The following is a 55,485-nucleotide window of genomic DNA, read 5'->3' as shown; positions in this document are numbered from 1 at the left end:
AAACGGTTGCGGTAAAAGCACGCTCATCAAGATCATCTCCGGCGCGCAGCCCCCCGACGAAGGCGAGCTCGTAATCGAAGGCGTGCGGCATGCGCGGCTCTCCGCGCTCGAATCGCTCGCCGCCGGCATCGAAACTGTTTACCAGGACCTCTCCCTGCTGCCCAACATGAACGTGGCCGAAAACGTCGCGCTCACGTCCGAGCTGGCCACGCACGCGGGGAAGCTGGCCCGCACCTTCGACCGGCGCGAGCTGGCGCGCACCGCGGCGCGCGCGCTCGAAGCGGTCGGCTTGCCCGGCAACGCGGAGTTTCAGGCGACGTTGATCGAGCAATTGCCGCTCGCCACGCGTCAGCTGGTGGCGATTGCCCGCGCGATCGCCAGCGAGGCGAAGTTCGTCATCATGGACGAGCCCACCACGTCGCTCACGCAGAAGGAAGTCGACAATCTGATTGCCGTGCTCGCCAATCTGCGCTCGCAGGGCGTCACCGTGCTGTTCGTGAGCCACAAGCTCGACGAGTGTTATGCGATCGGCGGCGAAGTGATCGTGCTGCGCGATGGTCAGAAAATGGCGCAAGGGCCGATCGCGCAATTCACCAAGGCGCAGATCAGCGAGCTGATGACGGGACGCCATCTGTCGAACGAACGCTATCGTGAAGGCGCATGCGAGCCCAACGTCGTGCTCGACGTGCGAGGTTATACGCGCACCGGCCAGTTCAGCGATGTGTCGTTCGCGCTGCACGGCGGCGAGATTCTCGGCATTACCGGGCTGCTCGATTCGGGCCGCAACGAACTCGCACGCGCGCTCGCGGGCGTCGCGCCGGCGCAATCCGGGCAGGTGACGCTTGACGGCAAGGCCGTTTCGTTGCGCACGCCCTCGGACGCGAAGGACCATCGCATCGGCTATGTGCCGGAGGACCGCCTGAACGAAGGGCTTTTTCTCGACAAGCCGATCCGCGACAACGTGATCACCGCGATGATCTCCAGCCTGCGCGACCGCTTCGGCCAGATCGACCGCACCCGCGCGCAGGCGCTCGCGGAACAGACAGTAAAGGATCTGCAGATCGCCACGCCGGGCGTCGACAAGCCCGTGCAATCGCTGTCGGGCGGCAACCAGCAGCGCGTGCTGATCGGCCGCTGGCTCGCCATCGACCCGCGTGTGCTGATCCTGCATGGACCAACGGTCGGCGTCGACGTCGGCTCGAAGGACATCATTTACCGCATCATGCAGCGCCTGTCGCAACGCGGCATCGGCATCATTCTGATCAGCGACGATTTGCCAGAACTGCTGCAGAACTGCGACCGCATCCTGATGATGAAGAAAGGGCGTGTGGCCAGCGAATACCGGGCCGACACGTTGAGCGAAGCCGATCTGTATCACGCGCTGCTTTCGGAAGCCGCATAAAGGACGTTCCTACTCATGAACTCGCGCATCGATTCGCGCCTGAACCAGACCATGACCACCCCGACCGTCGTCGAAGTCGCCCCCGAGGTCAAGCCGCCGAGCTTGCGGGCCAAGCTCGCACGTAATCCCGAATGGTTCACCGTCGCGTTGATCGCGGTGACGTGCCTGATTGTCGGCGCGATCAATCCGCGCTTCTTCCAGGTCGCGACGCTGTTCGACCTGCTGCATTCGGCGACCACGATGTCGCTTTTCGCGCTGGGCACGCTGGTGGTGCTGGCCTCCGGTGGGATCGACGTGTCGTTCACCGCGATTGCCGCGCTGACGATGTACGGCATCACCAAGGCGGTGTTCGCGTGGTGGCCGGACGCGCCGTTCGCGCTGATCCTGATCACGGGCGCGCTCGGCGGGATCGTGCTCGGTATGATCAATGGATTGCTGGTGCATCGGCTGAAAGCGCCTTCGCTGATCGTCACGATCGGCACGCAGTATCTGTATCGCGGGCTGTTGCTGACGTTCATCGGCACGACGTTCTTCATGAACATTCCGCACAGCATGGATCGCTTCGGCCGCATTCCGCTGTTTTTCTATCACACGGCTGATGGCTTGCGCGCGGTGTTGCCGGTGTCGGTGATTGCGCTGGTGGCGGCCGCGATAGTGACGTGGTGGCTCCTGAATCGCACGATGATGGGACGCGGCGTCTATGCGATGGGCGGCAGCCTCGCGATTGCCGAGCGGCTCGGCTACAACCTGCGCGCGATCCATCTGTTCGTGTTCGGCTATACCGGCATGCTCGCCGGCATCGCGGGCATTCTGCACGTATCGAACAACCGGCTTGCGAATCCTTTCGATCTGGTGGGCACGGAACTCGATGTGATCGCTGCTGTGATTCTGGGCGGCGCGCGCATTACGGGCGGCACGGGGACGGTGGCCGGCACGTTGCTCGGCGTGGTGCTGGTCACGCTGATCAATAGCGTGCTGATTCTGGTGGGCGTGCCGAGCACCTGGCAGAAGGTGATTATCGGCGCGTTCATTCTGATCGCCGGGACGCTATTCGCCTTGCAGCGGAAGAACTGATTGATTGAACGCGCGGCCTCTGCGTTGCGGGCGCCGCAATGCAGAGGCGGCTAGCGCGCTTATCGGCGCTTGCGGTGTTCCTGGCCTTTCTCGGTGATGATGGAGTCGAAGTCGTCGACTTGCGAAAAACGCACCGCTTTGACAACGCCGAACTTGCTCTGGTCCACCACCAGATGCCGCTCGACCGCGCTGGCCATGGCCGCCTGTTTGAGCGCGACCTCATGAAAATTCCAGCACGTCACGCCGCGCGCCGCGTCCACGCCGCCCGCGGAAATGAACGCCTTGTTGATGCCCATGCGGCGCAGCATCTCCAGACTTTCTTCGCCTGCGAACGAATCTGAAGAAGGCACATAGACGCCGCCCAGCAGAATCATCCGCACATTGGGTTTGCGCCGCAAAATCTCCGCGACGTTCAACGAATAGCACACCACCGTGACATGCCGTTCGACCGGAATCAGCCGGGCCAGCGTGGTGAGCGTCGTGCCGCAGTCGATGAACAGCGTTTCGTTATTGCCGATGAGTCCCGCCGCGATCGCCGACGCTTCGGCTTTGGCTTGCGCGAAGTGGTCTTTTTCTTCTTCGAGCGAATAGCCGGCGTTATTGGGTACGTCGGTCGCGCTGACGATATAGCCGCCGAGATACGTGAATCGCTCGGGACTTCCGGCGATGTCGCGCCGGACAGTCATTTCCGAAACGCCCAGCAGGCCGGCGGCGTCGCGCAGGCGCATCACGTTTTGCCTGGCCAGCGCATCGGCAAGGGCGCGGAGGCGGTCGGGTTTCAGCATGGAACTCCTGTCGCGCAGTGTGTGGAGGGGCGTTATGTTTTGTTCGATTTGGTGAAAGAATTATAACAAGAGGCGGTGCGCACGGCGAGCGAGATATCGGTCGCCGGGTAGAACAGTCGGTGTGACCGGGCGCGATGTTGTCCGATGTTGTCCATATCCGCGCCGATGCCGTGGCACGCAGGCGCTGATTTTCTTTGCGTCGATTTGTTGAATGTTGCGAGGCTTTTATTGGCGGTCAGCCGGTGGCGCGGAATGCGTTCTCATTCGGATTGGATACATCATTCTTTAAATCGAAACAGCGCTACGCCATTCATTCATTTACATTTGTGTAAGCCTCGTTATAATCCGAACGCTTACGTCGCGGCTTTTTTGCGGCCGGAGAAAAACTGACAACATCACATGCGAAACGGATAGCGATAATGGCTGGCGGACAAAATATCAAAACCCTATGCGAGAACCACTGGACGCAATGGAAAGCCGATTGCAGCGGCTTCCTGAAGGCAGTCGCCGCGGACCTCGATATTACGTTGACGGGTGATGCGAACAGCATTATCGACACCATTGGCCGCGCACCGTGGACTCAACTCGGTTCGGATGCCGATAAGGCCGTCGCGTATGCCGGACTCGGCTATCTGGTGGTTGCCGGATTGAAAGCGACGCATCACGGCCATGTCGTGATTATCATGCCGGGCCAATCGAAACCTTATCCGCTTGCGTATTGGGGCCGATATGGCGGCGTCGGACGGAAAAACACCGCCATTAACTTTTCCTGGACGCATGCGGATCTCGCGAACGTCCAGTATTACGCCATCAAACCATGAAGCAGAGTCTTATCACGCGCGCGGTCGTGACCGTTGCCGGTGTGTTAATCGCGGGTCCAGTTGCTTTGGCGCAATCGTGTCACTACAGCGAAGTGAATCCCGGCACAGGCAAGGTCAGCGTCGGCGACCTGTCGATCGATCTGGGTCAGAGCGACGGCACGGATAGTCCGACAGCCTGGCTCGGTCCGGTCACGTTGAGCCGTGCGGGCGGCGCATCGTGCTCCGTGGATCCGAACGTCAGCATCGTCGAGCGGCCGCTTTATACGAACGGCAAGCAGCTTCTCGTCTCCACGTATTCCGGCAGCGAGCAGGTGGTCTATGCGATCGATGCGTCGACCTGCAAGATCCAGTGGAAGAGCGATTCGTTTTCCGGCAAGGTCAAACTGAGCGGCAACCGTCTGCAACTGGACAAGCGCAAGGTGAAGTTGGGGGCGAACTGCACGCCGTGAGAGGGCTAGCAAGCGTGCGCAGCGCGCGATCAACCCGAGCGAGTTGACCGAGCACGGGGATGCGTTCAATCACGTCGCTCAACTCGCATTCCTTTCGCGCGGCTACTCGACACGATGAACGCGGTATTCAACGTAGCCGTACCCGCCAGATTGCAGGTCGCAACCCAGGCCATCCCGCTCGCGGAGTTGAGCTCGCATTGGAAGAACGTGAGCAGCGCGACGCGCACCGTGTTCATCCCCACACCATAATATCGATGCTAACGCACCCAGATTCACACGCGTTTCTGTCATTCAGTTGACTTAAGTGCAGCTTACATTCACGGCTCAAACTTAATCCCAAAGAGGACACAATCCGTGAACCACTCCTACCGCATCGCGGCGGTCGGCTGCTGCATGGCCGTCTCTGCCTGTCTGCCGAACACCAGTTTCGCTGCTTCAGACGCAAGCTCTTCCTCATCTGTCACGCTCTACGGCATCATCGACACGGGCGTCGAATTCCTGACCAGTGCTTCATCCACCAAAGGCCAGACGCACGACGTCACGCGCCTGACCTCCGGCAACATGTCCGGCTCGCGTTGGGGCATCACCGGCACGGAAGATATCGGCGGTGGGACCAAGACGTTTTTCCGGCTGGAAAGCGGCTTTAACGTCGATAGCGGCGCCTTGCTGCAAGGCGGCCGGGAGTTCGGCCGGCTCGCGTATGTGGGCCTCTCGGACAAGACGCTCGGCGCGGTTTCGCTGGGACGTCAAGGCGGTTTGTTCCTCGACTGGCTGAGCACCTACAACCCGCTCGGCAACGCGGTGTACGCCATCAAGATGCAGGACCCGGCGTTCTCCGACCGGCTCGACAACACGGTCCGTTATGAAAACCGCTTCGGTCCAGTCACGGCCCTGGTGCAGTACAGCCTCGGCTACGACAACGTCACGTACGGCGCGCAACCGGCGGGCGACACGCGCAATGCACGCGTGATCGAAGCCGGCTTGCGATACAGGAGCGGCCCGCTCAGCGCCGCGCTCGTGTACGACCAGAAGAACGGCGGCAGCACCAGCCCGAGCGCCGCGCACACCACCAAGGCCGGCGGTTACGAAGGCGATATCGACCGGCGTATCGGCGTCGGCGTGAGCTACGCTCTGGCGCCTGTCGATCTGTTCGGCGGCTATCGCTACATGAATGCGAAAGCGATCCACCTGAGCGCGTTGTCGAGCGGTCCTGTCGAAGCGTCCGGTCTTTACTGGCTCGGCGCGACGTATCACGTGAGCCCCGCGCTGAACCTGTCGAGCACGGCGATGTACCAGAACTTCTACGGTACGTCGCGCGATCCGTGGTCGTTTCAGGTGGACGCGGATTACTTCCTCTCCAAGCGCACGGACCTGTATCTGAACCTCGCGTACGCACTGAACCGCAACGGCTCGAATCTGGGGCTGAACGGTTTCGGCACTGACGTGGTGGCGGGCAAGAATCAGTTCGGCCTGATGGCCGGCATTCGCCACACGTTCTGAGGCACGCCCATGGATAGCGCGAGCGTATCGATCCGGGTGCGCGGACTTCGCCAGACTTTCGGCGCGCACGCCGTGCTCGACGGCATCGATCTCGACGTGCCGGCCGGCACGACGCTCGCGCTGCTCGGGCCGTCAGGCTGCGGCAAGAGCACGCTGCTCAAGCTGCTGGCAGGGTTGCTCAAGCCCGACGCGGGGCAGGTGATGTTCGGCCGCGAAACGGTGGCCGACGCGGCGATCTGCGTGCCGCCCGAGTCGCGCGGCCTCGGCATGGTGTTTCAGGACTACGCGCTGTGGCCGCATATGACGGTGGCCGGCAACGTGTCGTTTCCGCTGGAAATGCGCGGTGTCGGCCGGCGCGAGCGTGGTGAGCGGGTGAACGCGGCGCTCGCGCGCGTCGGTCTCGAAGGCATGGGCGCGCGGCGGCCGTCGGCACTCTCGGGCGGCCAGCAGCAGCGCATTGCGCTGGCCCGCGCGATCGTCGCGGAGCCGCGCGTTCTGCTATTCGACGAGCCGCTGTCGAATCTCGACAGCCAGCTGCGTTCGAGCCTGTGCGACGAGATTGGCAGCCTGCTCGCGCAGCTCGGCACGACCGCCGTCTACGTGACACACGAGCGCAAGGAAGCCGAGGCGCTGGCCCATACGATCGTCACGCTCGCGCATGGGCGCGTGGAAAGCATCCTTCACCGGTAAAGGAATCGCTACAATGTTCAAGTCAATTCTCTTCGTTATTCTCACCATGTCGTTGACCTTCGGGTTCGGTACCCCATCTGCAGAAGCCGCCAACACCATCACGGTCTACACGGCCGGCCCGGGCAATCTCAGCAAGAAACTGGCGCTCGGTTTCGAGCGCAAAACCGGCGTCAAGGTCGATCTGTTTCAGGCCACTACCGGCAAGGTCATGGCGCGGCTCGAAGCCGAAGCGAGCAATCCGCATGCGGACGTGTTGATTTCCGCGTCGTGGGACACCGCGCAGGATCTGGAAAAGCGCGGCTGGCTGCTCGACTATCAGAGCCCGAATGCGGCGCACGTGTCGCCGATGTTCAAAGGTCCTTCGTATGTCGCGCAGGGCATTTCCGCGCTCGGCATCGTGTGGAATACGCGGGCCGGCAAACCCGAACCGCACGACTGGCGCGATCTTGCGGGCCCCGCGTATCGCAATCAGGTAACGACGCCGAATCCGGCCTTGTCGGGCGCGTCGCTCGATCTGTTGCTCGGCTTGCAGGATCGTCTCGGCGAAGCCGCATGGTCGCTGTTCGACAGCCTGCATAAAAACGGCATGGTCGTGCTTGGGCCGAATGCGCAGGCGATCAACCCCGTGTTGCAGGGCGCGAAGTCGGCGGTGTTCGGCGCGGTCGATTACGTCGCGTATGGCGCGGCCGCGAACGGCGAATCGGTCAAGGTCATTTTCCCGAGCAGCGGCACCGTGATCGCGCCGCGTCCGATGATGATCCTCAAGACTTCGCATAGGCAGCCTGAAGCGCGCGCGTTTATCGACTACGTGTTGTCCGACGAAGGGCAGAAACTGGTCGCCGACGCATGGCTGATTCCGGCGCGCGACGACATCGCCGGCACGCGTCCGCCGCTGAAGGATCTGAAACTGCTGCCGCAGGACGACGGCTCGAACACCAAGTCGCGGGCCGAAGTACTCGCGCGTTTCAATGCCTTATTCGGCGATCATTGATGGCGCGCGTGATGATGCGCCCGGCGCCGGCTGTCATGCCGGCGCGCGGCGGCGCGCACTGGTGGCTGGTGCCGCTGCTCGCGGCGCTGATCGTGCTGATCGCTTTGCCGATCGGTTTCGTGGTCCTGCAGGCGATTTTTCCGTCGCTCAATCGCGGCTCGTTCGCGCATCCGTTTAGCGCTTTTGGCGCGGCGCTGGTGCGTCCCGATACGTTGCCGTTGCTCGGCAATACGCTGCGCTTCGGTGTGAGTGTCGCGTTGACCAGCGTCGCGCTCGGTTTGCCACTCGGCGTCGTGCGGGGATTGTTCCGGTTGCCTGGCGCGCGCTTGTGGGATCTGCTGTTTCTCGCGCCTTTTCTGATTCCGCCGTACCTTGCGGCGTTCGGCTGGATTCTGCTGTTGCAGCCGAACGGTTATCTCGAACAGTTGTGCGGCGTGAACCTCGGCCGCTTTCTGTTTTCGTTCAACGGCGTCGTCGCGGCCATGACGCTCGGCGTGTTTCCGGTCGTCTATTTTTCGGTGTCGCGCACGCTGGCCGCATTGGGCGCCCGACTAGCCGATGTCGCGCGCGTGTTCGGCGCGGGCCCGTGGCGCAGTTTCATCCGCATCACACTGCCGCTGATTTTGCCCGCGATCGCGGCGAGCGCGCTGTTGACCTTCACGATGGCGATCGAAGAGTTTGGTGTGCCATCCGCGCTGGGTTCGCGGGCGGGTTTCAGTTTGCTGGTGACGTCCATCGAGGAGCGTTTCTCCGATTGGCCGATCGATCTCCCCGGCGCATCCGTGCTTGCACTGCTACTGGCATTGCTCGCGCTGGCCGCTTTCGTGTTGCAGCGGCGCGTGCTGTCCGGCCGCGATTTCGAAACACAGACCGGCAAACCGGCGGCCACGTTGCGACGCGAACTGGGCCGCTGGCGCTGGCCGGTGCTGCTCGCGTTCGGCATCGTCGCGATGTGCGCAGCGATTGCACCGCTGTTCGCGATCGTCACGACAGCGTTTTCGCGGACCTTGTCGGGCGGCTTCGCAGCCGGCAATTTCACGTTGATGCATTTTAGAGCGCTCTCCGCCGGCAGCGATGGAGCGAGTGCGCTCGGCACGAGTCTCGCGCTCGCCGCCGCGACCGCGCTGCTGACCGGCGGGCTGGGTTTCGTGAGCGCCTGGGTGGTCGTCAAGACGCGGCTGCGTGGACGCGCCGCGCTCGATGCATTGACGCTGCTGCCGCATGCGCTGCCGGGCATTGTCGTGGGTGTCGGGTTGATTCTCGCGTGGAATCTGCCGATCTGGCCTGTCACGCCGTACAACACCTGGGGCATTCTGTTGCTGTCCTACAGTTGTTTGTTGCTGCCGTATCCGATCCGTTATACGAGCGCGGCTCTGCGCCAGCTCGGCTCAGGACTCGAGGCCGCGGCGCGCGTGCATGGCGCGACGAGCGCTCGCGTGCTGCTGCGTATCGTGATGCCGCTGGTCGCGCCGGCGCTCGTCTCCTCGGTGATGATCGTGTTCGCGGTGGCTTCGCGTGAACTCGTCACGTCGTTGCTGCTTGCGCCGAGCGGCGTGCAGACCGCATCGATCTTTATCTGGCAGCAGTTCGAGCAAGGCTCGATCGGCGACGGCATGGCGATGGGCACGGTGACGCTGCTGATCAGCGGCGCATTGCTCGGATGCGGCGCGCGTTGGGCAAAGCGGTTTGACGACGCGCTTTGAACCTTGCCGGCGGCGAGTGCAGTGAAGTGTTGCTTCTCGCTGCACTCGCCGGATTGTGCGCTACTGTGGCGGCGTGTTGTTACTGGCTACAGAACGTCGGCTGATACTTGTAGACCCATGCTGTTTTCGTCGAACTCGGTGACTGCACCCAGTTCGTCATGCCCTGAATCACGCTGAAAATCAATTGCGAGCGCGACGTCACCTTGTCGGTGAAGTCGCCGTCGCTGTTCACGTCGACTTCAAACGAAATCTCCGCCAACGCCGGCGTGGTCGAGCCGTTTGCGTACCAGACCGTCATCGTGAAGTCGGCGTTTTCCTGACCGAGATCGCTGCTCGGGCCGTCGTAAGTCACTTCGTGAATCGACAATCCGCTCACCGGCACCAGCGCCTGACTGCTGATGCTGTCGAACACGTGCGTGGTCGGAAACAGGTCGTTGATGTCGCTCAGATGATTGATATTCTTCGAGTCCGACAGCGGCTCGTTCGTGGAGTGCGAGAAGGTTTCGTTCGACGGCGGTGTGATGTCGTCTTCGAGTTTGCTTTTGGCCTTCGATGAGCTGCCGCTGACATCCGTCTTCGCCGACGTGGTTTCGTTAGCCGAACCAAACTTGAGTTCGATGTTACGGCCGCTACCGTCGTCGCGTTCGCGCATCGAATAGCCGGTCTGTTTCACGGCGCAGGTGCCCGGCGAGTCGTAGTAGAGCACGGTGCGATCGTTGTCCGTGGCGAAGCTGCCCGTCACCGTGCGATCGAAGCCGTTGGCTGCGAGGCTCGCTTGCAGGTCGGTGAGAAAGCGGTTGGCCGCGGCGGCCGGCTGGCTCGCGAAATCGGCGGGATTCAGCAGTATCTTGTATTCGCGGCTGCCGACGGACGGCGTGCCCGCGTGCGAGACGCTGCTGGCGAACAGCAATGCAACGGTTCCTGCATGATGCCATCTGATCTTTGTCATTTCGGTTCTCATGGATTGAAAGGGTACAGCGCCTTCAATTTATGGGTTGCGAGTGACAGAGGAGTGAAGTCGATAACATTGGGCACTTCATGTAGCGACCTCAGGGAATTACCTGAGACGCGAAAGCAATGGATTTCGTCTACCTTTTCAGATACCGCATTGGTTTGCCGTGAATGCCGGGTGCTCAAGGAGCTTCCATGACTGCTCTGGACCAGATCGACACCATCGTGATCGTCATGATGGAAAACCGTTCCTTCGATCACGCACTCGGATATCTGAGCCTGAACGGCAGCCAGGTCAACGGCCTTTCCGCGGATCCGGCGTGGCAGGCGAACTTCATCAACGTATACAACGGCAAGCCATATCCCATTCATGCGTTGAGTCCGAATGGACCTGCCATATCGGACCCGCCTCACGACCGCGCCCCGATCGCCACGCAGATCAACACAGCGTGTGTGCCCGGAGGTTGCCCGGAACTCGGCGGATTCGTGCAGAGCTATGCAACCCGCAAACCCGCACCGTCGAATCTGGCCGACGTGATGGGTTATTACGACGCTCGCACTGTACCCACGTTCGACTTTCTCGCAAAACACTTCACCGTGTGCGACAACTGGTTTGCTCCGTTGCCGTCAGGAACTCAGGCAAATCGCCTGATGGCGATGGCGGGGACGAGCCTTATCAGCGACAACGTGCAAGGGCTGAGCTTTCTGCCCGATCAGCCCCTTGCCTATGATTGGCTCCGCCAGCGCGGCATACCGTGGTGTGTCTATCAATCGGGGAGCTTCTTTCCGTTCTTCAGCCTGATGAAGGAATGGCTTCCGGAAATCGTGCTGTCCTTGACCCTGCCGCTCAACGGCACAGGCGGAAACTTCCTGCGGTATTCCAGGTTTGCCCGTGACTGGCAGGGCAACAGCATTCTGCCGAAGGTGATTTTCATCGAGCCGGAATACACAGACGGCCCTCACAACACCGCTAACGATGATCACTGTCCAACGGGGATGGCTGGTGGGCAAGCGTTCATCGCTGATATTTACCGGACCTTGATTTCGAATCCGGCCAGGTGGAAAGAGACGCTGCTGATCGTGACGTATGACGAGCACGGCGGGTTCTTCGATCATGTAGCGCCGTTGGACATTGCGGTCGATATAGCAGGGTATTCATTCAAGACTAGTGGGCTGCGCGTGCCGGCTTTTCTGATATCGCCGTATGTCACTCCGGGGAGTGTCTTCTCGGGGCGACTCGACCACACTGCAGTGCTTCAGATGCTCGCGGAGAAGTTCGACTCGCAGAAAGAGTATTCCGATGCGGTCACCACTCGCAACGCGCAACTTGACCGTTTGGCAAGTGCTCTTAATGACCAGCCTGTCGCTCAACCTGCGCCTGCGTTAAGTGGTGCGCCGATACAAGCCCCCGCGGCTGCATTCAATGGCGGCGTGCAAGCGGGGGTGTCCGATACGGTGCAGGGTTTTCACAATGTCGCGCTGCAGGTGGCAAGGGATCATCCGCAATTGCTGACCTCGCCACAGTGGACTGGGCTGACGGAGTATCTGTCGACGTACGGGAAGCATTGAGGAATGGGGATATTCCCGTTGTGCCATTGTTCTTCTTCCGCGCACAACATAGCCATGCGCAAATCATCAGACAAAAACCGCACGCTGACATCAGAAGCAAACGTAAGCAGCTTCATCTTCGATAGAAAAATTCAATTGCAGGCCAACGTTTGCGCGCACCTTCCCAGGTTGGATCCGCATTCAGCCGGGCCGCTTTCTGTCCGTAGAACCGGAGGATGGACAGCGCATAACCGTGCGGGCAATCGACGCGAGCGCGGACCGGCCTTTGTCGGTCGACGATCGCGCAACAGCCAATCGCAAGCGGCCGGATTTACAGTCCCTTTAATGGAGTCGAAACATGAACCTGAATCAACTGTCAGTGAAGGCCAAGCTTACGGGGGCGTTCGGAGTACTTGCTGCATTGGTTCTGCTGGTCTCAGGGCTATCGTTGAAGGCATTGAGCGATTCAAATGAGCGGTTCTCAAGTTACATTTCGGGCATCAACACCCGCGCCGACATGGCTGCGGGCGTTCGGACTGCGGTTGATCGGCGCGCCATAGCCGCTCGCAATCTGGTGCTGGTGACGAGGCCTGCGGATCTTGAGATAGAAAAAACTGCGGTGACGCAGGCACACGAAGACGTCAAGACCCGCCTTCGCAAGCTAAACGACATAATTACCGACGCCAGCGCGAGCCCAAAGGAACGCGAGTTCGTGGACGAGATCAACCGTGTCGAATCGCTTTATGGACCGGTTGCACTGGCTATCGTCGATCTTGCGCTGAACAGCAAGCATGACGCGGCGATCACGAAGATGAATGACGAATGCCGACCGCTGCTCGCCGCATTAGTCAAAGCGACAAAGGCTTATGCGGACTATACAAATGATCGCGAGTCGCAACTGGTGCAGCAGTCTGCTGAGCACTATGCCGGTCAACGGAACGTGCTGATCACGATTTGCCTGGCAGCGGTCCTGGTCGCGGCTCTGGCCGGTCTGCTGATCACCCGCAATTTGTTGCGCGCCCTCGGAGCCGAGCCGGCCGCATTGGGTGACGTGACACAGCGTGTGGCCGGTGGGGATTTGAGCCCGGTGCCGGGTGCGCAGAATGCTCCGGCCGGGAGCGTGCTCGCGTCGATGGGGGAGATGCAGGCAAGCCTTGTCCGTCTGATCGGCCAGGTTCGCACCGCCGCGGACAGCATTGCGACCGGCTCCAGCCAGATCGCTTCGGGTAACGTCGATCTGTCCTCGCGTACCGAACAGCAGGCAGCGTCACTGCAGGAAACCGCCGCGAGCATGGAAGAGCTGACTTCGACGGTGAAGCAGAATGCCGAGAGCGCGCAGCAGGCGAGCTCGCTCTCCGCAAATGCGTCCGAAGTGGCGGGGCGGGGCAATCAGGTCGTGAGTCAGGTGGTCGATACGATGGGCGAGATCAGCACGAGTTCCACCAAGATCGCGGACATCACGGGGATCATCGAAGGGATTGCCTTCCAGACCAACATCCTCGCGCTCAATGCGGCCGTCGAGGCTGCCCGTGCGGGCGAGCAAGGCCGCGGGTTCGCGGTGGTGGCGAGTGAAGTGCGCAGTCTGGCCCAGCGGTCGTCCAGTGCAGCGAAGGAAATCAAGGATCTGATCAACGCGTCCGTGCAGAAGATTCAGGACGGTTCGTCGCTCGCGAATGAGGCTGGAAAGACCATGTCGGAAGTCACGCATGCCGTGGCGCGCGTCACGGACATCATGGGGGAAATCGCCGCGGCGTCCACCGAGCAGAGTCGGGGGATCGAGCAGGTCAATCAGGCGATCACGCAGATGGACGAAGTCACGCAGCAGAATTCCGCACTGGTAGAGGAAGCGGCGGCCGCATCGAAATCACTCGAGGACCAGGGGCGGCAACTGAATCAGGCGATTTCGTTTTTCCGTCTGGATGCCGGTGCCATCACGCCGGCAACGGGCGGATCTGCCTCACCGGCGAACCGCCCGGTAGCCCGCGCTGCGCGCCCGGCGACCGGGCAACCTGCCGCGCCTACCCGGCCGGTTGCCGTGCCGGTTTTCATGGCGCCTGCCGCGGCCACGGCGGGCAAGGGCCAAGGATGGGACGCGTTCTGAGTTTGCCTGACCGGCATGATTGAGGGAGCCCGCCACACATCGGGAAGCCATCGCCGCGATGCGCCGTTCGGCAGCCGGTAACACAGCGAATGCGATTGAGGTGACGACGCCCTCGGCGGCATCGCACGCTAAAATAAAACATAGAGCCGGTCTTGCGTGGAACCGATTGTCCGATCCCAATCTATCAACGGCAGGCAACCATGAACGCTCACTATGTGTGTTTCGTTCGCCCGGCAGTGGCTGCAATTTGCGTGGCTTCGCTTGCAACGCTCGTCGCATGCGGCGGAAATGCCTGCTTTGGCCTCAACGGCTGTGGTGGCGGGAATAGGGTGCCAGACGTCACCCTGTCCGGCACGGCCGCTACCGGCAATGCGCTCGCCAGCGCGACGGTCAGCGTCAGTTGTGCGCAGGGTTCGGGCTCCACCCTGTCGGACGGCGGTGGGCACTACACCATCACGTTCAACGCCACGCTTCCCTGCATCCTTACCGTGACATCTGGCGGCACGAGCCTGCATTCGCTTGCATTTGCCGGCGGCACCTTCAATACGACGCCAGAGACCGAACTGATGCTGGTCTATCTCGCTTCGCAACTTGGCACCACCGAGACCAGTCTGATTGCGGGCTTCCCGAGTAACGTAAAGTTCCAACAAGTGCTGGCGAGCGAGGCCGATGTGCTTGCTGCGCAGTCAGCAGTCGTCACCACTCTGCAGCAGCGCTACGCTGTCACGCTGACGGCGCCGGCGTTTCTGACGACGCCGTTTATGGTTGGGCAAGCCGGCGTCGACAGCGATCTCGACGCCCTGGCGGCGGCGGGCGCTATCGGCACCAATGGCATGCCCGATCCGTCCGCCGTCTCGCTCCTGTCAGCGGCGGGTCTTGCCCATCCGCTCACAGCGACGTCCACACCTTCGTCCGGCGCCGGCAGCACAAGTAGCACCGCCGGCGGCATGATGTAACGTTTGGCGAGCAGCAGGTCGGCAATAGGCGACATTCGTGCAGTTGCAAGTTTGGGCTCCGCGAAAGGCCGCTATCCGGAAAGTCGAATGCTCACGATGCACGAGCGACCTTCTCCGTAATGCAGTGGCGAATTGGCGGGCCACTTTCGAGTGTGTGTTCAGGCGTCGGGAATTGGAACCCGGGACGAAAACTTCACCTCGCGTAGCGCAAGGCTGGATTGTATCGACGCGATACCTGGCTGCCGTCGTAGCACCCGCTCGACAAATTCACCGTATGCGTCCAGATCGGCGGCGACCACCTGCAGGATGTAGTCCGCATCGCCTGTGATCTTGTGGCACGAGAGGACCTCCGGTCGACTGCGGATGACGGCTTCGAAGTTGTCTGCGGTTTTGTCCGAGTGCACGTTAAACCGGAGATGCACGAACGCAAGGAGATTCAGGCCGACCGCGCGCCGGTCAATGTTCGCCTGGTAACCGGTGATTACACCTTCGTCTTCCAGGTGCTTGCGCCGCCTCCAGCATGGCGTCACGCTCAGCGAGAGTTTCTCCCCAAGTGCCGCATTTGATACGGCACCATCGTCCTGGAGCAGGCGCAACATTGAGCGGTCGACCGCGTCCATTTCGATTTTTGGGCGATTTATGCTCATATTTCATTTCCGTTAGACAAATTAACCAAAATTTTAGACTTTTCCGCATCCGAAAGCAAAATCAATGCGCCGGTCGCTCAATAAACTGTTGGCTATCTTCAACGCGGTAGTCAACCATGCTTACCATCTACAGTAGCGATCATCGCTTGCACCATGGCGTCGAACTCAAGGACGGCGCAATCTCCGATTCCTTCGAGAAGCCCCTCCGAGCCGAGACGGTGCTTGCGCAAGTCAGGGCAACAGGACTCGGCGATGTCATCAGCCCGAAGGCCTACAAACGCGCGGACTATGTAGGCGCGCACAGCCAGCGGTACATCGACTTTCTGGCAGGAGCGTGGCACGAGTGGCTTGCGACGGGCAGAACCTGTCAGGCTCTGCCACTCGTTTGGCCCGTGAAGGGATTGCCCAGTAACGCGTTGCCTGAATTCATCGATGGCAAGCTTGGCTTCTTTTCGATGGACGCAGGTTCCCCCATCAACGCTGGTACGTGGAGCGCGATCAGCTCCAGTGCCAACTCAGCGTTGACTGGCATGGATGCGCTGTCGAGTGGCGCGCGCGCCGCATTCGCGCTTTGCCGCCCGCCCGGCCATCACGCCGGACGTGAATACATGGGCGGTTATTGTTATCTGAACAACGCGGCGATTGCGACCCAGCATTGCATCGACGGCGGCGCAAAGCGCGTAGCCATTCTCGACATCGACTTCCATCACGGGAACGGCACGCAGGACATCTTCTACGATCGACCTGATGTTCTGTTCATATCGATTCACGGTGATCCAACGGTTTCCTACCCATATTTCTCGGGGCATGCCGACGAACGTGGCGTCGGCGCCGGAGAGGGATTCAATCTGAACATCCCCCTTCCGAGAGGAACAGTCTGGGAGGGCTTCGACCACGCGTTGCGCCACGCTGGCACGGCGATCGGGCGGCACGCACCCGACGCTCTTGTCATTTCTCTCGGGGTCGACACCTTCGAAGACGACCCTATCAGTCACTTTCGTCTGCGCACGCCAGACTATCTGCGCGTCGGCGAGGCAATCGCAAAGTTCAACGTCCCCACGCTTTTCGTGATGGAGGGCGGATACATGGTCGACGAGATTGGAATCAACGCAGTCAACGTTCTGCTGGGCTTTGAAGGCAGAGCCTGATGTTGTTTCACCGATTCGTTGCTGCGCGATCTGACCGTCACCCGCATACAAGGAGCCAAAAGCATGACGCGATACATAGATGTGAAAGACGTTTCAAGGCTGGTCGCCGAGGTCGGCATTACGCAAGTTCTGACGACAATGGCGTCTTACATCGAACAGGACTATCGCCGTTGGGATACGTTCGAAAAGACTGCCCGGTTGGCAAGCCACTCGACCGATGGCGTGATTGAACTGATGCCGACGTCGGATAACCGGCTGTACTCATTCAAGTACGTCAATGGGCATCCGAAGAATACACAGTCGGACCTGCTCACCGTAATGGCGTTCGGCGTGCTCGCGGATGTGGACACGGGCTATCCGTTACTCCTTAGTGAGATGACGTTGACGACGGCGATTCGGACGGCCGCGACATCGGCGCTATTTGCACGCTTCCTTGCACGACCGGACTCGCGCTCGATGGCCATGATCGGCAATGGTGCCCAAAGCGAATTTCAGGCAATTGCGTTTCACGAGATGTTGGGCATCGACCAGATCAGAGTCTTCGACGTCGACGAGGCAGCGACGGAAAAGCTCGTGCGCAACCTCGCGCCATTCAAGACGCTTCGAGTGATTCGGAGCAGCTCCGCGGCGGACGCGGTCCGCGGCGCGGACATCGTGACCACGGTCACCGCGGACAAGACAAACGCGACGATTCTGACGCCAGAGATGATCGAAGATGGCATGCATATCAACGCCGTCGGGGGCGACTGTCCAGGCAAGACGGAATTGCATGCAGATGTTCTTCGGCGCTCACGTGTCGTCGTCGAATACGAGCCGCAGACGCGCATCGAAGGCGATATTCAGCAGCTCACGCCGGATTTTCCTGTCGTCGCGTTCCACCGAATCGTGTCCGGTGCGCAAGAAGGTCGCGAATCCGCCTCGCAGGTAACCGTGTTCGACTCGGTCGGCTTTGCGCTGGAAGACTTTTCCGCGCTGCGCTACCTCAATGCGGCGTCACGCGAACGGAACATCGGCGTCGAACTCGATCTTATTCCCACGCCACCTGACCCGAAGAATCTCTATGGCGTGGCGATCGGCAGCGCCCGGTCTGAACCGCTGAAGCGCGTCGATACCGCGCTGGCTGACACGATTCGTCATTGATTTGAACAGGCGCCCCAGCGCCTCACGAAGAGGAAAGGACATGACTCGGCATCACAAGGAAATCGCGGTCGCGGTTGCCGCAATCGCTTGCTCATTCGCTGTCCACGCTGAGGAGGTCGTGCGAATCGGTCACGTCGCGCCTCTCACGGGCGCCATCGCGCACCTGGGCAAGGACAGCGAAAACGGCGCGCGGCTCGCGGTCGAAGAAATCAACGCAAAGGGCCTGGTGATTGGAGGAAGGCGAATCACATTGCAGCTCGATGCACAAGACGATGCGGGCGATCCGCGTACTGCCACACAGGTTGCGCAGAAACTCGTCGACGATAAGGTGGCCGGCGTCGTCGGTCACCTGAATTCCGGCACGTCGATTCCAGCGTCGCGGATTTACAAGGATGGCGGCATCGTCGAGATCTCGCAGGCAGCGACGAATCCCACCTATACGCAGCAGGGCTTCAACACGACGTACCGGGTTGTCGCCACCGACGCGCAGCAAGGGCCCGCGCTGGCCATCTACGCGGCCAAAAGCCTCGGTGTGAGGACAGTCGCGATCGTGGACGATTCAACAGCCTACGGACAAGGTCTTGCCAATGAGTTCGATAAAGCGGCCAAGGCCGCCAACTTGAAGGTCGTGTCACGCGACGCCACGAACGACAAGGCCATCGATTTTCGCGCCATCGTCACGAAGATCAAGGGCGAGAACCCGGACGCGATCCTGTACGGCGGAATGGACGCAACTGGCGGGCCGTTCGCGAAGCAGGCGCGGCAGTTGGGTGTGAGGGCAAAGATTCTGGGCGGGGATGGCGTTTGTTCGGCGGACCTCCCCAAGCTGGCGGGCGCCGCAGCGGATAACGTGGTTTGCTCGGAGGCCGGCATGGCTTTGGAAAAGATGCCTGGCGGTGGGGCGTTTGCGCGGAAGTACGAGGCGCGTTTCCATCAGCCATTACAGGTTTATGCGCCCTTTGCTTACGACGCGGTGTACATCATCGTTGACGCGATGCAGGGGGCAAACTCGATCGACCCGGCAAAGGTATTGGCCGCCATGCCGTCCGCCGACTACATGGGCGTGATCGGCGAGACAAGCTTCACGGCACAGGGTGATCTCAGGCACGGTGCGATCTCGGTGTTCTCGTACAAGGACGGGAGGAAAATCCTGCTCGATGTCGTTCGGATGTGAAGCGATTAGTAACACCAGAAAGGTATCCAGCGTTGAACGGCACACGCCGTTTTACCTAACTGTAAGCTGGGTGGATACAGACAGTCTGTGCGAGGGTTGGCGCATGCAGCGGACTGCATGCGCCGTCTTTCTTGTCGAACCGGTGCCAATTCCGTCAACGTTGTTGACAATCGGTTTTAGAAGCAGTGGCCGCCATTCCGCGCGCCATTTCCGGCACGTTCTCAAGATCTGTTTGCACGATTGGGCTTGCCCGGCGTCCGTGTAAATGCTCCGTCACCTGCGGCGTCAGCGCTCCGGTATTTAACGTGCTCGATGAACGCGCGCAATTTGGGCAAAACCTGGCGTCTGCCTGAGTGGTATAGGAAAACCCCGGGCGTTGTGACGGCGAAGGGCGTCAGCAGCGCTTGCAATCGGCCGTCGGCAATTGGCGCCGCGGCAAGCGGTCCGGGCACCTGTGCAAGTCCCACACCTTGAATCGCCGCGCCGAGGAGTGTGGGATAGTCGTGGGCGATGAGCGGCCCGGAGACGATTGCCTCAACGGCCTTGTTGGCGTCGACAAAGGGCCAAGGCGCGATCGACCCGTTCGAGCGGCGCATGCGCAGGCAAATGTGGTCACGCAGATCGTCGATGCGCTCCGGCCGATTTCGCCGACGCAGATAATCGGGGCTGCCAACGACCTCGAACGGGAACGGCGGCGTCAGTCGCACCGCGACCATGTCGGCCTCGATGAACTGGCCCATCCGGACGCCGGCGTCAAATCCTTCGGCCGCGAGGTCGACCGACTCCGCGCTTGCGACGATCTCAACCTCGACCTCAGGATAGGCCTGGCAGAAGGATGCAATCAGCGGCTCCAACACGATCGGCACTACCGCGCTCGGCACCGAAAGGCGCAACAGGCCGGCCGGTTTCTGTCCGAGTTCACGCGCCACCTCGCTTGCACCGACAAGTTCTTCGAAGGCGGGCTTCGCCCGCGAAAGGAATCGTTCACCGGCTTCGGTCAGGCCGACGCTCCGCGTTGTGCGTACGAATAGCGCGGCGCCGACGCGCGCCTCGAGTAGACGTACCGTTTGGCTGATCGCCGAAGGCGTCACCCCGAGCTCCGCGGCCGCTCTACGAAAGCTGCGGTGCTGGGCGACGCTCAGGAACGCCTCGACACCGTCGAGTGCGCGTTGCCGGACTGTGAAGTTTTGCTTCATGACCCGTCAATATTATCGTGGATAGTCGCTCGCCGGAAGCGGCCCTAGAATCTGCTTGCGGATCAGGGAAGGCCGGCTCCGCATCCTGTCCGCGGTGTTCGACGCCGCTTGGAGCAACCCCTGCCAGGAGTTCTGCAATGTCCCCCGAAACCCTGTTCCAGACACAACTCGTTCTAGGCTATGTCGCGTGGCTGCCTTGCGTCATCGTGTACGTCCTGCCCAAGCTTAAGTCGATGGACCGCGCAGGCGCGCAACGCGCCATCGCCACGCTGCACAGCTTCCGCTTCTTCGGGCTTGTCTTCATCCTTCCAGGCGTCGTCGGTCCAGGTCTGCCGGCCGGCTTCGCCCAGTTCGCCGCCTATGCTGACTTCGCAACCGGAGTGCTGGCCATCCTGGCAGTGCTCACGTTCAAGGCACGTCGGCTTTTCTGGTTGTTTGTGTTCGCCTTCAATCTCGTGGGGGCGGCCGACATCATCGTCGACTATTACCACGCGACTCGGATCGGCCTTCCTGCCGTGGCGGGGCAGCTCGGCGCCACATACGCGATCCCAATCATCTACGTGCCGCTGCTGATGATCACGCATTTCGTCGCATTCTATTTGCTCATGCGTCCGCTGCCCAAGGCGGCTTGGGCTCTCGCCGGTGAAGCGGCCTCCTAGACCAGATCAGACCCGCGAGATGGCGCACATGTGAACGGCCATTATCGGGAAGCCAAACATGGGCTCCGCGGGCAGTTGATCAGCGCAGTGGATTCGGCTTTGTGCAGAGCATCCCGAGGTTTGCTATCGTCAAATAGAGTTATGAACAAACAATACCCATCCACCTCGAAGGCGGCCAAATGATCGACCATGTCTACATCTCCGTCACTAACATCGACAAGTCACTGGCCTTCTACTCTGAAACCTTGAAGCCACTCGGCTGGAGCGTATTCGGCAACTACGACTCCGCTTCGGGCCCCGATGGTGTCCCTGATCTTTACGGCATCGGTGACGATGTGTACGGCAGGGGAAAGGCGGTTGGATCAAGCATCTGGCTACGTCAACGCAAGCCCGGCGAGACCGGGCTGTACCTCGGGATCGTCTGCGACACCAATGAACTGGTCGACGCCGCCTACGCAGCTGCAATCAAAGCCGGTGGCACCGACGAGGGGAAACCAGCAGATCGCACCTACTTCGCCCCCGGCTACTACGCAGCCAACGTCGCCGACTTCGACGGCAACCGTCTTGAGTTCGTACACAAAGCGTGGAACCCCAAGCGGCACTAATAGCAATCCTCTTGATGCAACGACTTCGTTGCCATTCGTACAAGCTCTGGACAAACGCATCGTACGACCAATGCCAGGATTTAGGAGCTTTCGTTGCGCCCGCATCATTTTAGGCGGTGTCGAACTCACGCACATGATAGCGAAAGGGCAGATGAAGAGTGATGGTGGTCGGCATAGTTTAGTCGCCTAGCAGTTCTACGATCTTGCGAAGTAAGCATGCCTATTCGTGCCGTCTGGACTTTTCCTGATTTCCGTCATCGTGACAGATCCGATCATGGATGGCCTGGCAGGACTCTGGCCTTATTTCGGGCAGTTGGTGGCGATGCAGGTGCGCGCGTGGCTGGTTGCGCGGCCACCGGCGCGTTTCCTGTTGATGCAATTGGGGCTGGCGCTGGCGGCAGTGCTGCTCATCGGTGTCTCGTAACACAGCTTGCCAGCGCGGCGCCCGGCACCGCTACGTTTTTCAGTGGCGATCAACGTCGATCTTTTTGACCATTGATCTGCGCGGCGCAATCAGGCGCTAACCGCTAGAATTGCGGCTTTAGCCCGGAATAGGCCAATGTCTTTTGCCTCGCTTGGCCTGATCGATCCCTTGCTGCGTAATGTGCAGGACCTCAATTACCAGACACCTACGCCGGTGCAGGCCAAGGCGATTCCTGCTGTGCTCAGTGGCAAGGACGTCATGGCTGCGGCACAGACCGGCACTGGCAAAACGGCAGGTTTTGCGCTGCCGCTGTTGCAACGGCTAGTGCAACACGGCCCGGCGGTGTCCAGCAACCGCGCGCGTGTTCTGGTGCTGGTGCCCACGCGTGAACTGGCCGAACAAGTGCTGCAAAGCTTTATCGATTACGGCAAAGGCCTCGACTTACGTTTTCTGGCCGCCTACGGTGGTGTGAGTATCAACCCCCAGATGATGAAGTTGCGCAAAGGCGTGGATGTGCTCGTTGCCACGCCGGGCCGTTTGCTAGATCTCAATCGCCAGAACGCAGTGCAGTTTGATCAAGTACAAACGCTGGTGCTGGATGAAGCCGACCGCATGCTGGATCTGGGTTTTGCGCGAGAACTCAACGCCGTCTTTGCTGCCTTGCCCGCTCAGCGCCAGACCCTGCTGTTCTCTGCCACGTTTACCGACGATATTCGCGCCATGGCGGCGGGCATTCTGCGCGGCCCGGTCAATATCAGCGTCAGCCCGCCCAATGCCACGGCCAGCAAGATCAAGCAGTGGGTGGTGCCGGTGGATAAAAAGAACAAGCCTGATCTCTTCATGCACCTTGTTGCTGAGAACAACTGGGAGCACGCGCTGGTGTTCGTCAAAACCCGCAATGGTGTGGATTACCTGGCGGCCGTGCTGGATGAAGCGGGCTATGCGGTCGACACCATCCACGGCGACAAACCGCAACCCGCGCGCCTGCGTGCGCTGGAGCGCTTCAAGACGGGCGAAGTACATATGCTGGTAGCCACCGATGTGGCTGCGCGCGGGCTGGATATCGACGACCTGCCGCTGGTGATCAACGTTGATCTGCCGATCGTGGCGCAAGACTATGTGCACCGTATTGGCCGTACCGGCCGCGCGGGCGCCAGCGGCGTGGCGGTGTCCCTTGTGTGTGCCGATGAAGCGCCGCAACTGGCCGCGATTGAAGCGCTGATCCGGCAAACGCTGCCCCGTGAAGAAGAGCCTGGTTTTGAAGCCGAACACCGCGTGCCGCAAACTAGCGCCACGGGCCAGATCATCAAGAAACCCAAAAAGCCTAAGAAGCCCAAAGTGCCGCAAGCTGCGCCGGGCGCCATGCAGGTGCTCAGCAAAAAACCGCGCCCGCAAAGTGGCGAAAACAAACGCAAGCCTGCGGCGCAGCGGGCTGTGGCCGCGGGCAAAGGTACAAGCTTGTCCAACGGTAATCCATTCAGCGCGCGAAAGCCACGCAGCAAACCCGCCAGCAAGCCAGCTGCGGGTTCACGTAAACCGGCTGGCAAACCCGCTGGTGGCCGCGGCAAACGCCAACCCTGATCCGTGGGGATGAGTAACGCCAGCCCTGGAACAGGCTGGCGGTTTGCTGCCCACTGGCAGGCAGCGGCGCGGCTTCGGCGTGCATGAGGTCGGCGAGTAACGGCGCACTGAATCCAGGATCGATAACAACTTCGGGGCAGAACGGACGTTGAAATCGTGCGTAGCGAGCGTCCGATCGAGGTCGTCTCTGGCGGATGTATCCGCTTCTCACACGAAAGCCTTCGTTTGAACAGCTGATCGCGAACTACCGCGTTGGGTCAATTCGGTGCGTTTGCCGTCGGCCCGGGTTCGGCCATCTACGGCCATTCGCCCGCACTTTCACACGGACATTCGAACGTCGGCTCCACTACCAGACACCGGACGTTCGTGCGCGGATCATATCGGTCGCGTCGTGGCGCTGACGGGCATCGCGGGTCGCATGCTCGCACAGGCAATGGCGGGCGAGGCCGCCCTTCGAGCTGTTCGCGAAGCCAAGGCATGCGCGCTTTCCTGGCGGCCCGTCATTTCGCGTCCCGGCGCTCGATCTCGGCATGCTGGATCAGCAGATTCGCGAACTGTTCTGAAACGAAGCGCGACGACCAGCACGTTTCCCTTTGCACCAGAAGCGACAACAGACCTCGCTTCCTGACCGTCCGGACCGGCCATTGAGTCCGCCCGGGCGGGTGATGCGTCACGCCACTGTCATCGTCTGCGATCCCTGCTTTTCCTAAGTATGCCTGGCGACTGGATATGAGTATTCCCGCACGGAGTTTCCCCTTTCGAGCGAACACCATGTGGTTTCTGGCGTGGTTCCGGGCGGGTGCGCCGCTGGACGCCTGCCCCCCGCACGATTGTTTCAGAAAGGAAGCAGCTGCAAATGAGAAATCGATAGCCGTGTTGCGATTGGCGAAATGTGAAAGTTAGCGCCGCGGCCCTGTTAAGCGCCATTTACGGACGGCTTGCGACCGCTAATCCATTAGTTAGCCAGACTGCGCTGTTCTGAAAGAGGCCGGGAAATGCTCAAAAGTCAGGACTACCAGCCAGCGCTGTGCAGGCACGAGGAAGTCGCCTTCTGGTGCGCCGCACGACGTTGCGTATCGGCACGAGGCCCACCGGGAGGTGGCTGGAGCGCTTCCATTTCTCTCTAGCTGCGAGGTGAAACCATGAAAATTAAATCGTTGTTAGGCATTGCAGTTGCTTCGGTGGCTTTTGCGCCATCGCTGCAATCCATTCCAGCATGGGCCGATGGTCCGAAGTCCGCTTATGACAACGGCGGGACGGATGCATCGCTCGACCCCGGTGACGAACGTATGACCGCCGATGAGGAAAACCAGGCACGTCAGAAAGACCTGAGCAATGCCTACCATAGTGGATACGTTGCTCGGGCGAAGGAGGACGCCGAGACGTACGCTTCTTTGCGGGATCAGTTGAAGAGTCCGGCTAAGCAGGTCCAGTCGCACGATGTGCCGCCGCTCCCGCCCGCCATGCCAGACGACGAGGCCTTGCAGGCGCCCGTCCCCGTCCCCCAACCGCACGTCGCCCAGCGCGCATTGCCGGCCCAGCCCGGGTATCAGATGGTTGCGCAGCAGCCGCAGTACGCGCCACCGTCGACGCGTTACCAGCAGGCGCCCGTCTATGCGCAAGCGCCGGTTTTTGAAAGCGGTCCGTCGAACTATCCGCAGCCGGTGTACGTGCAACAGGCCTATGCAGCGCCCCCTCCACCGGCTGTCCAGTACGTTCCGGTCTATCCCCAGGAGGAGGTGCAGGAATACCCGGTTCAGGCCGTGGTGCAGCCGGTCGTCGCCGTTGCCAGTCCCATTGCCTATCCGGTCTACCGGGCGGGATACTGGGCCGGGTCATTTCCCCGTCCGTACCGCCAAGGGCCCATGATCTACCAGGTCTCGCAATAGCGGAGGGCGCGGGCCAGGGTCGGTTCCAGGCCCGCGCCCGCGAGGCAGAGGATCTTCGGGTCGACCCGTAAACCCTGACTACTGCACGAGCCGGGCTCGCAGGCGCGAATATTCCGCTTCCGAAATGGCCCCTGCCGATTTCAGACGGCCAAGCTTTTCGATCTCGTCGGTTACGCCGAAACCAGCGGCTTGGTGCAGATCATCGCGAGTCTGCTTCTCCCGCTCCTGATTGCGCTCGGCTATGCCACGGCCCTGCGTAGGTTTATGCCGAACACATAAAAGACAGGAGTCGGCCGATGCTGTTGAAAAAGTCGCTGACCGTCTCTCTCACAAGGTTTTTAGGGGTCTTCCTACCCTTAACCTGCGTTCGCCAGCGGTTTGTAGGCCGATCTAAGAGGTCGTTTTTCTCACCGGCGATTTGAGAAAGCAGAGCAGCGACTTTTTCAACAGCATCGCCCAGATAGCTGACGGTCACGCACCGACCGAGGGCGCTTCATCATCGGCCAATAAGGATGGTCGCCCGCTGCATGCAAGGATATGGATCGCAACGGTGAGAGGCCATCCGTGCCGGTAAGGGCGGTAACGATTGCGGCCGACAAAGAAGGGCAGATCCAGGTCGCCGTCAGTGTTGCTCGCCGGCGGCGCCCTGCGTGCAACCAACACGATTGGACGTTTGCATCATCGCAGCACTATTGGCATGTCACACTCACATTGGAGATGTCGCCATCCGGCACAGTGCCGGTGCCATTCGTCACTACGCAGGTCCGCGTTGGTGGGATCGGCTGCGCCGAGACCGTAACCGAATAAACATCACCGTATCGCACCTTCGTGGGAAAGTTGAAACTGCCGTTAGCTGCGAGAGCGAGGGAATTCGTGTCGTTGTTTTGCAGCGTGATGGTCGTACCCGGTGCGAGGCCATTCAGTGTGCCACCCAACGTATGACTGTTTGGGGTACAGACGACATTAACATTTGCGTCGGCCGGGCCGTAGCCGCTGCCATCCTGGTGGTGGATGGTGCATGACTGCCCGACTGGCTGGGTTAGAACCGTGACACTAAAGTTGCGAGAACTGTCCACCGTATTGTTAAACGAAAATCCTCCGTTGTTGCTCAGCGTCAGATTGTCGGTGCCGTTATCTTGAAGGGTAACCGAACTGTTGGCGAGAAGCCCGGAAAGGCTGCCACCGACCGTATAGCAAGTGCCCTCGTCCAGACAGTCGGAACCACCCCCGCACGAAGACAATGTCAGTGCTATCGCAGCAGCCGCCAGATACGGGCGACGATGAAACAGCTGATGCGCGCTTTCGGCTGAGGAGTATGCGGAGTTCATCTAGATCAACCTTAGGTCTGCATCAAAAGGGCTACTTTGCGTCGTCGCGGACAGCGTGTGTCGGCGCTCGACGATCAAAATAAGGTCGTTCGGGGAACCGACCGTCGCACTGGAATCATCACGACCTATGCTCACACCGGGCAGGACCACTGTCGGCGGCCATGTCGGCTGTGTCAAACCGCACGCTTCAATCGAGGCTTGTCGAAGCTGTGCTGGCGAGAACAGCGCACAACACTTCAGTCGTCATTCAAGCATCGTTTGACACGCCAGCGTGACCCATATGACGGCGGGCAAGCATCCCAGCACCGAACTGTGGAGCGCAGTCGTGATAACTGTGCGTGTTGCGCAGATCGCGAGAGCGGTTGGCTTACCCGACAACCTGCGAATAAATTCTTACCAAATCATTACGAAGGCTATGCTTCGCATCCGTCCGCGACAACCGGGCAAACCCGAGCGTGCACTGCAGCAAACCGTTTTGTAACAAAAGCTGTCGCTGTGCTGGCGCCGGGTTTGATCCGAGGTAATTTTGCAAACCTGCGCATGCGCGATTCAGTACGCCACATGAACGGTCCGGGCCTGAAAGGCGGCTTCCGAAGTGCAATGAGTCGCCATCCGGGGCCACAACTGACCCGACACCACGAACCGCGAGTGAATGACCGCTGCACCCTAGAATCGGACGGCTAAGTCGGGCTTGGTCCGACGTGCGTAGTGGGTCGACATGAGCCAAAACGCATCGGGCAGCATGCGGCCGATGCTGTTGAAAAAGTCGCTGCTCTGCTTTCTCAAATCGCCGGTGAGAAAAACGACCTCTTAGATCGGCCTACAAACCGCTGGCGAACGCAGGTTAAGGGTAGGAAGACCCCTAAAAACCTTGTGAGAGAGACGGTCAGCGACTTTTTCAACAGCATCGGCCATCTACGGCCATTGGCTCACGCTGTCACACGGACATTCGAACGGCGGCTCCGCCCAGACAACGGACCGTCGTGTGCGGATCATGCCTGTCGCGTCGTCGGTCTTTACTGACGGTCGCGGTTCGCGGGCAAAGGCAAACCAGCACCGCGACGTGGATGCATCCGGAAGGGCGAAGGGATCACCGTAACTCTTACCGGCCTTTCGCTGGAAAGAGATCAGGCGTTCGTCAGTATCGGTTAGGCAGACGTATCGCCGCATATGTCGGCAAGCAGTTCTACTGTGCTGCGGAAGCGAGCGTGGTGTGGACGCTGCTGGTCGCACCTGGTGTCGTGTGCGGCAGCGCGCTGCCGGGTGACGGCCACTCATCCACATCTGCCAGCAGCCGGACGGCAAGTGACAAAAGGCCATGCAGCCGCCCAAATCAAAAAGCCACGGGCCTCGCCCCGTGGCAATTCACCAGCGGAGAAACCAGGCCCGCCAGGATGATCTTCCAGCTATTCGACGCTCCAGTAGAACGCCGCCTGCGTGCTGCCTTTGCTGGCAATGCTGACGGTCTTCGTCTGATCGCGGTCCTTGTGGGTCGCGTGCACCGTATAGCGGCCGGGACGCAGCTTGACCAGCATGAACGGGCCGAGCGAATCGGCTTGCAGCACCTCGTTGTTATGTGCGTCGACGATCCGGACGTGGACATCAGCGAGAAAGTCCGATCCCGGTCCGATAAACTGCATCGACAGCGGCCAGTGGGTTCGCGCGCGCTCCAGCGCCGTCGATTCGTCCTGGCCGACGCCGCCCGACACGTAGGACACGTCGCCCTGTTGCTGGATCCGCGGCAAGCCTGCGACGTTTGCGTTACCGGCGCGGCTGGTGTCAGTGACAGTGCCGCCGACCGCTTCCGTGGCCTGCGCCGCAACCGGGCTGCCCGCAAGGCCGAACGCTAACGCCGCCACGAGGGCCGCAGCGAGAACCATACGCTTGTTGGTTGGTGCTTTCATAGCATCCTCCTTTCATCTGAACATCTGGATTGCGCTGAAAATTGCTGGTACGCCCCAGTCCGCGTTGATAGACGGGACGGCGCCTTCCTCTTGCAAATCTGTTGTTTACCTCTGAGCCGCCACACCGATGCCGTGTACCCCACGATCAACTCTCCGGAGGCGGCGGCGAACCCGGCGGCGGCGGTGGTGGAGGCACATTACGGCCAGCGGCCGGCGCGGTCATCAGGCGGCCGGAGAGCGGAACGCGATCGCCGGCCGTGTACATGCATTGCACGTATGCGGAGTCGTAGCGGCGCTGCACCTCATCCGCGGAAGTCTGCGCAGCGCCAGCGCCTAGCCCGCTACCCGCCAGCAAGCCGGCACCCGCGCCCACGGCGGCGCCACGGCCGCCATTGAACGCCGCGCCTGCAGCGGCACCGAGTGCCGTACCTAGCGCGGCGCTGCCCACCCCGCTGGCGGTTGCTGCCTGGTTTGCCGAGACGCCGCCCACCTGTCCGGATGCAAATTGCCTGCACGAGCCGTCGTCGATGCGGAACTGGTCGAAGGTCTTGCCGGTGCCCGGCAGTGCCATTACGCTGGGAGCCGTCGGCGCGATCGTGCAGGCGCTCACGCAGGTCAGCGAGGCGAGTAGGACGAACGCAGAGCGTTTCATTTCATATTCCCCCGGGTCGTCAATTGGCTGATGCCGGCTGGGCCGGCACTTCACGCCACCCACCAGGGCATTCCTTCGCATACGGGTAGTAAGCTTTCGACGCGTCGCAGTAGTACCAGGACCCGTCCGGTTGCGCCTGTCCGGCTGACGCCTGCCCTTGTTCGACGTAGTTGTCCGGGACGGCGGGCACGGCGACGACAGGCGGGTAGTAATACGGAACCGGGGCCACCGGATAGTAGTACGGGTATGCCGGCCCGACCAGGACACGGACGCGAGCGGCATGCGCTGCGCCGCTCGCACAACCAGCGGCAACAGCTAACAGCATGATGAGAGTTTTTAGCCGTTTCATAATGTTCTCCTAAGCAAATAGATAGAACACACATAAATCGCGAACCGCACTGAATTGCGATCACCAAAAGCAGTATTGAACGACAAGCCATTTCCGTCAGAAATAGAATTGCCGCGGTATCGCTGGATTTTTCCGGCTATTACACGGCAGGCTTCAGCACAATTCCGGAGTGCGCTCGCCGCTGACCGTCAGAAAAGCCCTGTCGCCCGGGACGTCGAGTCTTGGCCGGATTGATCCACGGAGCGAAGGCGACGATCTTGATCGACTCGCCGGGTGCCGATGTTGACCTGCAAAAGAGACCCGATGTGGCCGGACCGATTGCTGGACGGGAAGCCCCGAACAAGCTCGTGGTCTGCGATTGCAGCCGGTCGAACTCGTCGAAGAGGTCGCTCCCGAAGTAGAGGTCACTCATGGTCGTATCCTCCTTCAAGACGCTGAAAAGAGGCGAACGGGCGTACGCGCTCCAGTCCGCCTGCCAGGCCTCGGGCAAACAAATCGAAACACGCAGCGCGCTAACGCGACTGCCTGAGCGAAACCCAGAATAGGAACGCCTCCGCGAAATTTCAAGGGGGTGCGCCGGATGGTCGCAGGAGCGCGAAGACCGTCGGGACGCCGCGAGTTTCGCTCACTGAATCGGCGGCACCGAGCCGAGTTTTTGTGCGAGCAGGCGTTCATAGACGCCAAAATTCAGCTCGACCTCGGCCTGCGCAACCGTGTTCACCATCAGCGTCAGCTGCTCGGGCAGCAAGCCGAGCACGGTAGCCAGCGCCACCTCTAACTGTGCGGCGCAAAGGCGGTCTTCCGCCACGGTGGTGCCGACGACGACGTCATACGCGTTGTCCTGATCCCGAAACACGACTTCCACGAGCCGCGCACGCGCGCTCATGTTGTTTTCAATCGCGAGACGCGCCACGTCGGCGACCGTGCGCAACGTCTCTGTCGGAAAACCTCTTGTCGAGCGAAGCCTCACCCTGTGTTTGCCCAGCGTCAGCCATTCCACGTCGAAATCCATACTCGTCTCCTTATGAAAAAACGCAATGCGTGCCGAGAATAAGGGCAGCAAAGCGGATTTCAAGGCCCGCGCGACGTCACCCTTCGGCCATCCAACGCACCCCTTGAAATTTCGCGCGGGCGTTCCTATTCTGGGTTCCGTTCAGGCAGTCGCGTTATCGCGCTGCGTGTTTCGATTTGTTTGCCCGAGGCATGGCAGGCGAACTGGAGCGCGTACGCCCGTTCGCCTTCCTTTCATGTTTGAAAAGGAGGATACGACCATGAGTGATCTCTACTTCGGGAGCGACCTCTTCAGCGAATTCAACCGCTTGCAGCGGCAGATCGATGAACTCTTCGGAGGCTCCCCATCAAGCATCCGCTCCATCAGACGCGGTGCTTTCCCGCAAGTTAACCTCGGCGTCACCGACGACACCATCGAGATCGTCGCATTCGCGCCAGGCATGAAGCCGGACAAACTCGATGTTTCGATCGACAAGGGCCTGGTGACGATCAGCGGCGAGCGCAAGTCAGCAACGCCCGACGGCGACAGCGACCGGAAGGTCTACGCCGGGGAGCGCTTCGCCGGCACCTTCAGGCGGGTCATCGAACTCCCGCAGAACGCTAACCCTGACAAGGTGCAGGCGCGTTATGTGGACGGCTGTCTGTGTGTGACGGTGAGCAAGCACGAGTCGTCGAAGCCCCGGTCGATTACGGTCCAATGATTTGAGGAGAGAGCCATGAGCGATACCACTCAAGTTATCGAACGCGAACAGCCAACCAGCGTGACGCCGAGCACGCAGGCGAAGTCCGCGGAACGCAGGGCAACCATCGTGCCGGCCGTCGATGTTTTCGAGGACCAAACGGGCATCACGGTTATGGCCGATCTGCCCGGCGTTTCGAAGGACCGGCTCGATGTAAAGGTGCAGGACGGCAACCTCGTGATCGAGGCCGAGGCCCGCGTGCCGACACCCGACGGCTTGCGGCTGCGGCATGCCGAAATGCCTGCGCCCAGCTACTTCCGGGCCTTCACGCTGAGTCCGGACTTCGACACGGCAAAGATCGAGGCGAACCTGCAGGACGGCGTGCTGACACTGCGCATTCCGCGCAGCGAAAATGCGCGGCCGCGACGCATCGAGGTCAAGGTCGGGTAACCCCGAGCACACCATTACGACAATGAGGAAACCAGGTGGCGCCCCACGGAGCGCCACCACTGCACTTCTGGGAGTTTGCAATGGAAAGCGTCACACAGGAGTCCTGGAAAGGGCATCAAATCAACATCCGTACTGTGCCGGTTCGACACATTCAGACGCCGGTATCCGCCCCTGACGGCTATGTGGCGATCGTGCAGATCTGCATGAACGGCGACGTGCTGGCGGACTGGCACCTGCCGCGTCACGGCGAACGGTGGCACAGTCAGCGGGAAGCTGAACGCGAAGCCATGCAATACGCCGTTCAACTGATCAATCGCGGTGTGTTGGGTGAACCGGTGCAAGCGTTGGGTTTGGCCGCGTAGCAGGTTGGAGCGATGTCGGATCTTTCCACGCGCACTTCACGCAAATCATCATGCAATTTGTAGGAGGTTGAAATGAACACTGACCTGAGTATATGGAACCCGTTCAAATTCCTGCGCAAAACGCAAACTGAAAAAGCCGGTGAGCAAACTTCGTCCATTGCACCGACGTCGAAGCACTGGCTGGCCGAGTGGCCCGATGTGTCCCGGCTCTTCTCATCGGACCCGTGGCGGGTGATGGGCGAGTTGCTGCACGATCCGTTCGCAGGCGTCAGTGGTCTTGACCGATGGTTCGGCGACTTCAGTTCGTCGCGGTTCCAGCCACGCGTCGATGTCGTCGACGACGGCGACGCGCTGCGCATCGCCGCTGAGCTGCCGGGCATGGAGCGCGAAGATTTGCAGACGTCCATCGAAGACGGCGTCCTCGTTCTGCGTGGCGAGAAGAAGCAGGACACGCGGAGCGAGGAAAACGGCTGCTACCGGCTGGAACGGTCGTACGGCGCATTCACTCGCATGATCCCGCTGCCCGATGGGGTCGACGTCGACAAGGTGGATGCAAAGTTTGACAAAGGCGTCCTGACGCTTCGTTTGCCAAAAACGGCTTCCGCCGGCTCCGCAGTCAGGAAGATCGAGATCAAATGAGTTCTTCGGCGCGTAGGGTCGAACGGTAGCGTGCCCGGGCGGCGTGGCATTTATTCGCCACGCGCCCGGCGGCACTGCGGGACCGACGCCGCTAACGGTGCGCATACGACACGCTCAAAAGAGGTTCGCAAACACGCTCCAACGAGCAAGGGAACCTTGACCCACACAGGTATAGCTGGAAACAACCCACCTACGACAGCAACCATGAACAACCTGGAAGCTCACCATGAATGAGAACAGGAATGTGGCCAGCAGAGTGATGAACGCACTGCGGTTGGAGCCGTGCGTCCTTGGCTTTTACGAGCGCTTCGAACAGGTAGTCGCGCATATCCTGAGCGGCGTCATTTCCGTAATCATCGCCATATCACTGTGGCAACTCATCCGCGCGGTAGTCGTATTGCTCGTGTGGGAAGCGCTGAACCCGCTGGATCATGCTGTGTTCCAGACGGTCTTCGGCATGATCATGACGTTGTTGATCGCGATGGAATTCAAGCACTCCATCATCCGCGTGATGCTTCGACGCGACCATATCGTGCAGGTGAAAACGGTCGTGCTGATTGCTTTGCTCGCGATCGCGCGCAAATTCATCATTCTTGATCCGAACACCGATCCGTACCGAATTGGCGCGCTGGCCGCCGCACTCCTTGCACTGGGCGGGGTCTATTGGCTCATGCGTCAGCGCGATGATCGGGTGGAAGCGGAAAGCTCCCCGGAATGACATTGATCGCCGCCGCTCTCGCGGCGGAGGCGCCGGCCACGCGCGATCGCAAAGGGTGAGCAGAGCCCCGTCACCTTCGCGCGCGCCTCATCCTTATTCAAGAGCAGTTCGAGCCGACCGCGATCCGTGCCCGTCCGGAAAGGCCGTGAACGTTTCGGCGTCCGCGGGCTCACGGATGACAGTTGAACCCGTGACCGGCCATCCGATTGTCAAAGACGAACGCTCCTTCATCGGCCTTTCCGGACGGTCACGGATCGCGTGAAAAGGTCGATCAGCACCGCGCGGGTGTCCGCTTTCGGAAGGGCGGCGGGATCACTCCCAACCTGGAGCGACCTGTAGCTCACCGAAACGCGATCGGCTCGAACTGCTCTTGAATAAGGATGAGGTCCGGCTTCGTCGATGTGGCGCCTCGCACAACGAGCCATTCTGCGATGGTTCGCTCAAGAAGGCCGGGTTTATGAGCATCTACCACGAAGTCGAAGGCGTCCGCTACATCAACTACTGACCATCCCTAACCCTCTTCGGGTTGCGTCGTCACTCTGGTGGCGTGTTGCACTCTCAGTCATAGCTGACGCCCGATCACAAGTCGCGGCACATCAAATCGTTACACACCGCGCGCAGGTGACTTCCACATCTGCGCGACGGATTCCTTGCTCGTCTTGTCTGATACGGTTTTTCTGCGTAAATCTGAGTCTGTTTTTTTGTGCTCTCAACGTTCAAACTGATACCTGCGTAAGCGCGTGATACGCGGTGAAGCCGTATAGATGCCTGCTTGCAGAGACGAACTGCGGGCCGATGTGTTACAAGCCGCCATAGTCACGCGCAGGAGGATAGGCGGCGCCGAACGCACTTAATTTTACGCGTTTGGCGGCCGGCGCCTGAATCGCAGAGCACTGCATCCGCTAACGTCGTGAAGCGACTTGGTTGCTCCCCCTCGGAACTTCCGGTTAGTGACTCTCAACCCCGGAAGCTTTTGGCGCCGTCTAAGCGGCGCCTTTTTTTTGTGCGTGGTGTCCATCCGGACGCTAGGGCTCAATCTGATTCGCCGGATATAAGAGTGCAAAACGTCACAGTTGTTCGAGAGCATGAAGAGAAGATGTCTCGCATACAGGCAGTGCTGAACGGCGATGAGCCTTCAATCGTTTACCAGCCGATCTACTCGATCGCCCCTCGTCGGATGATAGGCCTTGAGTGCCTATCACGGTTCTCGGCCACGCCGACTCGTGCGCCAAGCCAGTGGTTTGCCGATGCCGTCGACGTTGGCATGGTTGTCCCACTGGAGCTCAAGGTAATTCGCAAGGCACTTGCGGAGATGCCGGCCGGTCGGGAATTCTATCTGGCGGTCAATTCGTCCCCGGAAACCATCTTGAGTGGCGAACTTGAGGCTGTGTTTGCTGATATGGAGAGCGATCGTATTGTCGTGGAAATCACGGAATCTGCCTGCGTCCCCGACTACGACAAACTGATCCGGGCGCTCGAACCGCTGCGAAGCCGTTCAGTCCGCATTGCTGTGGATGATGTGGGTGCGGGCTTCGCCAATATGCGGCACATCATCAATCTCCATCCTGAGTTTATCAAGCTCGATTCGAGCTTGATTCGAGGCATCGATACCGATGCCAGAAGACGCGCACTTGTGGCGGCGATGGTCTCGTTTGCTACGGAGACTGGCAGCCAGATCGTCGCCGAGGGGGTCGAGACGGCCAAAGAATTGGACGTGTTGAAGTCGCTCGGTGTCACAAGTGCGCAAGGATACTTTCTTGCTCGGCCAGTGCGCCTCGCCATCGCAACCCGACTGCTCTGAAGTTCGCAGTGGGGAACGGCGTGCCATTCGCACGCAGCGTGCGAGACACCACACAAAGCCACGCGCATCGCACGGATATAAGGAAAGAATGTTTGCAGTAAGCCAGCAGCGTAACGGCGTGAGACTCGTCGATAAATCATCTTTTCGCATAACTAAATCACTGTTTGTTATGCTTTTTCTCCTCGCGGCATTGGAACCTCCCGCGCACGCGAGCACGAGCAGGGATAGTGCAATCGGTGACGTGGGGCACCGCATCGCTGCGTTTGCGCAAGGATTGTCGGAGATGATTGCTCCGACTCACACTGCGGGTCTGCAATTCGGCACCGTCTGCACGCTTCCCGTCATGCCGCCCGCGCCTGCAGCGTTGGCGGGTCCAGTCGCCGGCCCGATAGGGCAGGTGGACGCTCGCCAACTGCATTGCATTTCAATGCTCGCCCCGTCGGAGATTGGCGTCGGGGCGTTTGTCAGCGCGTCCGACACGAATGTCATTCCTGACGCATCCGTAGCAGTGAGCCCTCTTATCGTCGCTCAGACCAGCGTGCCGTTTAGCATGGACACGTCGGCACGGGAGCCGGTTTCTGCGGCTGTTATGGATGCTGCCCCCCCGCCCGAAAAGTTGCCGACGATGGCCGAGTGCGGAGAGGATCGCGCGTGCGTTGAGCAAGCGGCGCCTGTGTCACACGAAGAAATTTTGCAAGCTGAACCGTCGTCGCAAACGTCCAGTTCTCCTTCTGTCGATCCTCTGGCCGTGCTCTTCGGCGCCCAAGTGTTGATCGCACTGGGGCTTCTTGGTCTTTTGGCCCTTGGATGTTGGACGCTCTATAGGCGGCAGTTTACGCCGCAAGCAAGGCTCGTTCGCGCGGCAAAAAAGGGATTGAGACGTGGGGAATTTTGCCTGGAGTATCAGCCGGTGATCAGTCTTCGCCGGGGCAAATGCGTCGGCATCGAAGCAGTGCTTCGTTGGGGTAACCTTGAATTTGGTTTGCTCGGGCCAGCGCACTACATGAACCATCTCGAACGCAGCAAAGTGACCGGTCCTCTGACTCGATTCATGCTTGCCACCGCAGCCAGCGAGATCGCAACGCTCAACGCTGCGAAATCGTTGTATATCGCGGTGAAGGTCTCAGCCGCTCACATGGCTGCCGACAACTTTGTGTCAGAAGTTCGGGATTCGGCCAAGGGGCTATTGCCCCGCCTGGTTCTGGAAGTGACGGAGAGCGATTGTGCGGACGTCACATCACGGGTGCTGGAATCGCTGGAAGCATTGAGGAAAGACGGGGTTCGATTCGCGCTCGCGGGTGCCGGTTTGGATCCGGTCAACTTCCGCTTGCTCAGGACGTTCGATTTCGAGCTAATCAAGATGGACAGGGAGGTGCTCGCTCTTGACAGCGACGAGCGGGTGTCACGCCTCGCGGCGATGTCAGATGTCGCTCACAGCGTAGGCGCTATGGTCGTAGCCGACGGAGTCGAAAACGCCGCTCACCACCAGGCGCTCAGCACGTCGCGAACCGATCTTGGCCAAGGTTTTTTCTACAGTCGATCGCTGACCATTGGTCGCCTCGAAGCATTCCTTGAGAGCGGTGGACCGTCACGTCTTGCCGGGAGAATTCACAGGAAGCGAGACAGCGAACGGGGCGGCTCACTGCGTCCGCGCTCGCTAACCAAGACTTCGAATTCACAAGGTCGCGGGTCTAACCTGACCTAGACGACCGTAGAAGTCTGTCGGCAAACACTGTTAGCCATTCGATAAGTAGGCGTCGATCAGCACCTGATAACCGACCTACGATGGTCAAGATGGCCTTCGCTTGGTCATCTTCCCTGTCGGAGGTTTCTGTCACCAATTGGTCCAGTTTGCACTCGTAGATATCCGCCAACTCCGCCAAACGAACTACCGTTGGAATAGCAACGCCTCTCTCCATCCGAGAGATAGCTTCTTGCCCGATGCCGAGTCTTTCCGCGACCTGCTCTTGAGTGAGATTCGCCATCGTGCGGCGGTAGGCAATAGCTCTCCCTACAACTCGTGCCAGTGGCATTCGGTCATTCTTGTTCACTTTACCTCCGGTCAATACACTACCTAAATAGTGGCAATACAACCTATTGACATGAAGGGCTTAATAGGGTGTTATACACCCTATTAGGTGGCATATAGAAGCGAACGATCGCGCGTAAACGTCACCCGGCAAGAGCTATCAGGGCGGGTATGTCTCGACCAAAGGGCTTGCGTCCGAAGCGAATCGCCGAAAGACAGCGGCTGACGCACAGCCTTGAGACCCGAACTTCATCGACTGCGCGCTCGCCCTGATCGATAGACGCTGGCAAAAGGGAGGCAGTCATACGACCGCAAGGTCATGACAGTGAATATATTATGCGTTACAAGAAGTTGGCGACGGAAATCGCAGGGCTTATTAAGCGCGGCGATCTCGCCCCAGGTATGCGTCTCCCGTCTGTGCGGCAGGCGACCAAGTCATATGGTGTAAGCCCGGCAACCGTCGCGCACGCATATCAATCGTTGGAATCTCAGGGGCTGATTGAGACGCGCCCACGTGCAGGGCATTTCGTATCACTGCAAGCGGGGCAGACATCGCTTGGATCGTCGTTCGTGAGACCGACCCAGGTTTCCCTTAAGCCTGAGACAGACGATCTCCTATTTCACGTGCTCAGTTCGTCCAACGCACCCGGTATCGTGCCGCTTGGCGCCGCGTTTCCGAGTCCGGCGATGTTCCCACTGAATCCGCTAGATTGCTCACTCGCGTCAGTTGCGCGGACGATGGGCGCGGGGGCAACGGGCATGGAACTGTCTCCAGGTAACGAAGGTTTGCGCCGTCAGATTGCCCGTCGCTACATGGCTGCGGGGATGGCGGTGCCGATCGATGAAGTTGTCGTGACGGCCGGAGCATTGGAAGCGCTAACGCTTTGTTTGCAGACGGTAACCCGCCCCGGCGATGTCGTCGCAATCCGGACGCCAGCGTTCTACGGCGCGCTTCAGGCACTCGACAGGCTGCGACTGAAGGCCGTTGAGATACCTATGCATCCGAGTAACGGTCTCGACATTTCAGTGCTTGCCGATGCACTTAAACGGCATCCAATCCGCGCGTGCTGGTTCATGACGTCTTTTCAGAACCCCACCGGCGTCACGATGCCCGACGCGACGAAGGAAGCGTTGGTTACGCTGCTGGCCGCTCATGAGGTGCCGCTGATCGAGGATGACGTATACGCTGAACTGTATTTCGGGGCGTCGCCTGTGCGTCCGGCTAAGGCATTTGATCGGAAGGGACTGGTGCTCCATTGCGGCTCCTTCTCAAAGAGCCTCGCACCCGGCTACCGCGTGGGCTGGGTCGCGGCGGGACGCTTCACGCAGCAGGTCGCACGGGCGAAGTGGATGACCAACATATCCACGTCCATGCCTGCACAATTAGCGATCGCCGATTATCTCCAGACTCGCAGCTATGATCGCCATCTGCGCCGATTCCGGCAAAACCTTGCTGCCCAACAAGAGAACATGCTGGAGACCATTGAGAAATCCTTTCCGCCTGGAACGCGGGTTGCGCGCCCGAAGGGAGGGTATTTTCTCTGGCTGGAGTTGCCGGTGCAGGTCGATTCGGTGCGCCTGTTTGAGCTGTCGCTTAAGCAGGGCATCAGCATTGCACCGGGCCCGATCTTTTCGGGGAGTCGCGGGTTTCGGAATTGCATCCGCTTGAACTACGGACACCCTTGGACGGACGAGACCGCGCGAAGCTTAGAGACAGTCGGGACGCTGGCGCGTTCGTTATAGGTGATTCTTTTGACCACGTTTGCTCGACGTGTCGACGGCGGTGATATGCGAGTCAGCGCGCTCTCCGACTTCTGCCGAGACTGTCAGTCATCGATGACTGACGATCACACAACGCAGCACTTCAACTCGGCACACACCACGCGCGCCGACACTCATGCATGACTGCACGCCAGGTTCGCGTGTATCGGCTCGGATTACCTGGACATGGTTTTGCAACTCAAGTCGCCTTGCGATTGACATAAGTCGGATGGGTTTCGAGGGGCCGACAGGGCGGCACTATGCCCAACTGTTCGAGACACCAATAGCGATTGTAACGATCCTTGAATCCGGTCACAGTCCCGCGGATCGTCTCAGGGTTCTTTCGCGAATCAGACGCGTCGAACAGGCGCTGGAAATGCGACCGTCAGTTGATATGCGAGAATCGGACGATCGACGAGCATGAGGGCGAATGTCGCTCCAGGGTCGACCTGGGCCGCACGCCGGCGACCTCCGGCGCATCGCTTATCGATTGAGCATCGGACCGGGCTCGGCCGACTGCTGCCCGATGCAAATCCATCAGCGTCGACCAACGCCGCGTGTTCCTGTCGGACCGGGTTCGGCCACGAGCCGAGTCTGACCGGCAACATCCGCTTGCTCTTTAGCAGTCGTACGACGATCATAAACACGATCACCGCAACCAAGCGGCTTCTTCGGAATGCATGATGATTAGCACACGTTTCACGGAGCGCTTTGGCATCAAGCATCCAATTGTTTGTGCGCCAATGGCGTTCGTCACTGGCGGGGTGCTCGTGGCTGCGGTGTGTCGCGCCGGCGGACTGGGGATCGTTGGCGGAGGTTATGCAGGGACGCTGGGTGGGGAACCTGATTTAGAAACTGAACTTTCTCGAGTGAATGCTGGCAAATTCGGCGTTGGATTTATCACCTGGGCTCTGGCGCGCGCGCCGGAGATGCTGACGAAAGCGCTGCAACACTCGCCGTCCTGCGTGTTCCTTTCATTTGGCGACCCTCGTCCGTTCGCAGCAGAAATCCGCGACTCGGGCGCCGCGCTCATCTGCCAGGTGCAGTTCCTGTCGCAGATCGACGTAGCACTGGAAGCTGGCGCCGCAGCGATCGTAGTACAGGGCACCGAGGCAGGGGGGCACGGAGGAAACCGTTCAACGTTTCCGTTTGTGCCGGAAGCTGCCGACTACTTGAAGATACACTCGCCTGGAACTTTGCTGGTTGCCGCCGGAGGCATAGCGGACGGGAGAGGATTGGCAGCGGCCCTGATGCTTGGTGCAGACGCGGTGGTAGTGGGAACGCGTCTGTGGGCATCGGCCGAAGCGCTCACCCCAAAGGCGCACACTGACAAGGCCATCGATGTGACCGGCGATTCAACCATTCGGACGAACGTGCTCGATGCGCTGCGAGGGTTTCCATGGCCGAATGAATACTCACTTCGCTTCCTCAAGAACAAGCTGGCCGACGAATGGGTTGACCGGGAAGCCGAGGCATTCCGCGTCTTTGGTACGCTGTCTGAGAAATACGCCGAGGCACGCGCGCAGAACGACCTGGATACGGTTGCAGTCGTCTGCGGAGAGGCTGTGGGTCTGTTAAAAGACCGCCCGAGTGCTGAATCAATCGTGCAATCGATGGTGGCACAGGCAGCGGATCTCCTCCGTAACGGCAGCAAGCTCGAGTTCACCTCGCCGTCGTAATAGTGGGCGAGCTGACCTGCCACCGGACTGACCGGCGGTCCCGATTATCGATGCTTTGAGCAAGCACTTTCCGACGCCGGAAAGCGGCCAGTCGTGACGGTCCGCAGAGGGTCGCCCTATGCCTTTGCGTGAATCGCCCAGCCGATAGGGTCGCCGCGCTCGGTTATAAGACTCGATGCGGCCATCTACGGCCGTTCGAATCGTTGCCGTCGATGACTCAAGACGGGGCGAATGCGGCCATTGCCGTTCACGAACGGCCTCCGTCAACACGATCAAGCAGCGATAGCCGCTCAGACAGCTCAAATAAACTTATGCATTTCGAGCCTTCGTACCGGGTTCATTCTTGTTACCGCGTCTTAATCGCGGCTCTTCCGATTGTCGATGCGTTAGCATCACCCAAAGCGGATCGTCGTACCGGATCGCGCGGCGTCGCGAACTGCCAGTGTGACTTCGAGGGTCCTGGTCGCGTCGAATGCATCGGTCAGAGGTTGCTCTTCTCGCCGAATCACTGCGCCGAAGTGACGCATTTGCTCGATGTACGGATTGGCCGCGTCGAAGCGCACTTCTTCGTCCTGCAGCGGCTGCAACCAGCCGCGCTCGCCCGGATAACGCCACATCCGCAACGTCGGCAAGGCGATAGACGCCTCTGTTCCGCACAAAAAATGACTCTCGACTGGAGTCTTCGGAAAGGCCGGATTCTCACCCGACGACAAATCCCAGCTCCACGGCGCAGCAGCGCTGTCTGACAGGGTAATCGTCGCGATTGCTCCGCTCTTGAAACACAGCAGCGTGGCCGCCGTGTCCTCGACTTCGAATCCGCGAATCGCATTCGACGTAACAGCCTGCAGGCTTTCGATCTCGCCGCACACGAAGCGCAACAGGTCGATCTCGTGAATCAGGTTGATGAGGACTGGTCCCGCGGCAGGCGTGCGGCGCCACGCTTCGTTGAAGTAGGCGTCGTGTTTGAGGAACGTCGCTAGCACCGATGCAGAGACGAGCCGCCCGAGTTGCCCTCCCTGAACCAAAGCCCGCGCCGTGCGGATGATCGGATTGTGCCGCCGGTGATGGCCGACGAGCAGAGGAACTTCGGCGTCGGCTGCCGCGCGCCCGAGACGCAAGCCTTCGTCGACCGAATCGGTGATCGGCTTTTCGACCAGCACTGCGGTGCCGGCGGCGATCAGCTCCAGCGCGATGGGAACGTGCAGCGCGTTAGGCGTGGCGACAATTGCCCCGTCAGGCTTCGTCTCGTCGATGAGCGCGCGATGGTCCTTGAACCACGGGATCGAGAACTCCTCGGCGAGCGCCTGCGCCGCCGGGTTTGGGTCGGCGATACCGACGATTTCGACGCCCTTGGCGCCCGCTGCGCCAACAAGATGCGCACGACCGATCGCGCCTGCGCCGATGAGGCCAATCTTCGAATCAGACATGAAAAAAGGGTCTCCGAGAATCAGTGAGTTGTGGCGTTGCGCAACACCGGCGCTGCGCCCGCGCCGCGGCGGCCCTTGATGTACGCCGCGACGATGGCGATCGCGATTGGCACGGTCAAGGCAAGGAACAACTGCCCGAAATTCCACTTGAAGCTGAGCAAAACCGCGCCAATCGACGCGCCCGAGATCGCGCCGAAGCGACCAATGCCCGTCATCCAGCTCGTACCGGTGGCGCGCATCTCGGTCGGATAGTAACCGGCGGCCATTGCGGTCCAGCCAGTGTTCGTCGAGTTGATGCAATAGCCCAAAAGGAAAACCAGGGTCATGAGGCCGTAGAGGCCGGGACTCATCTTCGCCAGCGCAACGGTGAAGATGCCTGCAGCGAGGAGCGTGCCGATCATCACCTTGTGCGGGTTGAAGCGGTCCATTTCCCAACCGATGATGATGTTGCCAAGCGTTCCGCCCACTTGAAGCATGGCGCCTACCAGCGCGGCATCGGCGAGCGAGAAGTTGTTGTCCTTCACGATGATCGGCAGCCAGCTATTGAGGAAGTAGACCGTCATCAGGTTCATGAAGAGGCCGACCCAGAGAGCGAGCGTCACAGTCGTGTGCGGCTTGGCAACGATAAGTCTGATCGCGCCTTTGCCGGCGTGCTCGCGTTCTGCGGTGATGAACTTCGTCGAGGCATCGACCGCGTTGGGTTCGATCTGGTTGACGATACGTTCGAGCGCGCGCCGGCCACCATGTTTGACCGCGAGAAACTTCGCCGATTCCGGCAGGATGAAGCACAGGACGAGCGCAAACAGGATCGGCACAACGCCGCCGACAACCAAAATCGATGCCCAGCCGTGAGTCGGGATCAGATAACTCGAGAGGAAGCCGCCACCGGCCGCTCCCAGCGTGAATCCGCAATAGATCACCGTCACCATCAGCGAACGATACTTCTTGGGAGCGTACTCGGAGGCAAGCGTCGCGGCATTGGGCTGAGAGGCGCCAAGTCCAAGTCCCGTGAGAAAGCGCATGACCGACAGCACCTCGACGTTCGGCGACCACGCCGAAGCGAGGCTCATCAGCCCGAAGAACAAAATTGCGCCGATGATGATCTTGCGACGGCCGAATCGGTCCGCCAGCGGACCGCCGGTCAGCGCGCCGATCGCGAGCCCGAACAGGCCCATGCTCAGCACCGGCCCGAGCGCGGCGCGTGTGAGCTTCCAGTCGGCGACGACTGCGGGCGCGATGAATCCCATCGCGACAACATCAAAGCCGTCGAGAATCAGGACCACGAGGCCCAGGAACAGTATCTTCCAGTGAAAGGGCCCAAAGGACCGGGAATCCAGGAATTCCTGGATGTTGAGTTGTTTCTCGAATGGCATGGTTGTCTCCTGTGGATTTCCGGCGAGCGACGGGCATGCTCATAGCAGGCTTCGCATGTAGTGAATGCTTTCGGCGATGGCTAGCTCATCGCTCTCGTAAGCGGGATGTAAATAGTCGATTTCTAGCGCGAGCAGTCCTGCGTAACCGTGCTTGCGCAGTTCGGCGAAGGCGCGCGGAATGTCGATAATTCCCCGGCCGACCGGCACGCTCGGCCAGAACGCAAAATCGCGCGGATTGCCACCCTTGGCAGCGATGTCCTTAACGTGGGTCGCCCGGGCGTAGGGCGCGAGCTTTTCAATCGCGACGGCCGGATCTTCGAGCATGCGCAGGTTATTCGCGGTATCCAGGCACACGCCCAGCCACGGTGAATCGATTGTTTCGATCAACTCCACCAGTTCGTCCGCGAGCATGTCGATGTGGTTTTCGATTGCGAGCACGACACCATGCCGCTTCGCATGCGCGGCGGCGTCGGTCAGCAGTGGGACGAGTTTTGCCTTGTGGTCGCTCCAGTTGTCGGGGCGGGTGCGGCGCCCGCCGCAGCAGATCCGCATGACCTTCGCGCCCACAGCGGCGGCTATTTCCGCATGGCGCTTCAGGTCGGCAACTTCCTGCGGCGCGTCGCCCGAGCGGAGCCCGGATGGATGGCCCCATGCCCACACAGGCTCGAGCCTCAGCTCGTCGAGGTCGGCCCGCAACGTGGCGATTTCCTCGGGCGACGGATTCGGCATGAAGCATGACTCCAGAGAAACACCCGCGACGCCCAGTGCCTTCGCCCGATCGAGGAAACCCCGCATGGTTATCCGCGTTCCCGGATCCTGTTCGAGGCCGGCATAGACCTCGCCGAAATAACGGTGATAGCTGTATGAATCGATGGCAAGTTTCACGGGGGCAGCCTTTGCGGTTTACAATGTGGATTAATGTACCAAGTGGATTGTAAATCCACATCAAGCGTAAACCCGGCATTCTCGTTCCAGATGAAACACCAAACCACATGGGTTAAAATTTCGATTCATCGTCATCACGCTCAAGGGTTCATATGACCGCAGTCCGCGACCGCGCTTTGGCCATCGTCGAGCTTCTGGCGCACAACGTGCACGGACTGCCAATGTCAGAGATTGGCGATCGGCTGGGCATTCCAAGGACGGCCGCGCATCGAGTGCTGGCGGATTTGAAGGAGAGCGGATACGTCAAGCAGGATCCGAACAGCTCGCAATACATGCTGACCGTGAAGCTGGCGTCGCTCGGTTTGAGTTATCTCGCCGCGACCGGCATCACCGACGCCGCACAGCCCTTGCTCGACGATCTGGCACAAGCGAGCGGAGAACTGGTTCGCCTCGCGGTCGTGGAAGGCGACGATCTGATCTGGGTGGCGAAAGCGCAAGGTGCGCGAACCGGATTGCGTTATGACCCAGATGCCGGTCTGGAGATATACCTTCCTGCGACGGCGAACGGGCTTGCGTTTCTCGCGGCCGTCGATGAAGACCGGGCACTGGCACTCGTGTCGCGTCAAGGAATGGACCGCGCTCGCGAGATGGGCCCAGGCGCGCCGCAGACATTGCGAGCGTTGATGGAACAAATAGCGCAGACGAAGGAACGCGGCTTTGCCGTCGTCTTCGATGCCTACGAGGCAGGGACCAGCGCGGTTGCGGCCGTGATCCGCATCGACGAAAAAAGCGAGCCGATCGGCACTGTCAGTATTGCCGGGCCGTCTATACGGATGACCCGCGAGCGTATGGACGCCTTTGGGCCTAAGGTTCTGCAATGCGCCGAGGCACTTGCGCTCGCGAGCCGTAGTTCGCCGATGTTTGGCCGTCGGTGAGGAAGCGATCAGCGAGTTGTCGTCATGGGCGCGCCAACACATTCCTCAGTGCACCGACGGCACAGGGTGCTCCGACGCAATAACTGTCTGCGATCATCTCCCAGTGTCTGAAGGAATCTCGGCGCGGTCGGTTGAGAGCGGCCGACATATGGCCGTTGAGGGGTCGGGAGCCGCCGATCGCCGACAGGCAGGGACCGGCCTATGAACGGTCGATGCCAAACGCTGGCACCCGCAGGTCACATGTCAGTTCGGTTACCGCGTGGCCAAGTGATCCTGATATTAATGTAACGACGATAGTAAATTTCTTTGTAAAGGGCAGCCGTTGCCTACACTTCAGCGCAGTCGGTCCTCAATATTCAGCAACGCGCGGAGAAGCATATGGGCTCTTATCTTCAACTCATACTTAAACTTGCGTTGCCCATCATATTGATCGTCGCCGCAGGCGGAGTAGCCGATCTTGAATTTGAAACTGATCTGCCGGAAACGGTTACAGTTGCCGCTGCCGCTGTCATCACCTTTGCGTTTTTCTTAGCGCCCAGCCACTTTCCAAATTCAGATGAGGAAACCAGATTTCGACGTGCAGTCGCCGCTGCGATAATCGTGGCGTACCTGGTCATGGTCAGCATCGCCGTGTTCTTTATTGGCGGTCCCGACAAACTTCCCCCTCTTACGGAATCCCTGATCTCGAGCTTCACGACCTTCGTCGGCGTCGTGCTTGCGGCTTATTTTGGATCGTCCGCGTATGTAGAGGGACAGAAACGAAAATACGACGCTCAGGCGCGTAAGTCATCGAGTGAAAAAAATGAATCTCGAACGTCGGGTTCGAAAGCGGAGCCCCACGCTTCCGCAGTTGTACCGCCACAAAGTCACTTTGCCAAGTCTTCACGGCGGCGATAGTTCAGGGGGGAATGACAGGCGCAAGACCTGTCAGATATGGGTTGCCCCCTTGCTGTAGCAGATCTGTAGCACGCAAAACTTCCCCACTTACAGTAACAATCGGCAATTCCGCCAGGCTGGCTCGCGTACTCATCCGACGACAATCGGCCAGGAAGCGACGTTCACTTGATGACGCGGTTGGACATTCGAGCGTCGGCAGCACACCACCGAAAGCGGTCACTGAGCCTGCCAAAGTCGATGGCGGTTCATCTTAAGGTTTGTTCGACGCCTGCCCGTGTCCACAGGCCTGGAAGCGCACGAGGGGCGTGTGGGCAGGCGTTGAAAAACCTGAAGGGAGGAAACCGCGGGGTGCCGCGATGCGGTGGGAAGCTTTGAGGCTATGGCGATTGATGAGCCGGGATGCCAGGCAGTGTTGCGGGATGAGCTTGTTCTCCATGGGTCAGGGCCTGGAGCTCGCGTCGGTCTCGGAGGCGCGCGCCATTGCTTGCGTGTCGATGTACTCCCGGATGTTCGTCACTTTGCCATCTCGAACAGTAATGTCGAAGACCCAATCGTCCTTGAACGGCTTATTCGTGGCTTTGATTTTCCCCGTAGCGATGCCGATGGCCAGTACCCGGTCTCCCTGCGCCACGAATTCGGGGGGCTCTGGGTATGTCATTTCTACCTCTTCGGACGCCTTCCGAAGCACCGCCGCCAATCCCGCGTGCCCGCGGTGCGTGCCGGCCAGCGGCCAGTCCTCACCCGGAACGATCCACTCAACGTCTTCGGCAACTAACGCCAGCAGATCCTGCTTATCGTAGCTGCCCATTGCTGCAAAGAAATCCTTCACAACCTGAACGTTCTCTTCGATGCTCATCGAATCTCTCCGTTTTCCTTAAGTCGGATTGTGTCCGATCTAATCGGACACGCTGTGGTCCACGAGGCAGGATCGCATGAAATTTCGATCACGATTCATCAGTCGAACTTGACCAGGTCCTTAAAGATCAGTTGACCCCAGCTATTTCCGCGCGCCTGCACAAGCAGTCCACCTTCGGAAAGCCCGCCAAGTTTGATCGGAGAGAAACCGAGATTTTCCGCAAGCGCACCAATCTCCTCTGCTGCGCCGTCATCGTCGCTCGTCAAAAACACGACTCTCCTGCCACCATGTACGGCCGGATCCTGGTCAAGGACGGCGGCGCCCAAATGGTTGAAGCCCCTAACCAGTCTTGCACCCGTGAAGGCCTGCGCGACGGCCTTGGAAGAAGGTTGTCCCCCCAGTTCCTCAGGGGGCACGCCGTAGGCATTGGTCACATCGATGATCGTCTTCCCCTGCCAGGTCGGCAGCGCTTTCGCGACATCCGGGTACGACTCGAAACGGACAGCCAAAAAGATGATGTCCGCCTTGACGGCTTCCGCCAGTTTTTTGGGAATGATCGTGGGTCCGATCGCGGCCGCGGCGGATGCAAAGCTTTCCGGGTCGCGCGTGGTTGCAACGGAGACTTCGATACCATTGCGGGCAAAGGCCTTGGCCAGGGCCTGGCCAATATTGCCGAAGCCGATAATTGCGTAGCTCATATATTTTCCTTCAGTTTACCGAGCCCTACGGCGCTCCGAATAATCGAATGGAGCGCCGTAGGGCGTAGCGTCAGAGTTGCGCCAGGCCGCCGTCGACGGCGACCTCGCTGGCGGTCATGAAGCTGCTGTCCGACGATGCGAGAAAGGCAGCCGCTGCCGCGATCTCCGACGGATCGGCCATGCGCTGGAGCGGAGTCATCGCGGCATAGACCTTCTGGCCCTCCTCGCCGAGCGCTGCCTTCGCGAGTTCGGTCGCCGTCGCCCCGGGCGACAGCACGTTCACCCGGATGCCGGTGCCCTTCAGATCCTCCGCCCAGGTCCGCGCGAGGTTGCGCACTGCCGCCTTGCTCGCGCTGTAGGCGCTCATTCCCGGGGCGCCCGTGGTGCCGGCGCTCGATCCGGTCAGGACGATCGAACCGCCCTTGCCCATCAGCGGCAGTGCCTTCTGGATCGTGAAGATCGTACCCTTCACATTGGTGTCGAAGGTTTCGTCAATGTGCTCGGCGGTGATCTTGCCGAGCGCAAGCGGGCTTCCCGCCCCGGCATTGGCGAAGAGGATGTCGAGGCTTCCGCGCTCGGCCTTCACCGCCGCGTAGAGTCGGTCGAGGTCGGCCTCATCCGAGACCGAGCCCTTCACCGCGCGGGCATTGGGCCCGAGCTCGGCCACAGCGGCGTCGAGCGCTTCCTGTCGGCGGCCGAAGATGAAGACGAAGGCTCCTTCCTCGATGAAGCGCTTTGCTGCGGCGCGGCCGATGCCGGTAGCGCCACCGGTGATCACAGCGGTCTTTCCATTCAGTCTGGTCATGTCGTGCATCCTTCCTTGGAGTTGTACGGAAGCAGGGAACTGCTTACTTGAGACAAGCATGCACTTCTGATAACCTGAAGACAAGTATGCACCTTTAGGTAACTATTGAAATGACCGACTGTTCTCAAAATTGCGGTGGCCGCTACTCCTACGGGCTCGCCGCCACGCTCAGCATCATCTCGGGCAAGTGGAAGCCGCTGATCCTGTACTTCCTGCTCGACGGCCCGAAGCGCTACGGCGAGCTCAAGCGCAACGTCCATGGCGTCAGCGCCAAGGTGCTGATCCAGCAACTGAAAGAACTGGAGGCCGATCGCGTGCTGGCGCGGACCGACTACAAGGAGGTGCCGCCGCGCGTGGACTACGCGCTGACCGCGCTCGGCCGCAGTCTGGCCGACAAGATTGTCCCGCTGTGCACCTGGGGAACCGAGAACATGGCAGAAATGGTGAGCCTTCTCGCCGAGCGCGACCGTTTGCTTTAGCGGGACGCTGAAGAACCGCTGAGTCGTACGACCCTCCGCGTTTGTGGGAGGGCGGCAGGTCGAATTAGTCCGATCAGACTGTCAGGATGCGCGGTTTGAGCGGTCTCGCCCATGTTTTGTGACAGCGATCTCATAACAGACTCCAGGTTGTCGACTTAAGCACCGCGAGCAACACCGGGGCAAGAGGTACAGATGCACGTTGCGCCTACGCTGCGATAGAGTCGGTACGGTTTCGTACCTGAAGCTGAAAGTAATGGCACGACACCTATAACCTCGCGTATTAACGGACTTTTGCATGCGTTCGCCCTCCACAAAAACTGCTTGGGATGTCCCCGGTGTGTATGACGCCGTTAGGGGCTTCGTTTAAGACTCCCGAGGCACGGCTTTTTTGCAATTAATTGCAAGACGCGGACATCGATCTGATCTTGGACGCTAACGAAGCGCACGCCAAGGTGACTGAATTCCTCGAGCGCTGCAAGCAAGTGGCGCGTGCCCCTATCTGGCTGAAGCTGGCGGCGGCAAACCGGCGGGGCAAACCGCCTGGCAGGAGGTCTATACCGACAAGCGGCTGCATGTGCTGCGGCCAGCGTAATGCGGGGGGAATCCCCTTCAAATTCCGCCGTCACAGCCCGTACAACGCGTGCCCATATTGATGGCACGTGGGCGAGACGCTGCCGATGTTGCGATCGGCACTGCGTTCGGTCCGACCACGCTGATCAAATTCGACGTCCGATGCGAGCCGGAATGACGCGATGAATCGTGCGTCTTTTCCGACGCAGGGGCCGAGCATATAGAACGTCGGAACCCGACTCGTCGAACCGAGACTCCCATCGGCGTTGACTTCACGACCACGGTGCGTGCGCACCATCGAGGCTGCGATCGAGCTGGAAGGCCGCGCTGATCAGTGCGAGATGTGTGAGGGCCTGCGGGAAATTACCCAACGATTCGCCGTTCACGGCGACCTCTTCGGAATAGAGCCCGACATGGTTCGCATAGGCGAGCATCTTCTCGAATACCAGCCGTCCTTCATCGACACGGCCTGCGCGCGCCAGCGCTTCGGCGTACCAGAACGAACAGGCGCTGAAGCCGCCTTCTTCGCCGGGCAATCCATCGAGCGTATCGCCACGGGTATAGCGGAAAATCAGCGGGTCCACGCCCAGTTCATGGCCGATCGCGTCGAGCGTGGAAAGCCAGCGCTGGTCCTTGGGCCCGATAAAACGCACCAGCGGCATCATTAACACGGATGCGTCCAGCGTCTTCGATCCCGGTGTCTGCACGAAGCTTTCGAGTTCGTCGTTCCAGAAATTTTGGTGGATGTCGCGATGAATGCTGTCGCGCACCTCGAACCATTGGCCAAACGGCGCTGGCAAAGAACGCTTCTGCGCGAGCCGCAACGCGCGATCGAGCGCGACCCAGCACATCAGCCGCGAATGAAGCAGAGGCCGCAGCCCGTTGCGGAATTCCCAGATGCCATGATCGGGCTCTTCCCAATGTGCGGCGACGTAGTTGATCGTACGCGTCACGTGTTCCCAGCCGTCGTGAGAAATCGCCTCGCCATACTTGTTGTACAGATAGACCGCATCCATCAGCGCGCCGTATACATCGAGCTGCTTCTGGTCGCGTGCCGCGTTGCCGACCAGCGGCGGGGCGCCGCCGCTGTCGTGCAGTGTGTCGATGGCGGTTTCCCCGGGCGTGTCTTCGCCGTCGACCGCATACATCACACGCAGCGAGCCGTCGGAGTGACAGCGCTTGTTACGTTCGGCGATCCAGCGCACAAATGCCTGCGCCTCGCCCACATAGCCGAGCCGCAGCAGCGCGTATACCGAAAACGCGGCGTCGCGTATCCATGTGTAGCGGTAGTCCCAGCGCCGTCTGCCATCCGGTGTTTCGGGCAGACCGAATGTGGGCGCCGCGACGATCGCGCCGTATTCGCGCGAACTCAGCAACTTGAGCAATAACGCTGAGCGCATGACCACTTCGCGATAACGTCCACGATAGGTGCTTTGCCCCGACCAGTTGCGCCAGAACGCGATGGTCTGCGCGAGCGCGTCGTGGCAGGGCAGGCTCAATCGCCCGGAATCCACGGCGGCGCCAAGCACGAAGCAAGCAGTTTGTCCTTCTGCGAGATCGAAGTGCGCGACGGCATCGTTTCGGTCGATCGCGAGTGCGACGGTCGCGTTGAGCGCGATGGTTTCGCTACCGTTGGCGGGCTTAAAGTGAACCCCGTTCTCGCCGTTCTGCTCGGCTTCATGACCAATGCGTGCGTAATCGAAGCGCGGCGCGCAGTGCATGGCAAGCGACACGTGCCCGTAGATCGAGCGCACCAGGCGCACCACGCAATTGGGTACGGCAGACTTAGCTCCCTCGTCCGCGACGGGCATGAAATCGACGATCTCGCATACCGCGTCGGGCGACATGAAGCGCGTGATCAGCACGTTGGTCTCGGGCAGATACATCTGCTTCAGGCGCGGCGCGTCGAGTACCGGCGCAATGCTGAAACTACCGCCGCGTTGTGCGTCGAGCAGTGCGGCGAACAATGAGGGGGAATCGATACGCGGGAAGCACATGAAATCGATCGCACCCTGCGTCGACGCGAGTGCAGTGGTACGCATGTTGCCGATCAGCCCATGTGCTTCGATCGGCGTACCGAGGCGGGGCGACCGATTCTGGTTCGCGGCGGATTTAGCCATTATCGGCGAACCCCGGATACAAGCTCATACCGCCGTCGACGAATAACGTCGTACCGACGAATTATCGCTCTCGTCGGAAGCCAGCCATACGGCGGCTTTGCGATGTCCTCGCTTTCACCGATGCGGCCGTACGGGACCAGCTTCAACAATTTATCCATCGCTTCCTCGGTATCCCATGCCGACGTGTTGTTCGGCGTACTGGACGGAAGACCGGCGACGCGATGCTCCGCGCCGATTCGGGTCGAGTCGCTATGAAGCTTCGGCGGCCTTCGCCGCCATCGTCGCATGGGCTAGCTCATCCAAAGCCATCTTTGTGCCGGCAAGCAGGCTCGCCTCGATGTCTTCGATGGGCTTGTTTGCACCCATCGGGGATGGTTGACATGAAATCGGCGCCGGGACCTGTCAGGGCTTCACGAAACGATAGGCGAAGCGATCGGTCTCGCCCTTGATTGAGGGATCGAACGCCTTGATCGAGTGCGGATCGTCCTTGTTCGCGAGCATGGTGCTTTCCGCGTCCAGTACAAAGCCGGCCGCCTCCACCTCCTCGCGAACGGATCCAGGCTCAATCCGATGCAGCGACTGGGCGTCGCTCGTGCCCGCCCCGACGGCGGCGGCGTGGTCTATGATGACGTAGGACCCACCAGGCTTCAGCCGCTCGTAGACAGCTCGATTGAAGTGGGCCGCCGTCGCGCCCCTGGCTTGGATCAGCGTGGTGTGGAGATCGTGGTAAAACAGATGCAGCCACAGGACATCCGCTGGTTGCGTGGCCTCCGGCATCGCAACGAGGTCCGCCGAGACGGCTTCGACGTTCTCTCGGCCCGGCTCCTTCGCAAGCGTCCGCATGCGGCCGACCGGATCGTTCTTGAAGTCGGCCACTTCGGCCGGCACGAAGCTGTAGACACGTCCTTCGGGTCCCACGATGTCGGAGAAGAGACGGGTCCAGTCGCCGTCGCCTGGGTAAACGTCGATGACGGTGGAGCCCGCATCTACTCGTGCGAACCGGATTAACTCGGATAGCTTCGATTGGTCGTACATTGGGATCTCCTTTACGGTTGGGCATCCGACGAGCGCGCGGCGTGCGAGGGGGCGATCCATGGCTGATCCACCGTCTACCCCGACCCGATGGCCGCAGATGGCCAGCGCTACGCCAGCCCGGACGCGTCCATCTCCGAGGCCCGCGCCAGTGCTTGCGTGTCGATATACTCCCGGATGTTCGTCACTTTGCCATCTCGAACGGTAATGTCGAAGACCCAGTCGTCCTTGAACGGCTTATTCGTGGCTTTGATTTTCCCCGTAGCGATGCCGATGGCCAGTACCCGGTCTCCCTGCGCCACGAATTCGGGGGGCTCTGGGAATGAAGTTTCAACCTCTTCGGAAGCCTTCTGAAGCACATCCGCCAATCCCGCGTGCCCGCGGTGCGTGCCGGCCAGCGGCCAGTCCTCGCCCGGAATGATCCACTCAATATCCTCGGCAGCCAACGCCAGCAGACGTTGCTTATCGCCGCCGCCCATTGCTGCAAAGAAATCCTTCACAGTCTGAACATTCTCTTGTGTGCTCATCTAAATCTCTCCATTTCCCTTACATCGGATCGTGTAAGCTTCAGCGCGACAGCTCTCACACCACCGTTATTTTTTTCGATTTCTCTCACAACTTGATCTGCACACTCCTTGCTAGACCTGCGCCAAGCCTCCATCGACGGGGAGATCTATACCGGTGATGAAAGAACTTTCATCGGAGGCGAGGAATACGACGGCAGCTGCGATTTCCTCGGGCTTGCCCCTGCGACCCATTGGAATCTGCGAGGCGAACTGGGCGGCCGCTTGCTTGGCCTGTTCGGCGGTAAGGCCCGTCGTCTTCTCTAAGGCCGGGGTATCGGTTGGTCCGGGGCTCACACAATTCACGCGGATCTTGCGGTCTTTCAGCTCCATAGTCCAGGCACGCGCGAAGTTGCGCACAGCCGCTTTACTCGCGGCGTAGGCGCTAAACCCTGGGGACCCCAACACGTTCGTGACCGAAGAGCTCAGGATAATCGAGCCGCCGTCTTTGAATAGGGGAAGGGCCTTCTGCACCGTAAAGAACAATCCCTTTACGTTCACGTCGAACGTCTGGTCGAAATGTGCCTCGGTAGCCACCTCGAGTGGCGCGATTGTACCCGCGCCCGCGTTGGCGAAGAGTACATCGATGTGACCATGCTTCTCTTTCACGACGGCATAGAGCCGGTCCAGATCTTCCAAGCGCGACACGTCGCCCACGACCGTCGTAAGGTTTCTCTTGATGAAGGCTGCCGCGTCCTTCAGCTCTTTCTCTCGTCGCCCAGTGATCACGACGTGCGCACCTTCTTCCACGAAGCGCTTGGCTGTGGCCAAGCCAATACTGCTCGATCCCCCCGTGATGACTGCAACCTTACCGTCTAGCTTTCCCATGACTTTTCCTTTTGTTGTTTTTTAATTATCTTCGGGAGGGCATTCATGCCCCGTTGCGATACAAATCCCCCGATTCCCGTGAACCCTAAACGACGCGCGAGACAGGTGATTTGATGAATGTCAAATAAGGGGGTTTCTTTACTCAAAGGTACGTAAAGCGACATAGCCATGCCCGAAAAAGCACGGAAATCCGCCGTTTACGCCAGTGTTCATCCCCCCATTTGCCCTGGCGATTTCCGCAGGGGTTTCGAGGGATGCTTCCCGCCGAAGAATTGCTCCGCACCCCTTCTTCAGTCTAGGGGGAATCCTGCCCCCCGCAAGGATAATTCGCGTGATAGACATGCTGTTGCTATTAACTAACGCCACAGCAAGCCCGATTCCATACGTGTCACACGCCGTTGGACGCTACCGCGCGTGCGGCGACGAGCAACCAACGGGGATCACTTACGGAAGATTAGCAATGTGTATCCTACGCGGTGGTCGGCCACGGGTATCGAAAATCGTAGCGGTGACATTCGTATGACACTTTTCACGCCCCTGTAGGGGCCAGTACTTGCGCAAACCACTGAATCCCGAATAACTGGCGATCTCCCGGGCGTCGAATAAGATGCGGCGGGTCTACTGTTGTGACGCAGAGGTATCCATAGCCGTCCTGCAATCAACTGCAATCCGTCGCGGGAATCCTCGGCGACCGGTGGTCGCTCTTGATCATTCGCGACATCGTTTTTGCTGGCAAGAAGACGTATGGCGAGTTCCTGAAATCCGAAGAGGGAATCGCGACGAATGTCCTTGCTTCGCGCCTCGCCTTTCTTGAGGACCAAGGAATTCTCTCGAGGGCGCCCAGCCCCGACGACGGGTGCAAGGACTTCTACACGCTGACCGAGAAGGGCCTGGACCTCATTCCTGTCGTGCTTAACATTGTCCTTTGGAGTGCGAAGCACGATTCGAAGTCGTACGTGCGGCGCCGTAAGGAATTCGTTGCTCGATTAAGTCAAAGCCCCTTACAGGTGAGCGAAGAGCTGAAGGCGCTGGTCCGCAATGGCGGATGTATGTTTCCTGAGAGCAAGGAATGAGCAAGACGGCAATCGCGCCCTGTCACGTCGCACGAACGATATGCGCACACCACCGGCCGCGAGGTGCAGAGAGTAGCGGAGCCGATGTCCGAAACGGTCCTGGAAGCCGCCATTAATGTTTCACCAACCCCAGCGGCTGCTCAGGGT

The 55,485-nt window shown here is 60.1% G+C and carries 54 protein-coding genes and 5 pseudogenes (1 of these 59 only partly in view); 36 read left to right on the top strand and 23 right to left on the bottom strand.

Annotated features, from left to right (window positions below):
- A protein-coding gene (locus tag PQR42_RS40075; protein WP_408391533.1) for a sugar ABC transporter ATP-binding protein crosses the window boundary here: on the top strand, window positions 1–1,402 show its 3' portion. 158 nt of this gene lie to the left of the window's left edge; only the last 1,402 of its 1,560 coding nucleotides appear in the window; its start codon lies beyond the left edge, outside the window; its stop codon occupies window positions 1,400–1,402.
- Between the two features lie 15 nt (window positions 1,403–1,417).
- The gene (locus PQR42_RS40070; protein WP_408207336.1) at window positions 1,418–2,476 is read left to right on the top strand and encodes an ABC transporter permease; all 1,059 of its coding nucleotides are present in this window, start codon (window positions 1,418–1,420) and stop codon (window positions 2,474–2,476) included.
- A gap of 59 nt (window positions 2,477–2,535) precedes the next feature.
- Here PQR42_RS40070 and PQR42_RS40065 read toward each other — a convergent pair whose 3' ends face one another.
- On the bottom strand, window positions 2,536–3,261 hold the full coding sequence (locus tag PQR42_RS40065) for a DeoR/GlpR family DNA-binding transcription regulator (protein WP_408207334.1): 726 nt from the start codon (window positions 3,259–3,261) through the stop codon (window positions 2,536–2,538).
- A 419-nt stretch (window positions 3,262–3,680) separates the two neighbouring features.
- Between PQR42_RS40065 and PQR42_RS40060 the strand changes: the two genes are divergently transcribed.
- The 6 genes from PQR42_RS40060 to PQR42_RS40035 all read left to right on the top strand — a co-directional run bounded on the left by PQR42_RS40060 (window position 3,681) and on the right by PQR42_RS40035 (window position 9,415).
- Window positions 3,681–4,082 carry a hypothetical protein gene (locus tag PQR42_RS40060; protein ID WP_408391531.1) on the top strand — a complete coding sequence of 134 codons (402 nt, stop codon included), beginning with the start codon at window positions 3,681–3,683 and terminating at the stop codon, window positions 4,080–4,082.
- Window positions 4,079–4,531 (top strand): hypothetical protein, encoded by a 453-nt coding sequence (locus tag PQR42_RS40055; protein WP_408207330.1) that lies wholly within the window; start codon window positions 4,079–4,081, stop codon window positions 4,529–4,531. Before PQR42_RS40060 ends, PQR42_RS40055 begins: the two co-directional genes overlap by 4 nt.
- A 354-nt stretch (window positions 4,532–4,885) precedes the next feature.
- Window positions 4,886–6,031 (top strand): porin, encoded by a 1,146-nt coding sequence (locus PQR42_RS40050; protein ID WP_408391529.1) that lies wholly within the window; start codon window positions 4,886–4,888, stop codon window positions 6,029–6,031.
- Between the two features lie 9 nt (window positions 6,032–6,040).
- Window positions 6,041–6,721, top strand: a complete 681-nt coding sequence (locus tag PQR42_RS40045; protein WP_408207326.1) for an ABC transporter ATP-binding protein — start codon at window positions 6,041–6,043, stop codon at window positions 6,719–6,721.
- Between the two features lie 13 nt (window positions 6,722–6,734).
- Complete coding sequence (locus PQR42_RS40040) at window positions 6,735–7,712, top strand: ABC transporter substrate-binding protein (RefSeq protein ID WP_408207324.1); 978 nt, start codon at window positions 6,735–6,737, stop codon at window positions 7,710–7,712.
- Window positions 7,712–9,415, top strand: coding sequence for an ABC transporter permease (locus tag PQR42_RS40035; protein ID WP_408391527.1), 1,704 nt, complete (start codon window positions 7,712–7,714; stop codon window positions 9,413–9,415). The genes PQR42_RS40040 and PQR42_RS40035 overlap by 1 nt, the downstream gene beginning before the upstream one ends.
- 79 nt (window positions 9,416–9,494) lie before the next feature.
- Here PQR42_RS40035 and PQR42_RS40030 read toward each other — a convergent pair whose 3' ends face one another.
- On the bottom strand, window positions 9,495–10,364 hold the full coding sequence (locus PQR42_RS40030; RefSeq protein ID WP_408391525.1) for a hypothetical protein: 870 nt from the start codon (window positions 10,362–10,364) through the stop codon (window positions 9,495–9,497).
- A gap of 197 nt (window positions 10,365–10,561) precedes the next feature.
- On the opposite strand from PQR42_RS40030, the gene PQR42_RS40025 reads away from it, so the two are divergent.
- From PQR42_RS40025 to PQR42_RS40015, 3 genes are all read left to right on the top strand, one after another.
- The gene (locus PQR42_RS40025; RefSeq protein ID WP_408391523.1) at window positions 10,562–11,935 is read left to right on the top strand and encodes an alkaline phosphatase family protein; all 1,374 of its coding nucleotides are present in this window, start codon (window positions 10,562–10,564) and stop codon (window positions 11,933–11,935) included.
- Window positions 11,936–12,272: 337 nt separating this feature from the next.
- A complete protein-coding gene (locus PQR42_RS40020) occupies window positions 12,273–14,015 on the top strand; it encodes a methyl-accepting chemotaxis protein (protein ID WP_408391521.1) in 1,743 nt (580 codons plus the stop codon).
- Window positions 14,016–14,215: 200 nt separating this feature from the next.
- On the top strand, window positions 14,216–14,971 hold the full coding sequence (locus PQR42_RS40015; RefSeq protein WP_408391548.1) for a hypothetical protein: 756 nt from the start codon (window positions 14,216–14,218) through the stop codon (window positions 14,969–14,971).
- Between the two features lie 158 nt (window positions 14,972–15,129).
- Here PQR42_RS40015 and PQR42_RS40010 read toward each other — a convergent pair whose 3' ends face one another.
- A complete protein-coding gene (locus tag PQR42_RS40010; protein ID WP_408391519.1) occupies window positions 15,130–15,618 on the bottom strand; it encodes an Lrp/AsnC family transcriptional regulator in 489 nt (162 codons plus the stop codon).
- 116 nt (window positions 15,619–15,734) lie between these two features.
- Here PQR42_RS40010 and PQR42_RS40005 point away from each other — a divergent pair, with 116 nt between their 5' ends.
- From PQR42_RS40005 to PQR42_RS39995, 3 genes are all read left to right on the top strand, one after another.
- Window positions 15,735–16,766 carry a histone deacetylase family protein gene (locus PQR42_RS40005; protein WP_408391517.1) on the top strand — a complete coding sequence of 344 codons (1,032 nt, stop codon included), beginning with the start codon at window positions 15,735–15,737 and terminating at the stop codon, window positions 16,764–16,766.
- A gap of 63 nt (window positions 16,767–16,829) precedes the next feature.
- Window positions 16,830–17,906, top strand: a complete 1,077-nt coding sequence (gene ocd / locus PQR42_RS40000) for an ornithine cyclodeaminase (RefSeq protein WP_408495271.1) — start codon at window positions 16,830–16,832, stop codon at window positions 17,904–17,906.
- 40 nt (window positions 17,907–17,946) lie between these two features.
- On the top strand, window positions 17,947–19,080 hold the full coding sequence (locus tag PQR42_RS39995; RefSeq protein ID WP_408495259.1) for a branched-chain amino acid ABC transporter substrate-binding protein: 1,134 nt from the start codon (window positions 17,947–17,949) through the stop codon (window positions 19,078–19,080).
- A gap of 221 nt (window positions 19,081–19,301) precedes the next feature.
- On the opposite strand, the gene PQR42_RS39990 is transcribed toward PQR42_RS39995, so the two are convergent.
- Window positions 19,302–20,276: a LysR family transcriptional regulator gene (locus tag PQR42_RS39990; protein ID WP_408391511.1), complete on the bottom strand. Its 975-nt coding sequence runs from the start codon at window positions 20,274–20,276 to the stop codon at window positions 19,302–19,304.
- A 137-nt stretch (window positions 20,277–20,413) separates the two neighbouring features.
- Here PQR42_RS39990 and PQR42_RS39985 point away from each other — a divergent pair, with 137 nt between their 5' ends.
- From PQR42_RS39985 to PQR42_RS39955, 7 genes and pseudogenes are all read left to right on the top strand, one after another.
- Complete coding sequence (locus PQR42_RS39985) at window positions 20,414–20,935, top strand: DUF8737 domain-containing protein (protein ID WP_408207306.1); 522 nt, start codon at window positions 20,414–20,416, stop codon at window positions 20,933–20,935.
- A 179-nt stretch (window positions 20,936–21,114) separates the two neighbouring features.
- The gene (locus PQR42_RS39980; RefSeq protein ID WP_408391508.1) at window positions 21,115–21,540 is read left to right on the top strand and encodes a VOC family protein; all 426 of its coding nucleotides are present in this window, start codon (window positions 21,115–21,117) and stop codon (window positions 21,538–21,540) included.
- A gap of 52 nt (window positions 21,541–21,592) precedes the next feature.
- Window positions 21,593–21,730, top strand: a pseudogene (locus PQR42_RS39975) (IS6 family transposase); the annotation flags it as partial.
- Window positions 21,731–21,814: 84 nt separating this feature from the next.
- Window positions 21,815–21,964 (top strand): hypothetical protein, encoded by a 150-nt coding sequence (locus PQR42_RS39970; protein ID WP_408391506.1) that lies wholly within the window; start codon window positions 21,815–21,817, stop codon window positions 21,962–21,964.
- A 135-nt stretch (window positions 21,965–22,099) separates the two neighbouring features.
- On the top strand, window positions 22,100–23,545 hold the full coding sequence (locus tag PQR42_RS39965) for a DEAD/DEAH box helicase (RefSeq protein WP_408391504.1): 1,446 nt from the start codon (window positions 22,100–22,102) through the stop codon (window positions 23,543–23,545).
- A 382-nt stretch (window positions 23,546–23,927) separates the two neighbouring features.
- A pseudogene (locus PQR42_RS39960) lies at window positions 23,928–24,108 on the top strand (FAD-dependent oxidoreductase); the annotation flags it as partial.
- 579 nt (window positions 24,109–24,687) lie between these two features.
- Window positions 24,688–25,434: a hypothetical protein gene (locus PQR42_RS39955; protein WP_408391502.1), complete on the top strand. Its 747-nt coding sequence runs from the start codon at window positions 24,688–24,690 to the stop codon at window positions 25,432–25,434.
- Window positions 25,435–25,512: 78 nt separating this feature from the next.
- On the opposite strand, the gene PQR42_RS39950 is transcribed toward PQR42_RS39955, so the two are convergent.
- From PQR42_RS39950 to PQR42_RS39920, 7 genes are all read right to left on the bottom strand, one after another.
- The gene (locus PQR42_RS39950; RefSeq protein WP_408495269.1) at window positions 25,513–25,596 is read right to left on the bottom strand and encodes an SHOCT domain-containing protein; all 84 of its coding nucleotides are present in this window, start codon (window positions 25,594–25,596) and stop codon (window positions 25,513–25,515) included.
- A gap of 527 nt (window positions 25,597–26,123) precedes the next feature.
- Entirely contained in the window at window positions 26,124–26,762 is a 639-nt protein-coding gene (locus PQR42_RS39945) for a hypothetical protein (RefSeq protein WP_408221049.1), read from the bottom strand.
- A gap of 1,406 nt (window positions 26,763–28,168) precedes the next feature.
- Window positions 28,169–28,666, bottom strand: coding sequence for a carboxypeptidase regulatory-like domain-containing protein (locus PQR42_RS39940; protein WP_408495256.1), 498 nt, complete (start codon window positions 28,664–28,666; stop codon window positions 28,169–28,171).
- A gap of 145 nt (window positions 28,667–28,811) precedes the next feature.
- Window positions 28,812–29,318, bottom strand: coding sequence for a hypothetical protein (locus tag PQR42_RS39935; protein WP_408391498.1), 507 nt, complete (start codon window positions 29,316–29,318; stop codon window positions 28,812–28,814).
- Between the two features lie 19 nt (window positions 29,319–29,337).
- Window positions 29,338–29,667: a hypothetical protein gene (locus PQR42_RS39930; RefSeq protein WP_408221047.1), complete on the bottom strand. Its 330-nt coding sequence runs from the start codon at window positions 29,665–29,667 to the stop codon at window positions 29,338–29,340.
- Window positions 29,668–29,806: 139 nt separating this feature from the next.
- Complete coding sequence (locus PQR42_RS39925) at window positions 29,807–30,079, bottom strand: hypothetical protein (RefSeq protein ID WP_408391496.1); 273 nt, start codon at window positions 30,077–30,079, stop codon at window positions 29,807–29,809.
- Window positions 30,080–30,292: 213 nt separating this feature from the next.
- Entirely contained in the window at window positions 30,293–30,679 is a 387-nt protein-coding gene (locus PQR42_RS39920) for a hypothetical protein (protein ID WP_408391494.1), read from the bottom strand.
- 259 nt (window positions 30,680–30,938) lie between these two features.
- Here PQR42_RS39920 and PQR42_RS39915 point away from each other — a divergent pair, with 259 nt between their 5' ends.
- From PQR42_RS39915 to PQR42_RS39885, 7 genes are all read left to right on the top strand, one after another.
- Complete coding sequence (locus PQR42_RS39915) at window positions 30,939–31,379, top strand: Hsp20/alpha crystallin family protein (protein WP_408391492.1); 441 nt, start codon at window positions 30,939–30,941, stop codon at window positions 31,377–31,379.
- A gap of 15 nt (window positions 31,380–31,394) precedes the next feature.
- On the top strand, window positions 31,395–31,808 hold the full coding sequence (locus PQR42_RS39910) for an Hsp20/alpha crystallin family protein (RefSeq protein ID WP_408221039.1): 414 nt from the start codon (window positions 31,395–31,397) through the stop codon (window positions 31,806–31,808).
- 80 nt (window positions 31,809–31,888) lie between these two features.
- Window positions 31,889–32,170, top strand: a complete 282-nt coding sequence (locus tag PQR42_RS39905; protein WP_408391490.1) for a hypothetical protein — start codon at window positions 31,889–31,891, stop codon at window positions 32,168–32,170.
- A gap of 72 nt (window positions 32,171–32,242) precedes the next feature.
- Window positions 32,243–32,809 (top strand): Hsp20/alpha crystallin family protein, encoded by a 567-nt coding sequence (locus tag PQR42_RS39900; protein WP_408391488.1) that lies wholly within the window; start codon window positions 32,243–32,245, stop codon window positions 32,807–32,809.
- A 259-nt stretch (window positions 32,810–33,068) separates the two neighbouring features.
- On the top strand, window positions 33,069–33,527 hold the full coding sequence (locus PQR42_RS39895) for a phosphate-starvation-inducible PsiE family protein (protein WP_408391486.1): 459 nt from the start codon (window positions 33,069–33,071) through the stop codon (window positions 33,525–33,527).
- A gap of 1,057 nt (window positions 33,528–34,584) precedes the next feature.
- Window positions 34,585–35,328, top strand: coding sequence for an EAL domain-containing protein (locus tag PQR42_RS39890; RefSeq protein WP_408391484.1), 744 nt, complete (start codon window positions 34,585–34,587; stop codon window positions 35,326–35,328).
- 283 nt (window positions 35,329–35,611) lie between these two features.
- Entirely contained in the window at window positions 35,612–37,033 is a 1,422-nt protein-coding gene (locus PQR42_RS39885; protein WP_408391481.1) for an EAL domain-containing protein, read from the top strand.
- Here PQR42_RS39885 and PQR42_RS39880 read toward each other — a convergent pair.
- The gene (locus PQR42_RS39880; protein WP_408221055.1) at window positions 37,020–37,361 is read right to left on the bottom strand and encodes a helix-turn-helix domain-containing protein; all 342 of its coding nucleotides are present in this window, start codon (window positions 37,359–37,361) and stop codon (window positions 37,020–37,022) included. The two genes, PQR42_RS39885 and PQR42_RS39880, sit on opposite strands and share 14 nt — an antisense overlap.
- Window positions 37,362–37,693: 332 nt before the next feature.
- On the opposite strand from PQR42_RS39880, the pseudogene PQR42_RS39875 reads away from it, so the two are divergent.
- The 3 genes and pseudogenes from PQR42_RS39875 to PQR42_RS39865 form a co-directional block, all read left to right on the top strand.
- Window positions 37,694–37,876 (top strand): annotated as a pseudogene (locus PQR42_RS39875) (GntR family transcriptional regulator); the annotation flags it as partial.
- Between the two features lie 240 nt (window positions 37,877–38,116).
- Window positions 38,117–39,100: an aminotransferase-like domain-containing protein gene (locus PQR42_RS39870; protein ID WP_408391546.1), complete on the top strand. Its 984-nt coding sequence runs from the start codon at window positions 38,117–38,119 to the stop codon at window positions 39,098–39,100.
- A gap of 698 nt (window positions 39,101–39,798) precedes the next feature.
- Window positions 39,799–40,797 carry an NAD(P)H-dependent flavin oxidoreductase gene (locus PQR42_RS39865; protein WP_408391478.1) on the top strand — a complete coding sequence of 333 codons (999 nt, stop codon included), beginning with the start codon at window positions 39,799–39,801 and terminating at the stop codon, window positions 40,795–40,797.
- 392 nt (window positions 40,798–41,189) lie between these two features.
- On the opposite strand, the gene PQR42_RS39860 is transcribed toward PQR42_RS39865, so the two are convergent.
- Genes PQR42_RS39860 through PQR42_RS39850 form a run of 3 tightly spaced genes read right to left on the bottom strand, consistent with a single transcriptional unit; the run spans window position 41,190 to window position 44,482 of the window.
- Complete coding sequence (locus tag PQR42_RS39860) at window positions 41,190–42,224, bottom strand: Gfo/Idh/MocA family protein (protein ID WP_408391476.1); 1,035 nt, start codon at window positions 42,222–42,224, stop codon at window positions 41,190–41,192.
- Window positions 42,225–42,244: 20 nt separating this feature from the next.
- Complete coding sequence (locus PQR42_RS39855) at window positions 42,245–43,597, bottom strand: MFS transporter (RefSeq protein ID WP_408391474.1); 1,353 nt, start codon at window positions 43,595–43,597, stop codon at window positions 42,245–42,247.
- A 39-nt stretch (window positions 43,598–43,636) separates the two neighbouring features.
- Window positions 43,637–44,482 (bottom strand): sugar phosphate isomerase/epimerase family protein, encoded by an 846-nt coding sequence (locus PQR42_RS39850; RefSeq protein ID WP_408221023.1) that lies wholly within the window; start codon window positions 44,480–44,482, stop codon window positions 43,637–43,639.
- Window positions 44,483–44,634: 152 nt separating this feature from the next.
- Between PQR42_RS39850 and PQR42_RS39845 the strand changes: the two genes are divergently transcribed.
- Window positions 44,635–45,417, top strand: coding sequence for an IclR family transcriptional regulator (locus PQR42_RS39845; RefSeq protein WP_408221021.1), 783 nt, complete (start codon window positions 44,635–44,637; stop codon window positions 45,415–45,417).
- A 378-nt stretch (window positions 45,418–45,795) separates the two neighbouring features.
- Window positions 45,796–46,314 (top strand): hypothetical protein, encoded by a 519-nt coding sequence (locus PQR42_RS39840; RefSeq protein WP_408221019.1) that lies wholly within the window; start codon window positions 45,796–45,798, stop codon window positions 46,312–46,314.
- A 439-nt stretch (window positions 46,315–46,753) separates the two neighbouring features.
- Here PQR42_RS39840 and PQR42_RS39835 read toward each other — a convergent pair whose 3' ends face one another.
- The 3 genes from PQR42_RS39835 to PQR42_RS39825 form a co-directional block, all read right to left on the bottom strand.
- Entirely contained in the window at window positions 46,754–47,170 is a 417-nt protein-coding gene (locus tag PQR42_RS39835) for a nuclear transport factor 2 family protein (protein ID WP_408391472.1), read from the bottom strand.
- A gap of 98 nt (window positions 47,171–47,268) precedes the next feature.
- Entirely contained in the window at window positions 47,269–47,868 is a 600-nt protein-coding gene (locus tag PQR42_RS39830) for an NADPH-dependent F420 reductase (RefSeq protein ID WP_408221015.1), read from the bottom strand.
- A gap of 70 nt (window positions 47,869–47,938) precedes the next feature.
- Window positions 47,939–48,673: an SDR family NAD(P)-dependent oxidoreductase gene (locus tag PQR42_RS39825; RefSeq protein ID WP_408391470.1), complete on the bottom strand. Its 735-nt coding sequence runs from the start codon at window positions 48,671–48,673 to the stop codon at window positions 47,939–47,941.
- Window positions 48,674–48,783: 110 nt separating this feature from the next.
- Between PQR42_RS39825 and PQR42_RS39820 the strand changes: the two genes are divergently transcribed.
- Together PQR42_RS39820 and PQR42_RS39815 are read left to right on the top strand one after the other, a co-directional pair.
- Window positions 48,784–49,152, top strand: a complete 369-nt coding sequence (locus PQR42_RS39820) for a winged helix-turn-helix transcriptional regulator (protein WP_408391468.1) — start codon at window positions 48,784–48,786, stop codon at window positions 49,150–49,152.
- Between the two features lie 646 nt (window positions 49,153–49,798).
- Window positions 49,799–49,900 (top strand): annotated as a pseudogene (locus PQR42_RS39815) (transglutaminase family protein); the annotation flags it as partial.
- Between the two features lie 94 nt (window positions 49,901–49,994).
- Here PQR42_RS39815 and PQR42_RS39810 read toward each other — a convergent pair.
- The 5 genes and pseudogenes from PQR42_RS39810 to PQR42_RS39790 all read right to left on the bottom strand — a co-directional run bounded on the left by PQR42_RS39810 (window position 49,995) and on the right by PQR42_RS39790 (window position 54,265).
- Window positions 49,995–51,842: a glycoside hydrolase family 15 protein gene (locus PQR42_RS39810; protein WP_408391466.1), complete on the bottom strand. Its 1,848-nt coding sequence runs from the start codon at window positions 51,840–51,842 to the stop codon at window positions 49,995–49,997.
- A pseudogene (locus tag PQR42_RS39805) lies at window positions 51,835–52,039 on the bottom strand (SDR family oxidoreductase); the annotation flags it as partial. The gene PQR42_RS39810 and the pseudogene PQR42_RS39805, both read right to left, overlap by 8 nt.
- A gap of 205 nt (window positions 52,040–52,244) precedes the next feature.
- Entirely contained in the window at window positions 52,245–52,877 is a 633-nt protein-coding gene (locus tag PQR42_RS39800) for a class I SAM-dependent methyltransferase (RefSeq protein ID WP_408391464.1), read from the bottom strand.
- A gap of 107 nt (window positions 52,878–52,984) precedes the next feature.
- Window positions 52,985–53,401, bottom strand: coding sequence for a nuclear transport factor 2 family protein (locus tag PQR42_RS39795; RefSeq protein WP_408391462.1), 417 nt, complete (start codon window positions 53,399–53,401; stop codon window positions 52,985–52,987).
- 111 nt (window positions 53,402–53,512) lie between these two features.
- Window positions 53,513–54,265, bottom strand: coding sequence for an SDR family NAD(P)-dependent oxidoreductase (locus tag PQR42_RS39790; protein WP_408495249.1), 753 nt, complete (start codon window positions 54,263–54,265; stop codon window positions 53,513–53,515).
- A 662-nt stretch (window positions 54,266–54,927) separates the two neighbouring features.
- Between PQR42_RS39790 and PQR42_RS39785 the strand changes: the two genes are divergently transcribed.
- Window positions 54,928–55,338 (top strand): winged helix-turn-helix transcriptional regulator, encoded by a 411-nt coding sequence (locus PQR42_RS39785; RefSeq protein ID WP_408391544.1) that lies wholly within the window; start codon window positions 54,928–54,930, stop codon window positions 55,336–55,338.
- Window positions 55,339–55,485: the final 147 nt, after the last annotated feature.

The organism is Paraburkholderia sediminicola, assembly GCF_046027355.1.
GTDB classification, from domain to species: domain Bacteria; phylum Pseudomonadota; class Gammaproteobacteria; order Burkholderiales; family Burkholderiaceae; genus Paraburkholderia; species Paraburkholderia sediminicola_B.
Note: the sequence above shows the minus strand (reverse complement) of the source record. Positions and strands in the feature narration are given on the sequence as shown.

What these genes read in the sequence shown, in the direction of transcription:
- PQR42_RS40045 (WP_408207326.1), top strand. Translation starts at nt 6,041, where the DNA reads ATGGATAGCGCGAGCGTATCGATCCGGGTGCGCGGACTTCGCCAGACT.
- PQR42_RS39985 (WP_408207306.1), top strand. Translation starts at nt 20,414, where the DNA reads ATGTCCCCCGAAACCCTGTTCCAGACACAACTCGTTCTAGGCTATGTC.
- PQR42_RS39820 (WP_408391468.1), top strand. Translation starts at nt 48,784, where the DNA reads ATGACCGACTGTTCTCAAAATTGCGGTGGCCGCTACTCCTACGGGCTC.
- PQR42_RS39935 (WP_408391498.1), bottom strand. Translation starts at nt 29,318, where the DNA reads ATGAAACGCTCTGCGTTCGTCCTACTCGCCTCGCTGACCTGCGTGAGC.
- PQR42_RS40025 (WP_408391523.1), top strand. Translation starts at nt 10,562, where the DNA reads ATGACTGCTCTGGACCAGATCGACACCATCGTGATCGTCATGATGGAA.
- PQR42_RS39790 (WP_408495249.1), bottom strand. Translation starts at nt 54,265, where the DNA reads ATGGGAAAGCTAGACGGTAAGGTTGCAGTCATCACGGGGGGATCGAGC.
- PQR42_RS39930 (WP_408221047.1), bottom strand. Translation starts at nt 29,667, where the DNA reads ATGAAACGGCTAAAAACTCTCATCATGCTGTTAGCTGTTGCCGCTGGT.
- PQR42_RS39970 (WP_408391506.1), top strand. Translation starts at nt 21,815, where the DNA reads ATGGATGGCCTGGCAGGACTCTGGCCTTATTTCGGGCAGTTGGTGGCG.
- PQR42_RS39855 (WP_408391474.1), bottom strand. Translation starts at nt 43,597, where the DNA reads ATGCCATTCGAGAAACAACTCAACATCCAGGAATTCCTGGATTCCCGG.
- PQR42_RS40030 (WP_408391525.1), bottom strand. Translation starts at nt 10,364, where the DNA reads ATGACAAAGATCAGATGGCATCATGCAGGAACCGTTGCATTGCTGTTC.
- PQR42_RS39980 (WP_408391508.1), top strand. Translation starts at nt 21,115, where the DNA reads ATGATCGACCATGTCTACATCTCCGTCACTAACATCGACAAGTCACTG.
- PQR42_RS39860 (WP_408391476.1), bottom strand. Translation starts at nt 42,224, where the DNA reads ATGTCTGATTCGAAGATTGGCCTCATCGGCGCAGGCGCGATCGGTCGT.
- PQR42_RS40070 (WP_408207336.1), top strand. Translation starts at nt 1,418, where the DNA reads ATGAACTCGCGCATCGATTCGCGCCTGAACCAGACCATGACCACCCCG.
- PQR42_RS39865 (WP_408391478.1), top strand. Translation starts at nt 39,799, where the DNA reads ATGATGATTAGCACACGTTTCACGGAGCGCTTTGGCATCAAGCATCCA.
- PQR42_RS39965 (WP_408391504.1), top strand. Translation starts at nt 22,100, where the DNA reads ATGTCTTTTGCCTCGCTTGGCCTGATCGATCCCTTGCTGCGTAATGTG.
- PQR42_RS40010 (WP_408391519.1), bottom strand. Translation starts at nt 15,618, where the DNA reads ATGAGCATAAATCGCCCAAAAATCGAAATGGACGCGGTCGACCGCTCA.
- PQR42_RS39915 (WP_408391492.1), top strand. Translation starts at nt 30,939, where the DNA reads ATGAGTGATCTCTACTTCGGGAGCGACCTCTTCAGCGAATTCAACCGC.
- PQR42_RS39825 (WP_408391470.1), bottom strand. Translation starts at nt 48,673, where the DNA reads ATGACCAGACTGAATGGAAAGACCGCTGTGATCACCGGTGGCGCTACC.
- PQR42_RS40055 (WP_408207330.1), top strand. Translation starts at nt 4,079, where the DNA reads ATGAAGCAGAGTCTTATCACGCGCGCGGTCGTGACCGTTGCCGGTGTG.
- PQR42_RS39800 (WP_408391464.1), bottom strand. Translation starts at nt 52,877, where the DNA reads ATGTACGACCAATCGAAGCTATCCGAGTTAATCCGGTTCGCACGAGTA.
- PQR42_RS40015 (WP_408391548.1), top strand. Translation starts at nt 14,216, where the DNA reads ATGAACGCTCACTATGTGTGTTTCGTTCGCCCGGCAGTGGCTGCAATT.
- PQR42_RS39995 (WP_408495259.1), top strand. Translation starts at nt 17,947, where the DNA reads ATGACTCGGCATCACAAGGAAATCGCGGTCGCGGTTGCCGCAATCGCT.
- ocd (WP_408495271.1), top strand. Translation starts at nt 16,830, where the DNA reads ATGACGCGATACATAGATGTGAAAGACGTTTCAAGGCTGGTCGCCGAG.
- PQR42_RS39880 (WP_408221055.1), bottom strand. Translation starts at nt 37,361, where the DNA reads ATGCCACTGGCACGAGTTGTAGGGAGAGCTATTGCCTACCGCCGCACG.
- PQR42_RS39900 (WP_408391488.1), top strand. Translation starts at nt 32,243, where the DNA reads ATGAACACTGACCTGAGTATATGGAACCCGTTCAAATTCCTGCGCAAA.
- PQR42_RS40040 (WP_408207324.1), top strand. Translation starts at nt 6,735, where the DNA reads ATGTTCAAGTCAATTCTCTTCGTTATTCTCACCATGTCGTTGACCTTC.
- PQR42_RS39810 (WP_408391466.1), bottom strand. Translation starts at nt 51,842, where the DNA reads ATGGCTAAATCCGCCGCGAACCAGAATCGGTCGCCCCGCCTCGGTACG.
- PQR42_RS39945 (WP_408221049.1), bottom strand. Translation starts at nt 26,762, where the DNA reads ATGAACTCCGCATACTCCTCAGCCGAAAGCGCGCATCAGCTGTTTCAT.
- PQR42_RS39895 (WP_408391486.1), top strand. Translation starts at nt 33,069, where the DNA reads ATGAACGCACTGCGGTTGGAGCCGTGCGTCCTTGGCTTTTACGAGCGC.
- PQR42_RS40035 (WP_408391527.1), top strand. Translation starts at nt 7,712, where the DNA reads ATGGCGCGCGTGATGATGCGCCCGGCGCCGGCTGTCATGCCGGCGCGC.
- PQR42_RS39845 (WP_408221021.1), top strand. Translation starts at nt 44,635, where the DNA reads ATGACCGCAGTCCGCGACCGCGCTTTGGCCATCGTCGAGCTTCTGGCG.
- PQR42_RS39870 (WP_408391546.1), top strand. Translation starts at nt 38,117, where the DNA reads ATGGAACTGTCTCCAGGTAACGAAGGTTTGCGCCGTCAGATTGCCCGT.
- PQR42_RS39830 (WP_408221015.1), bottom strand. Translation starts at nt 47,868, where the DNA reads ATGAGCTACGCAATTATCGGCTTCGGCAATATTGGCCAGGCCCTGGCC.
- PQR42_RS39955 (WP_408391502.1), top strand. Translation starts at nt 24,688, where the DNA reads ATGAAAATTAAATCGTTGTTAGGCATTGCAGTTGCTTCGGTGGCTTTT.
- PQR42_RS39795 (WP_408391462.1), bottom strand. Translation starts at nt 53,401, where the DNA reads ATGAGCACACAAGAGAATGTTCAGACTGTGAAGGATTTCTTTGCAGCA.
- PQR42_RS39925 (WP_408391496.1), bottom strand. Translation starts at nt 30,079, where the DNA reads ATGAGTGACCTCTACTTCGGGAGCGACCTCTTCGACGAGTTCGACCGG.
- PQR42_RS39835 (WP_408391472.1), bottom strand. Translation starts at nt 47,170, where the DNA reads ATGAGCATCGAAGAGAACGTTCAGGTTGTGAAGGATTTCTTTGCAGCA.
- PQR42_RS40005 (WP_408391517.1), top strand. Translation starts at nt 15,735, where the DNA reads ATGCTTACCATCTACAGTAGCGATCATCGCTTGCACCATGGCGTCGAA.
- PQR42_RS39940 (WP_408495256.1), bottom strand. Translation starts at nt 28,666, where the DNA reads ATGAAAGCACCAACCAACAAGCGTATGGTTCTCGCTGCGGCCCTCGTG.
- PQR42_RS39920 (WP_408391494.1), bottom strand. Translation starts at nt 30,679, where the DNA reads ATGGATTTCGACGTGGAATGGCTGACGCTGGGCAAACACAGGGTGAGG.
- PQR42_RS40020 (WP_408391521.1), top strand. Translation starts at nt 12,273, where the DNA reads ATGAACCTGAATCAACTGTCAGTGAAGGCCAAGCTTACGGGGGCGTTC.
- PQR42_RS40060 (WP_408391531.1), top strand. Translation starts at nt 3,681, where the DNA reads ATGGCTGGCGGACAAAATATCAAAACCCTATGCGAGAACCACTGGACG.
- PQR42_RS39885 (WP_408391481.1), top strand. Translation starts at nt 35,612, where the DNA reads ATGATTGCTCCGACTCACACTGCGGGTCTGCAATTCGGCACCGTCTGC.
- PQR42_RS39840 (WP_408221019.1), top strand. Translation starts at nt 45,796, where the DNA reads ATGGGCTCTTATCTTCAACTCATACTTAAACTTGCGTTGCCCATCATA.
- PQR42_RS40065 (WP_408207334.1), bottom strand. Translation starts at nt 3,261, where the DNA reads ATGCTGAAACCCGACCGCCTCCGCGCCCTTGCCGATGCGCTGGCCAGG.
- PQR42_RS39990 (WP_408391511.1), bottom strand. Translation starts at nt 20,276, where the DNA reads ATGAAGCAAAACTTCACAGTCCGGCAACGCGCACTCGACGGTGTCGAG.
- PQR42_RS39905 (WP_408391490.1), top strand. Translation starts at nt 31,889, where the DNA reads ATGGAAAGCGTCACACAGGAGTCCTGGAAAGGGCATCAAATCAACATC.
- PQR42_RS39910 (WP_408221039.1), top strand. Translation starts at nt 31,395, where the DNA reads ATGAGCGATACCACTCAAGTTATCGAACGCGAACAGCCAACCAGCGTG.